Source organism: Bartonella sp. TT67HLJMS, from assembly GCF_042193375.1.
Classification (GTDB): domain Bacteria; phylum Pseudomonadota; class Alphaproteobacteria; order Rhizobiales; family Rhizobiaceae; genus Bartonella; species Bartonella grahamii.
Genome location: NZ_JBHILP010000014.1, coordinates 1 through 48252, shown reverse-complemented (window position 1 = coordinate 48252; position 48252 = coordinate 1). Strand labels below are relative to the sequence as shown.

47 protein-coding genes and 2 pseudogenes are annotated in these 48252 nt (G+C 39.5%); 24 read left to right on the top strand and 25 right to left on the bottom strand.

All coding sequences use genetic code 11. From position 1 onward, the window contains the following. The first annotated feature begins 626 nt into the window (after positions 1-626). Positions 627-2432 carry a hypothetical protein gene (locus ACFIJQ_RS08155; RefSeq protein WP_375629740.1) on the top strand — a complete coding sequence of 602 codons (1806 nt, stop codon included), beginning with the start codon at positions 627-629 and terminating at the stop codon, positions 2430-2432. Between the two features lie 378 nt (positions 2433-2810). On the opposite strand, the gene ACFIJQ_RS08150 is transcribed toward ACFIJQ_RS08155, so the two are convergent. The 11 genes and pseudogenes from ACFIJQ_RS08150 to ACFIJQ_RS08100 form a co-directional block, all read right to left on the bottom strand. Then, a complete protein-coding gene (locus tag ACFIJQ_RS08150) occupies positions 2811-3185 on the bottom strand; it encodes an inositol monophosphatase family protein (protein ID WP_375629737.1) in 375 nt (124 codons plus the stop codon). 23 nt (positions 3186-3208) lie between these two features. Then, positions 3209-3346, bottom strand: a complete 138-nt coding sequence (locus ACFIJQ_RS08145; protein ID WP_375629749.1) for a hypothetical protein — start codon at positions 3344-3346, stop codon at positions 3209-3211. Positions 3347-3562: 216 nt separating this feature from the next. Then, positions 3563-4354, bottom strand: a complete 792-nt coding sequence (locus ACFIJQ_RS08140; protein WP_273787682.1) for an inositol monophosphatase family protein — start codon at positions 4352-4354, stop codon at positions 3563-3565. 11 nt (positions 4355-4365) lie between these two features. Further along, a complete protein-coding gene (gene efp, locus ACFIJQ_RS08135; RefSeq protein WP_273787683.1) occupies positions 4366-4941 on the bottom strand; it encodes an elongation factor P in 576 nt (191 codons plus the stop codon). Between the two features lie 597 nt (positions 4942-5538). Next, positions 5539-5892 (bottom strand): helix-turn-helix domain-containing protein, encoded by a 354-nt coding sequence (locus ACFIJQ_RS08130; RefSeq protein ID WP_375629746.1) that lies wholly within the window; start codon positions 5890-5892, stop codon positions 5539-5541. Positions 5893-6230: 338 nt separating this feature from the next. Next, positions 6231-6629 carry a hypothetical protein gene (locus tag ACFIJQ_RS08125; RefSeq protein ID WP_273787684.1) on the bottom strand — a complete coding sequence of 133 codons (399 nt, stop codon included), beginning with the start codon at positions 6627-6629 and terminating at the stop codon, positions 6231-6233. A 631-nt stretch (positions 6630-7260) separates the two neighbouring features. Beyond that, positions 7261-7629, bottom strand: a pseudogene (locus tag ACFIJQ_RS08120) (helix-turn-helix domain-containing protein). A gap of 597 nt (positions 7630-8226) precedes the next feature. Beyond that, on the bottom strand, positions 8227-9270 hold the full coding sequence (locus tag ACFIJQ_RS08115) for a tetratricopeptide repeat protein (RefSeq protein ID WP_273787685.1): 1044 nt from the start codon (positions 9268-9270) through the stop codon (positions 8227-8229). A gap of 342 nt (positions 9271-9612) precedes the next feature. Continuing rightward, positions 9613-9978 carry a helix-turn-helix domain-containing protein gene (locus tag ACFIJQ_RS08110; RefSeq protein ID WP_375629732.1) on the bottom strand — a complete coding sequence of 122 codons (366 nt, stop codon included), beginning with the start codon at positions 9976-9978 and terminating at the stop codon, positions 9613-9615. Between the two features lie 553 nt (positions 9979-10531). Next, the gene (locus ACFIJQ_RS08105) at positions 10532-11278 is read right to left on the bottom strand and encodes a TIR domain-containing protein (RefSeq protein ID WP_375629729.1); all 747 of its coding nucleotides are present in this window, start codon (positions 11276-11278) and stop codon (positions 10532-10534) included. Positions 11279-11589: 311 nt separating this feature from the next. Further along, a complete protein-coding gene (locus ACFIJQ_RS08100) occupies positions 11590-12252 on the bottom strand; it encodes a thiamine phosphate synthase (protein WP_375629726.1) in 663 nt (220 codons plus the stop codon). Between the two features lie 366 nt (positions 12253-12618). On the opposite strand from ACFIJQ_RS08100, the gene ACFIJQ_RS08095 reads away from it, so the two are divergent. The 10 genes from ACFIJQ_RS08095 (at position 12619) to tolB (ending at position 24894) form a co-directional block, all read left to right on the top strand. After that, positions 12619-13761: an OpgC family protein gene (locus tag ACFIJQ_RS08095; RefSeq protein ID WP_375629723.1), complete on the top strand. Its 1143-nt coding sequence runs from the start codon at positions 12619-12621 to the stop codon at positions 13759-13761. Between the two features lie 182 nt (positions 13762-13943). Further along, on the top strand, positions 13944-14462 hold the full coding sequence (locus ACFIJQ_RS08090; protein WP_015856950.1) for a DUF1465 family protein: 519 nt from the start codon (positions 13944-13946) through the stop codon (positions 14460-14462). Positions 14463-16043: 1581 nt separating this feature from the next. Next, positions 16044-16559, top strand: coding sequence for a crossover junction endodeoxyribonuclease RuvC (ruvC, locus tag ACFIJQ_RS08085; RefSeq protein WP_375629721.1), 516 nt, complete (start codon positions 16044-16046; stop codon positions 16557-16559). 13 nt (positions 16560-16572) lie between these two features. Beyond that, positions 16573-17187 (top strand): Holliday junction branch migration protein RuvA, encoded by a 615-nt coding sequence (gene ruvA / locus ACFIJQ_RS08080; protein WP_375629718.1) that lies wholly within the window; start codon positions 16573-16575, stop codon positions 17185-17187. A 13-nt stretch (positions 17188-17200) separates the two neighbouring features. Then, positions 17201-18295: a Holliday junction branch migration DNA helicase RuvB gene (ruvB, locus tag ACFIJQ_RS08075; protein ID WP_273787695.1), complete on the top strand. Its 1095-nt coding sequence runs from the start codon at positions 17201-17203 to the stop codon at positions 18293-18295. 212 nt (positions 18296-18507) lie between these two features. Then, positions 18508-18948, top strand: coding sequence for a tol-pal system-associated acyl-CoA thioesterase (ybgC, locus tag ACFIJQ_RS08070; RefSeq protein WP_015856946.1), 441 nt, complete (start codon positions 18508-18510; stop codon positions 18946-18948). Between the two features lie 1737 nt (positions 18949-20685). Further along, a complete protein-coding gene (tolQ, locus tag ACFIJQ_RS08065) occupies positions 20686-21399 on the top strand; it encodes a protein TolQ (protein ID WP_015856945.1) in 714 nt (237 codons plus the stop codon). A gap of 15 nt (positions 21400-21414) precedes the next feature. After that, positions 21415-21867 (top strand): protein TolR, encoded by a 453-nt coding sequence (gene tolR / locus ACFIJQ_RS08060; RefSeq protein ID WP_273787696.1) that lies wholly within the window; start codon positions 21415-21417, stop codon positions 21865-21867. Positions 21868-21974: 107 nt separating this feature from the next. After that, positions 21975-23525 carry a cell envelope biogenesis protein TolA gene (locus ACFIJQ_RS08055; RefSeq protein WP_375629714.1) on the top strand — a complete coding sequence of 517 codons (1551 nt, stop codon included), beginning with the start codon at positions 21975-21977 and terminating at the stop codon, positions 23523-23525. A gap of 43 nt (positions 23526-23568) precedes the next feature. Then, entirely contained in the window at positions 23569-24894 is a 1326-nt protein-coding gene (gene tolB / locus ACFIJQ_RS08050; RefSeq protein WP_015856942.1) for a Tol-Pal system beta propeller repeat protein TolB, read from the top strand. 1062 nt (positions 24895-25956) lie between these two features. Here the strand turns inward: tolB and ACFIJQ_RS08045 are convergent. Further along, positions 25957-26703: a YebC/PmpR family DNA-binding transcriptional regulator gene (locus ACFIJQ_RS08045; protein ID WP_005774608.1), complete on the bottom strand. Its 747-nt coding sequence runs from the start codon at positions 26701-26703 to the stop codon at positions 25957-25959. A 367-nt stretch (positions 26704-27070) separates the two neighbouring features. Between ACFIJQ_RS08045 and ACFIJQ_RS08040 the strand changes: the two genes are divergently transcribed. The 13 genes and pseudogenes from ACFIJQ_RS08040 to ACFIJQ_RS07980 all read left to right on the top strand — a co-directional run bounded on the left by ACFIJQ_RS08040 (position 27071) and on the right by ACFIJQ_RS07980 (position 39780). Further along, positions 27071-27766, top strand: coding sequence for a DUF1013 domain-containing protein (locus ACFIJQ_RS08040; protein ID WP_273787698.1), 696 nt, complete (start codon positions 27071-27073; stop codon positions 27764-27766). 202 nt (positions 27767-27968) lie between these two features. Further along, complete coding sequence (gene pal / locus ACFIJQ_RS08035) at positions 27969-28490, top strand: peptidoglycan-associated lipoprotein Pal (RefSeq protein WP_375629710.1); 522 nt, start codon at positions 27969-27971, stop codon at positions 28488-28490. 52 nt (positions 28491-28542) lie between these two features. Next, entirely contained in the window at positions 28543-30750 is a 2208-nt protein-coding gene (locus ACFIJQ_RS08030) for a tol-pal system protein (protein ID WP_375629707.1), read from the top strand. Positions 30751-30768: 18 nt separating this feature from the next. Continuing rightward, positions 30769-32256 (top strand): tRNA lysidine(34) synthetase TilS, encoded by a 1488-nt coding sequence (tilS, locus tag ACFIJQ_RS08025; protein WP_375629704.1) that lies wholly within the window; start codon positions 30769-30771, stop codon positions 32254-32256. Between the two features lie 114 nt (positions 32257-32370). Next, the gene (ftsH, locus tag ACFIJQ_RS08020; RefSeq protein WP_375629701.1) at positions 32371-34533 is read left to right on the top strand and encodes an ATP-dependent zinc metalloprotease FtsH; all 2163 of its coding nucleotides are present in this window, start codon (positions 32371-32373) and stop codon (positions 34531-34533) included. A 545-nt stretch (positions 34534-35078) separates the two neighbouring features. After that, positions 35079-36452 (top strand): phosphoglucosamine mutase, encoded by a 1374-nt coding sequence (gene glmM, locus ACFIJQ_RS08015; RefSeq protein WP_375629698.1) that lies wholly within the window; start codon positions 35079-35081, stop codon positions 36450-36452. Positions 36453-36751: 299 nt separating this feature from the next. Continuing rightward, positions 36752-36874 carry a hypothetical protein gene (locus ACFIJQ_RS08010; protein WP_375629695.1) on the top strand — a complete coding sequence of 41 codons (123 nt, stop codon included), beginning with the start codon at positions 36752-36754 and terminating at the stop codon, positions 36872-36874. A 388-nt stretch (positions 36875-37262) separates the two neighbouring features. After that, positions 37263-37346, top strand: coding sequence for a hypothetical protein (locus tag ACFIJQ_RS08005; RefSeq protein WP_273787746.1), 84 nt, complete (start codon positions 37263-37265; stop codon positions 37344-37346). 16 nt (positions 37347-37362) lie between these two features. Further along, positions 37363-37636: pseudogene (locus ACFIJQ_RS08000) on the top strand (HigA family addiction module antitoxin). A 167-nt stretch (positions 37637-37803) separates the two neighbouring features. Continuing rightward, positions 37804-37992: an antitoxin VbhA family protein gene (locus ACFIJQ_RS07995; RefSeq protein ID WP_375629692.1), complete on the top strand. Its 189-nt coding sequence runs from the start codon at positions 37804-37806 to the stop codon at positions 37990-37992. Positions 37993-38192: 200 nt separating this feature from the next. After that, a complete protein-coding gene (locus tag ACFIJQ_RS07990) occupies positions 38193-38435 on the top strand; it encodes a Fic family protein (protein WP_375629743.1) in 243 nt (80 codons plus the stop codon). Positions 38436-38489: 54 nt separating this feature from the next. Then, positions 38490-39497 carry a hypothetical protein gene (locus ACFIJQ_RS07985; protein WP_375629690.1) on the top strand — a complete coding sequence of 336 codons (1008 nt, stop codon included), beginning with the start codon at positions 38490-38492 and terminating at the stop codon, positions 39495-39497. Positions 39498-39660: 163 nt separating this feature from the next. Continuing rightward, the gene (locus tag ACFIJQ_RS07980) at positions 39661-39780 is read left to right on the top strand and encodes a type II toxin-antitoxin system RelB/DinJ family antitoxin (protein WP_375629687.1); all 120 of its coding nucleotides are present in this window, start codon (positions 39661-39663) and stop codon (positions 39778-39780) included. Positions 39781-40615: 835 nt separating this feature from the next. On the opposite strand, the gene virB11 is transcribed toward ACFIJQ_RS07980, so the two are convergent. From virB11 to ACFIJQ_RS07915, 13 genes are all read right to left on the bottom strand, one after another. After that, positions 40616-41668: a P-type DNA transfer ATPase VirB11 gene (gene virB11 / locus ACFIJQ_RS07975; RefSeq protein ID WP_273787708.1), complete on the bottom strand. Its 1053-nt coding sequence runs from the start codon at positions 41666-41668 to the stop codon at positions 40616-40618. Positions 41669-41677: 9 nt separating this feature from the next. Next, entirely contained in the window at positions 41678-42868 is a 1191-nt protein-coding gene (gene virB10, locus ACFIJQ_RS07970) for a type IV secretion system protein VirB10 (RefSeq protein ID WP_375629684.1), read from the bottom strand. Positions 42869-42895: 27 nt separating this feature from the next. Further along, complete coding sequence (virB9, locus tag ACFIJQ_RS07965; protein ID WP_375629681.1) at positions 42896-43750, bottom strand: P-type conjugative transfer protein VirB9; 855 nt, start codon at positions 43748-43750, stop codon at positions 42896-42898. A gap of 2 nt (positions 43751-43752) precedes the next feature. Next, entirely contained in the window at positions 43753-44424 is a 672-nt protein-coding gene (locus ACFIJQ_RS07960; RefSeq protein WP_375629678.1) for a virB8 family protein, read from the bottom strand. Continuing rightward, the gene (locus tag ACFIJQ_RS07955) at positions 44421-44705 is read right to left on the bottom strand and encodes a type IV secretion protein VblB7 (RefSeq protein ID WP_375629675.1); all 285 of its coding nucleotides are present in this window, start codon (positions 44703-44705) and stop codon (positions 44421-44423) included. Before ACFIJQ_RS07955 ends, ACFIJQ_RS07960 begins: the two co-directional genes overlap by 4 nt. 6 nt (positions 44706-44711) lie before the next feature. Beyond that, a complete protein-coding gene (locus ACFIJQ_RS07950; RefSeq protein ID WP_375629672.1) occupies positions 44712-45647 on the bottom strand; it encodes a type IV secretion system protein in 936 nt (311 codons plus the stop codon). Positions 45648-45683: 36 nt separating this feature from the next. After that, on the bottom strand, positions 45684-46085 hold the full coding sequence (locus ACFIJQ_RS07945) for an EexN family lipoprotein (protein ID WP_375629669.1): 402 nt from the start codon (positions 46083-46085) through the stop codon (positions 45684-45686). Positions 46086-46112: 27 nt separating this feature from the next. Beyond that, entirely contained in the window at positions 46113-46343 is a 231-nt protein-coding gene (locus ACFIJQ_RS07940; RefSeq protein WP_375629666.1) for a hypothetical protein, read from the bottom strand. 44 nt (positions 46344-46387) lie between these two features. Continuing rightward, on the bottom strand, positions 46388-46759 hold the full coding sequence (locus ACFIJQ_RS07935; RefSeq protein WP_375629663.1) for an EexN family lipoprotein: 372 nt from the start codon (positions 46757-46759) through the stop codon (positions 46388-46390). Between the two features lie 2 nt (positions 46760-46761). Next, entirely contained in the window at positions 46762-47118 is a 357-nt protein-coding gene (locus ACFIJQ_RS07930; RefSeq protein WP_375629660.1) for an EexN family lipoprotein, read from the bottom strand. A 2-nt stretch (positions 47119-47120) separates the two neighbouring features. Next, positions 47121-47537 carry an EexN family lipoprotein gene (locus ACFIJQ_RS07925; protein WP_375629657.1) on the bottom strand — a complete coding sequence of 139 codons (417 nt, stop codon included), beginning with the start codon at positions 47535-47537 and terminating at the stop codon, positions 47121-47123. A gap of 2 nt (positions 47538-47539) precedes the next feature. Then, entirely contained in the window at positions 47540-47914 is a 375-nt protein-coding gene (locus ACFIJQ_RS07920; RefSeq protein WP_375629654.1) for an EexN family lipoprotein, read from the bottom strand. Between the two features lie 2 nt (positions 47915-47916). Further along, positions 47917-48252, bottom strand: a 336-nt coding sequence (locus tag ACFIJQ_RS07915) for an EexN family lipoprotein (RefSeq protein ID WP_375629651.1), incomplete at its 5' end; no start/stop codon positions are given.

Genomic DNA, 48252 nt, shown 5'->3' with positions numbered 1-48252 from the left:
AACAGCACTGTCACGTTGATTTATAAGAGTAATTCATTGTTTTTCATGAGAGATCATGAATACCATAGGACTTTCTCGTTTCAAATTTAGTTATGTTGTATTAGTTAAAACCATGTCTCTTGTATGTGGCAAGCAGAGAGAGCCCGCATGAATAAAACACTTTAGAAAGAATAAGTCCTCTTCATGAATCGTCTCAAGTTTCAAGGGCTATCACAACGGGGGCGCTGGCATAAGAGTATGATGGTGCTGGGCTACTTAAAGAAGAACTGATAAATAGGCAGAGAGGCGCTTTTTATTGATGTTATAAAACAGTGCGAACAAAGCACGCAGTTTGTTTTGCTGTTTGGTTGAGTTAAGGTTTTTATTACTTTGAAAATCAATATTTCATGGATCATGCATTTTGAGGGCTTATAAGGCTTTTCTTTAAAGTACATAAATCACTAAAACAGCATTATTAAATACAAATTGTTCTATTTTACCAACAAAAATATCTATATTTTGTGTATTATTTTTATTAAAATATAATATGTAGTGATTTTCAAATCACATATACACATAATGATACAATATCGAGAAATCGAGAAAAGAGCTGCGTTAAATGTTGGTGAGAATAAAAGAGAGCAAGAATGGAAGAAGACATAAAATGGGCAATAGCTTTCATAATAGCTATAATTAAGGTCATTTGGAAATGGGGGAAAGAATGTGGGAGTGTGAGATTCGGCGTTATGATTTTCTGCATCATATTGATGGGGAAGTCGTGGTATTTGGGATACTCAGTGGATTTTTTGTTTGGTTTTGCAATGATAGTGTGTTGTGGGGGAAGCTTAATGCTTGCATTGGCAATTTATCAAAACAAGTATTTAACTAAACAACTTGAGCAAAAAGAGCAAGATTGCGCTGGACATCAAGATATTATTGCACAATGGGAACAGAAGTGTCTTCAATTGACTGACCAACTTGAGCGAAAAGAGCAAGATTGCGCTGGACATCAAGATATTATTGCACAAGGGGAACAGAAGTGTCTTCAATTAACTAAACAACTTGAGCGAAAAGAGCAAGAGTGCGCTGGATATCAAGATATTATTGCACAATGGGAACAGAAGTGTCTTCAATTAACTAAACAACTTGAGCGAAAAGAGCAAGAGTGCGCTGGATATCAAGATATTATTGCACAATGGGAACAGAAGTGTCTTCAATTAACTAAACAACTTGAGCGAAAAGAGCAAGATTGCGCTGGACATCAAGATATTATTGCACAAGGGGAACAGAAGTGTCTTCAATTGACTGAACGACTTGAGCAAAAAGAGCAAGATTGCGTTGGATATCAAGATATTATTGCACAAGGGGAACAAAGACTTTTGGCAAAAACTCAAAAAGTATCGCAAGAATGGTTGAAACAATGGGATGAGGGAGTAAGGCTATGGGAAAGAGACGTACTGGGGATAAAAAATCCTAGGGAAGATATGAAATTCAGTGGAGATCGGCTTCCATTGGTAAAGGATATTTGTGTTCGAGGGGAGCACAAAGTGCGTTTATTGTACAAGCAAGCACTTGGAAAAAAACTTACTTATGAACATTACAAAAAAATATGTAGTCTCTTGGATACCTCGTATTTTAGGAAATTTTGTTTAAAAGCAGTGCGATTAATGAGAAGGAATGGAATAACTCTGCAAAAGTTTGTAGATCCTCTTACGAACAAAAAACGGAGTCAACCTACGATGTTATTACTTCATTGGTGGTTATATGTTCTTGATGATATGATTACAGCTGAATGCAAACAGCACCAAAAGGAAAACTTTACAGGGGAGGATGAAAAGAAAAAATTTACAGATACTTTGTGGGACAACATATCTATAAGTATAGAACACAAAGAGATAGAGGAAATGCTAAAACTTTCGGAATCTTGGTCTGGTGAGTGTACTTTATTATTATATTGTAAAAAGAATGTGTTGTTGTTGTTGTGTGATATTTCCAGTGATTATAAGGCGGCAAGAGAAATTTTCATTTACTATAAGAAGCTTATTAAAACAGTGCAAAGGGGCTATGTTGCCTTTGATAATGGTTGCCATTCTGTCACAGTTAGAGATGTAATCAATACTTGTAAAGAGAATGACACAAATAGAGCAAAAAATCTTTCCATTGTTGAAGGGAATCCAACATTTGAAGAAGCTTACAAATTAGGCGTTAAAGAGTGGATGAAATCATCAAATGAGAAATGCGATAACCGGTTGATCTTTTGGGAGAAGCTTGTTGAGGAAAAAAAGTTAAAAGAAAAATTAAAAGTTATCTTTGGGGATAAGAAGGTAAAGGCGCTGAAAGAGGCTATTGAAAAAGATAAAGAACAGCTTGCAAGTGAAGTGCAGAAAGCAATTTTGGAAAACAAAGATTTTCATTATTATAAATGTCGTCGGCATTTGATAAACTATTTGTAAAACGGTTGAATAAAGGGGTAGGGAACAGCCCACTGAATCAGTGGTTTTTCTGAAATTTCTGCTATTATGCAGTGGTGGAAAAGACGTGAAAACTCTTGGGCATATGCGGCAGTTTTTATGAGAGAGGAGAGTTTTTCGATCAATGGATAGCGCACTATAAAGAGCATATATTGAGGAGGAAATGGATTGTGTTTTTGTTTTGGGTGCGATAATTGCCTTTTTTAGCTTGTTTGGAGGGGGATTTGAATAACAGAAACGTCAATAAGGTAAGCTAGAGGATTGCTTTTGTGGGGTTTATAGCGAGTATATTTTTTATTTGTGATGATGTTTTTGTCACTATCTGATCAGTTGTTTCCTATCGTTTTATGTAAAGAAAATTTAAAATTCTCTCTTCATGTGGTTTTTTAAGGTTCTAAGGGTTTTGTAAAAAACTGTAAGAGTTAAATACCTTTTTTGAGATTTTTTATAGTTTGATGCGAATGTGTTCATTTCCGGCAATGATGTGTTTTTGCGAAATATATTGTTGCCTTCTTTATCGGTGAAAAAACCACCGGTTTTGCGAACCATCAGTATGCTGGTAGTTCTATCAAAAATTTGTAGGTTATCTTCCCAAAAGCCATCGGTTTTTCCTGCGGCGACATAAGCTAAATCAAGAGCAGCAGCGCTAAGACGGCGAAATCCAGCAACTTCCATCATCACATTACGCAATTCAATAAGATAGGTTCCATGATTTGGACGACCAAAATGAGGCATGCTTGTAGCAATGACACAATCCTCTAGTCTGCGTCGAGAAGAAACGCGAAGCGTCGGTCATTGAAAAAAGCACCATACCCGCGTTCTGCGGTAAAGAGTTCATCACTTACGGGATTGTAAATGACACCATCAGCGATTTTTCCTTGGCTTTCTAAGGCAATGGAAACAGCAAAAAAAGGAATGCCATGGAGAAAATTTGTGGTGCCATCTCAAAGGGTCAACGATAAAACGGTGTTGTGAATCTTCTCCAATGATTTTTTCTGACTCTTCCATCAGAAAACAAAACTTGGGGCGCGCTTTGCTTAATTCATTGAAAATAATTTTTTCCGCTTTGCGATCTGCTTGGCTGACATAATCTGCTAGATCTTTTCTGAGGTCTAAATGCCTTTTTTGAGGGTTTTTTCTAGTTTGATGCGAATGTGTTCATTGCCAGCAATGATATTTTTTTTGCGAAATATATCGCTTCCGCCTTCTTTATCGGTGACAAAACCACCGGCTTCGCGAACCATCAATATTCCAGCAGCCATATCCCAAATTTGCAAGTTATCTTCCCAAAAGCCATCGGTTCGGCCAGAAGCAACATAAGCTAAATCAAGAGCAGCAGCGCCAAAACGGCGAAGTCCGGCAACTTCCGCCATCACATTGCGTAATTCAATAAGATAGGTTCCATGATTTGGGCGACCAAAATGAGGCATACCTGTGGCAATGACACAATCTTCTAGTCTGCGCCGTGCAGAAACACGACAGCGTCGGTCATTGAAAAAAGCACCACAACCGCGTTCTGCGGTAAATAGTTCATCACTTACGGGATTGTAAATGACACCAGCAACGATTTTCCCTTGACTTTCTAAGGCAATGGAAACAGCAAAAAAAGGAATGCCATGGAGAAAATTTGTGGTGCCATCTAGAGGGTCAACAATGAAACGATGTTGGGAATCTTCGCCAATGATTTCTTCAGACTCTTCCATTAGAAAACCAAATTTGGGGCGCGCTTTGCTTAATTCATTAAAAATGATTTTTTCCGCTTTGCGATCTGCTTGGCTGACATAATCTGCTGGTCCTTTCAAAGACACTTGCAAATTTTGCACTTCACCGTAATCACGCACCAACGAGCGTCCTGCTTTCATTGCAGCTTGCACCATGACATTCATGACTGCAGAATGGGCCATTTTTTATTCCTTTATTTATCTTTTTCATTTGCGCGACGCAAATAAATCAACTCATTGGTGTCTACAATGATACGTTCACCAGCATTCATAAAGGGGGGAACAAGAATACGAATCCCGTTTTCAAGAATGGCGGGTTTATAAGAGGAGGTAACCGTTTGTCCTTTGATGGCAGGATCGGCTTCCACAATCGTGACAGCAACTTGGTCAGGAAGTGAGATGCCAATAGGTTTTTCTTGATAAAGTTCAACTGTGACAGTCATCCCATCTTGGAGAAAAGCAGCACGTTCACCAACAAAATCCTTTTGAAGTTCAAGTTGTTCATAAGATTCTGAATCCATAAAGACCAAAGCATCCCCTTGCTGATAAAGAAATGTGAAATCTTTTTGTTCAAGGCGCACGCGTTCAACCGTCTCAGCAGCACGAAACCGTTCATTAAGTTTTGTACCATCAATTAAATTTTTCATTTCAACTTGGTTAAATGCACCACCTTTTCCTGGTTTTACAGCGTTGCATTTAACAGCAACCCATAAGCTTCCTTGATGTTCGATCACATTACCAGGGCGAATTTCATTGCCATTAATTTTCATCGTTTCTATCCAATTCTATTCTTGCAAAAAGAACTCTTTTGTTGTCGTTATGGCGCTTTTCTTTGCTGCCTTTAACGGTGAGCTCTTTTGTTATTTTCGGGCTCAAATTCCTTTGATTAGCCTTGCGGCTCTCTCATGGTCCTGTGTGCTCCATAGGCTTTCTCATGTTTTTTGCAAAGAGAAAAGCTTAAGTAAAAAAGGACCTTGATGTATTTTTGCTTTTCAGTTCTTTGCAAGACCATAAAAAGCGCTCAGACGCAAGCTTTTTAAAAATTTGCACAAAAATTTTTTAGAATTTTTGGCGGAATTTATCCCGTTGTGTCGTAAAATATCATCATTGATGGCAATGATATAATTGATGGCAATGATATAAGTTCCGTAAAACCATGAGGTGTTTTTAATTGAGAATGTGTGGTGAATATTTGAGGGGGGCTTGTCCGGATAATCTTGTGAAATGAACCACATGAAATGGGAAGCTAAAAGAGTTCTGTTTTGAGAAGACGGATTGTTTACCAACTGGATAGGGAAGGGACTTCTGTCCTTTGAGGTGTGGGAGGCAAGTTAAGAACAGAGAGTGTAGCGCCCTATATCATAATGTTAAAAGCTTTCATTTTGATCAGAGAATAATTGTAAAATGGCTCTTTGTTTTATCGAGGTTAGAACTCTAAATTTTTTGAGCAGCAGGTATTCCTCTGTACTTGATGCGATTTCATCATGGTGGTATGGGGGCTGTTGTTTTGTTAAGATATCCGCGTAAAAAAAGGAATCCGGAACATTTAAGATATCGGCAATTTCTTTTAAACGCCCTGCGCTGACACGATTTAAGCCGTTTTCATATTTCTGGATTTGTTGGAAAGTAACACCCAAATGTTGACCTAATGTTTTTTGAGACATTTTTAGCATTTTTCGTCTCAAACGAATTTTTTTGCCAATGAATTTGCCATTGAAAATGTCGTTATAAGGATTTTACCGATACCCTAGAAAATGCTACACAGGATATAGAAAGCTATTCAGCCGCTTCAATCACAGATAAGCCAAGTTTTGCATTTACATCTTCGCGTAATAATTTGCTAGGGTATGGGGCATTTTCATTATTTTTAGTATTCTTATTTCCTTAAATCTTAAAGCTATAACTTACACTATTTTGTATTGTTACAATCTATAATAAAATTTATCCACTCTGGCTAAAAATGAGGTTTTTTATTGAGGTGCAAATCTCTTTGGCTTTCGCAAGAGCTTTTAAGTCTTTACGTGTAAAATATAGAGAATGTTTACATTAAATAGCGGGTTCATCTGGGATGAGTATTTATATAAGAACGCGGCTCTCCATTCACGTTATACTGAAAAAGAGACACTATAGTGCTACTATTTAATCTTATTCTATAACTCAAATTCACACCCATGTTTTGTTGTTTTTGGGGTTGATCTGTATAAATCACATTATATCCATTCTGTCGCAACAGATTGATAAATACAGGAGTAAAGTTGTCTGCTGTATTATTTTTCTTTATAAGAAGTGTGGTTGTAGCGGGTGGTAAAAACCCTTTGTTACCGCTAATAAATTTGTTAGCGACTAATTGTGCCTGACGCTTTGTAAGACTTTGATCAACATAGTTTGATGAATAATTGCCTACAGATGCGCAACCTGCCACCAACACAACCGGTGACAGCAATAAATATTTTAACATCGTTAATTCCCCTTACTTATTGTTGCTCTTTTTTGCGAAGCTCCTATTCCAGAAATTAAGAGCAACTTTACCTATAGCTACTTAACAACATATCGGTATCTAATCAATCGGTTAATTAATCAATGAATAATGGTTTCAGCTGTAAAGGTTGCTTGAAGTGCTTCTTGCGGCGTATATTTTAATAGACAGCTGTTTTTGGTGATTGTGATAAAAAAGCAATTTTTTACGTTTGCATGTTAAGATCATGTTCTCTATCACCATTATAAAATGATGCATTAGGTGCTGTTCCAGATCGACCAAAAAAATTTTCAAGCATTGCTTTTTGAGGGCTATCTTTTTTAAAATACGCATGAATGCTTATTCTGTTTGCTGTAAAATACTATCGTTTGAGGTGTGGTGCTGTAAGGTATCAAACTTTGCACATGTGATATTTTTATGAGAATGTGTGGTGAATATATGAGGGGGGCTTGTCTGGATAATCTTGTGAAATGAGCCACATGAAATGGGAAGCTAAAAGAGTTCTGTTCTGAGAAGACGGATTGTTTACCAACTGGATAGGGAAGGGACTTCTGTCCTTTGAGGGGTGGGAGGCAAGTTAAGAACAGAGAGTGTAGCGCCCTATATCATAATGTTAAAAGTTCTCATTCTGATCAGAGAGTAATTGTAAAATGGCTCTTTGTTTTATCGAGGTTAGAACTCTAAATCTTTTTAAAAGCAGGTATTCCTCTGTGCTTGATGCGATTTCATCATGGTGGTATGGGGGCTTGTTGTTTTGTTAAGATATCCGCGTAAAAAAAGGAAACCGAAACATTTAAGATATCGGCAATTTCTTTTAAGCGCCTTGCGCTGACACGATTTAAGCCGTTTTCATATTTCTGGATTTGTTGGAAAGTAACACCCAAATGTTGACCTAATGTTTTTGAGACATTTTTAGCATTTTTCGTCTCAAACGAATTTTTTTGCCAATGAAAATGTCGTTATAAAGATCTTTGGTTTGCATTTCTCCCCGCCAGTTGCGAGCGTTCTCGCATTAGTATTCCGGGAGCTTGAAAATACTGAGTCCGAATCAGCATTTTGCTTTTAGTGCTTAAAACACCTGGACAGTGCAAAATCTCTCGGAATCCCAGGATACCCACAAAGCGGGGTAAATTTATGTACGAGTTTTCGGGTTTTTAGATCCTTATTGGTCGTTGCGTATACGATCAAAATACCTTTAAATATGTAAAGTAATTTCAGGAAATTTACAATAAAAAATAGTTTTTTACTGAGAGTTGGCGTGTTTTTCATCCAAGCAAAAAGAATGAAAAAATAGAGCTTTTGGAATTTGCGCGATAGCCTAGTTCTTTTGCTTATTGGATATTGTTTGCTTAAGCAAATGATACCAGTGCGTTTTCTTTACCAATGGAAATGTCGTTATAAAGATCTTTGGTTTGCATTTCTCCCCGCCGGTTGCGAGCGTTCTCGCATTAGTATTCCGGGAGCTTTAAAATACTGAATCCGAATCAGCATTTTGCTTTTAGTGCTTATCGCCCCTGGACAGTGCAAAATCTCCCGGAATTTCTATAAATTTTATCTTTTTGAAGCAGAGAGGAGTATTTTAAAAAACAGGAAGGAGCTTTATTGCTTCTTTGTGCGCTTTTTCTAGTTGTGTTTTATCCATGCCTTGGAGCATCATTTCAAGATCAGGGGCTTGCATTTTTGCTTCCTTTGCGAGCATATACCATGCCGCTGCCATTATTATATCGCCTTTTGTTCCTGTGCCATCTCGATAAAGCCTAGCAAGGGAAATCTGTGCTGGTGCTATCATGTTGATAGCATTTCTTTGAAGTAAATGAAAAGCACGGGGAAAATCTGTTTCTCCTCCACGCCCCTGTATAAGCCATTGTGCTAAATGAAGTTGAGCTTTTAAGTGGTTGTTTTGAGCCGCTACCTCCATGAGTTTGCGGGCATTGCGATCATCCTTGGGGCGTTTTAACGTGCCTAAGGCAAGAATTTTTGCAGCAGAAAAAGCAGCTTCAGCATCTCCAAGAGCAGCACCTTTTAAGTACCATTTTAAGGCTTTCTCTATTGCTTCATTTTCACGACTTTGGGAAGAAACACCGGGGAGAGCTTGTTTTTCCTGTGAGGCTTTATAAAGAAGCAGTTGTCCATAATAAAAATAGGCTTCCTTGACGCCTGCATTGACAGCTTTTTGAATGAACTGTTCGCCAAGTTTTTGATTTTGTTTTATAAAGTGACCATCAAACAACATAAGTCCATAGCGTAGTTGTGCTTGGGGTTCCCCCTGTTTTGCGGCGCGTTCAAACCATAAAGCAGCACGCGCACCGTCAATAGGGACAGCACATCCCTCCATATAAATTCTGGCAAGAAGAGTTTGTGCAAAAGGATCATTTTTTTCAGCACGTCGGAGTGCTTCACGAAAAGCTTTTAAATAATAACCTTGGATGTAATAGTCATAGGCTTGATCATAGTCTCCAGCTTTTAAGGGCTGAAAAGGTTCTTGAGTGTTTGAAGCTTCTTGAATCGTATTGAAAGAGCCTTCAGAACTTGAGAATTCTTCAGTGTTTCCAGCTGAATTGACAGCAGAACTTGCAAGTCCAATCACGCCTAAGATAAGCAGCTTCACGCTTCTCTTGATCATGGTGTTTTCTCCTCATTACCGATCAGAATTTTCACATTTTTCTTTCATCATTACAAGCCGTATAAGAATCTCATTTCTATATTACTTTTTATTTCTCAGTTTTTCATCTTAGTTAAGGTAGGGTTGGGTAAGTTTAAAAAAATAGCATAAATGTCGACGAGAGCCAGACTGTTTAAAACAATCCTGTTAAAAATAATAATGATGAAGGGGTATCGTGTGTAAAAATGCTTATCTTCTATTATATTAAGGGCATCTCCTCCTAAAATGAAAAAATGCTTACAATGGGGGCTGCTTTTTAAAATACGTATGAATGCTTATGAATAGTGCGCTATCCGTGTGATGTTAGCTTGCATTCTCATCAGCGATGAGCTGTAAAAAGGCTTTCTTTTTTACCGTTGTGAGAGTTCTAAATCTTTTGAGCAGCAGATATTCCTCTGTGCTCGATGCGATTTCATCATGGTGATATGGGGGCTGTTGTTTTGTTAAGATATCCGCGTAAAAAAAGGAAAGTGGAACATTCAAAATATCAGAAATTTCCATTAAACGCCCTGCGCTGACACGATTTAAGCCTTTTTCATATTTCTGGATTTGTTGGAAAGTGACACCTAAATGTTGACCTAATGTTTTTTGAGACATCTTCAACATTTTTCGTTTTAAGCGAATTTTTTTGCCAACAAAAAGATCAATATTAAGATTTTGAGATTGCATTTTTCCCCGCCGGTTGCGAGCGCCCTCGCATTAGTATTCCGGGAGCTTGAAAACACTGAATCCGAGTCAGCCTTTTTGCTTTTAGTGCTTAAAGCACCTGGACATAGCAAAAACTCCCGGAATTCCGGGATACCCACAAAGTGGGTTCATTTTTACGCTCGGATCTAGGGTTTTCAAGGCCCCTTTTGGTCGTTGCGTATGCGACCAAAACATCTTTTAATTCATAAAGTAATTTCAGGAAATTTACAATAAAAATAGTTTTTTACTTACAAAATTTGTTTTTTTATGAGAGGCTATCTGCCTCTTAAATCTCTCTGGAATGATTGTCAAAATCATGACATCAGCCCCGCGTTTATCAAAGAGACTAAAATGATTTCTTCCACGGTAATGAATTCACACGCGGTCTCTTCATTTAAATTTGCACAATCGCTTGCTGTTTGAATAAGAGTGGGGTGATCGTTTCTCTGTGCTATAGGATGTGTGTGTCTGTGGCATGTGGTGAGGTGCCTTGTGGTTTTGGGCGTGCGCTTTAAAAAATAAACATAAGCATTATTCAAATTGAATTTAATGCACGAGTAATTGTATTTGTATTAAAAGAGAAATCAGCTTCTCCTAAGCGCGTAATAAGTTTGGGAAATGTTTCGTTTACCTGTTCTTTAAAAGAAAGGTAGTAAACTCCACCAACATCTGAAAGCATTTCAATGCCTTCTTTTTGTAGAATAGCAATCCTCTCAAGAGGAAGTGCGGCAGCTAACATGCCCATTTCGAAAATAACGTTTTGTCGTGCACGGGGTTGAATTTTTTCTGCACCTTGAGATATAGCATAACCCATGTCATCATGCGTGAGGAGTACAATACCAAAACTTATAGAACTGTCACAAATTTCTTTTTTCAAAGTTTGAATGATGGGTAAACCATTACCACTCGTGTTTTGTAAGATGTATGGTTCGAGACCAAGCTTGAGAAGAACATTTTCAAGCTCCGTTAAGGCATAACAATCATGGCCATGAACGATAAAGATTTTTTTATTTGAGGGATTGGGGGCAGTTTTTGAGGAAGGAATCGTTGATGTTTCTTCTATATGCTTTGCTAAATCTTCTATTAACTTTTGTTTTATGTTTTCTTTGCCTTGAACGTTGATTGTTCCTGTGCTTTCATACCAATTAATAACGCCTCCTTCGGAGGTTTTGATCTGATATCCTTTAGAAGAATTAAGTGATAGAGACTTAATTTCTATGATTTTATATCCAGCTGTTTTAACTATATCTTTAAGGTCTTCGAAGGTTCCGCTATATTTCACTGTTTATATTCTTTCAATATTGCTGGCTATTAATATAAAATGTTGGTTTATTTTTATAACTATTTGAATTTAAATAGCTTTATGATTTCATGTTCTTATACGATGCACAAAAAGAAACGGTCACCTTCCATTCAATTGATTGAAACGTGGGAAAACTTGACTAAATGATGGGAAATTTTACTGCGTGATGAAGCGATCTGATTGAATTATGAATGAACGAAACGAATTTTTCTCCTATTTGTATATGCCGTTATGTGCTCTATATAAGAAGCACGAAAGTTAACACTTTATTTATAAATTCTCCTCCTATATTACAAGGGGGTGTTTTCACATTTTTCTTGCATTGTTTTAAGCAGTATTAAGGGGTTGTCGTTTCCCAAAATCACTTCTTCTACAGCAATGAATTCACATCCAGTTTTTAAGGCTTCATCAAAGGTTGAAAAATCGCTTCCTGCTTGGATAATGGCGGGGGTTTGCATAATTTCTGCCCACCATGTTGCTAACTGGAGATTGCGGGGGTGCGCATGGGGTTTTTTATCAGCCCCTAATTTGCCAAAAAATAGATAATCAACACCTGTTTCCGCTGCAAGCATAGCACTATGGCGATTGCGCAGATTGCCAAAGCCTATGATTTTTTGCTCCTTTTGCTGATTTTTGAAGCTTTCAAGAGCGTTAAGATCATCTTCTATGTGCAATCCATCAGCCTTTATGCGCCCAGCAATACGGCTGTCATCAGCGATGAGAAGGGCTGCGTCATGATGTTGAATATCTTCTGCGTAAGTTTGCGCTTGTTGTTGTAAAAAAGAGCTATCATCTTTCAACTTTTCAGAATCATAGAGGATGACGCATGCAAAAGACTTTGTTTGCAAAATTTGCTGCAAAAATGGGTGTGGGGTGTTGCGCCGAACATCGAGTGTTAAAATCAACTGAGGGAAAAGAGGCGGATCAATTGGTTTATTTTTTTGTTCTGTCATGTCAAATCCCTGTTTCTTAGAGAAAAATAATGCTTAAAATTAAAGTTTCATTCTATTATGCTTATTTGCGATGAAAGTGACCACCATTTTCACGTGATTTAAAGGATTTGTGGGTGTGTGGGAGCCTGCTTATGAGAAATGAGAGTGTTTTTAAGCATAATTATGTCGCCTTTTTGCTGTGATACATGTATGGATTCTTTTCGTTCTTTTACCTTTAAAAAAATTTTGCCTTTTAAAAAATAAACGCTTAAAATGAAACTTGACTCTTAAAAATTAAAATTTCATCCTGTTTATGCTTGTTGGCAATAAGGGTAACCACCATTTTTATGGGACTTCAAGGGGTTTGTGGCGTGTGGGAGTCCACTGATGAAATACCAAGGTGTTCTTGAGCATAAAACTGAGCCTTTTCGCCGTGATACGCGTATTGACGTTTTTCGTTCTTTAGCTTTATTGACGATTTTCATCAACCATATTCCCGGAACGATCTATGAGTCTTTTACCCATAGAAATTTCGGTTTTTCTGATTGTGCAGAAGTGTTTGTTTTGCTTTCAGGGATTGCTCTTGGATTAAGCTTTCATGGACGGTTACAGCAAAAATCCTTTGCTTTTATCATCCGAAAACTGTGGTACAGAGCTTTGCAGCTCTATGGCGCATATCTTTTTACTACCTTTGTCACGTTAAGTCTTTTTTTTGCTGCCTTTTTATTATGGAAAACAGAAAAACTTTTATCAATGAACAATATGAGACTCTTTTTTACAGAGCCTGTTATCGCATTTTTGAGTACTTTAAGTTTTGGGCATCAATTGGGATATAATAATATTCTTCCACTTTATATCGTTTTGATGTTTTTTGCGCCTTTTATCCTTTATTTGAGTTGTAAACAGACAAAGTGGCTGCTTTTTGGTTCGTTTACGCTGTATCTTATCTGCGGATTTTATAAAATTGCTCCTCCTTCTTATCCTTTAGAAGGAAAATGGTTTTTAAACCCTTTGTCTTGGCAATTCTTATTCGTCATAGGATTGACCAGTACTTTAGCGCTTAAACAAGGAAAAACAATCGCTTTTCAGTCTTTTTGGATTGTTTGTGCGGCAGCTTATCTCTTGTTGGCACTGTTATGGGTTCGCTTAAACTGGTGGGGTATTTTGGGGTGGCTTGGCTGGTCTTCCCCATTGTTGAACTTTAATAAAACCTTTTTAAGCTTGCCACGTTTACTCCATGTTCTTGCATTAGCCTTTTTTATTCTTTCTTTACCGAGCATCAATAAATGGTTTTATGTCTCTCAGAAACATCCTTTAGCAATCTTAGGAAAACATAGTTTACCGGTCTTTGTAACGGGAACCATTTTTGCGATGTTTGGACAAATTATAAAAACAGTGATGACAGGAACGTTTTTTTCCGATACCCTCTTAATAATAACGGGTATTGCTCTGCAATTTGGAGTCGCCTATTATTGTGAAAGACGGCGATCTTGGCAGTGGTCCTTTTCAAGGAAACTGATCCGTTTATAAGAAAAACGCTCCTGTAGTGTTTGTTGGGTGCGTTAACCTTAGTATAAAAAGCGCGTTGCGCAAAAAAATTAAAAGAGGTAGCAGTTTAAAAAAAAAGCGTTCTACACAGCAACAAAAGAAACTTTTTAATACTCTATTCGTTGAGTGGTGTAATTTTGTGCTGATACTTGGAGTATAAAAGCGTGAGTGTACATAAACGTCCATATGATGAACCTATTATCATGATTGAGCATAATGCTTTTGAAAATGCTTTTAATCGTCTCTATGAAGAAACAATGGCGCTGATTGAAAAAACCGCAGCGTATATTGACTCAGAAGGGAAATTAGTGGCACGTTCCCTTTCGGCAGAAGTTTCTGCAATCTATGCGAAAGAAGCTATGTATTTAAGTACACGACTGATGCAAATTGCTTCTCAACTCCTTCTTCTTCGGGCAGAGCGTGAAGGGGAAATGTCATCAGAACAAATAAAAAAAGAAATTGTAAAAGTATCACTTCATACACCGACATTGGAACTTGAAACCCCGCATTGGCATGAATTGCCAGAAATTTTCCGCCAATTTGTTTCTCATTCATTGCGTTTAGAAGCGCGCATACAGTATATGCGTGCTGGGTGGGAAACTGCAGCCTCTTGTGCCTTAGAAGATGATAATCCAGTAGGAAAACAAATCGAATTGCTCAAAACTGCCTTTGGGCGTTCTTAGAGGTATTCCCTAGCTTTGCGCGAAGGGGAAATGTCATCAGAACAAATAAAAAAGAAATTATAAAAGTGTCATTCCATACACCAATATTGGAACTTGAAACCCCGCATTGGCATGAATTGCCAGAAATTTCCCGCCAATTTGTTTCTCATTCATTGCGTTTAGAAGCGCGCATTTTTTCGTTTAGATATGCAGCTATAGTTTAAGCGCGCTGGTAAATAAGGGGAGGCTGTAGTTTAAGCGATCCAGTGGGAAAACAAATCGAATTACTGAAAACAGCTTTTGGGGGTGTTTTGAGAAGAATAGCGCCTTGCTTCTTTCTTGCGATATTTAGAGCAATCTACCCATTTTTTACAACCAAAATGTCACAACTAAAACCAATCTAGAGTGCTTTTTTCTGCCTAATTTCTATTTGAGCGTAGGAAATATCTTGAGCTTATAGCTGAGAGGTATTGATTTCGAATTATGGCATGGGATGGGGTATGGTTGGTCTTGTGGAAATCGGCTTTGGTTGATTGCAGCTGGAACACTTTCTGTTGATATATCGTGTGATTTTGTTTTGGCTATGATAATGATCAGGCGCTAGATAGAGCTGGGGCTTGTACATCAATTTATTTATGCTCTATAATTTATGTCTATAAAGTTGCTGTAAAGCGTGTGTTAATGAGGATGATACACATTGTGTCAGTTTTTGGGCTTCTCTTGTTTTGAATGGAAGTTATTTTCTTCGCGTAAAATAAAACATCCAAAATTAAAGTGCTATATAAAGCGCTATATGCTATATAAAGTGCTATATAATAAATGCCTCTGGGGTTCTCTGTGTCCCATGCATAACGTCCCTCTCCATGCATATGTCTCCTTTCCATGCAATGTCATTGTGGTGTAATGGGCATATTCAAAAACACCTCTCAGTTCTTGCTTACATCCCATTGAGCTCCCTCATCTTTACGCTTGCAAAATATTTGCCAGTCCTCAATGTTGCGACAGTCCTTGGCTCTTGAGACGGTTCATTAGAGGCATTTTTAGTCCTTTCTTGCACAGGTTCACTTCACACGGAAATCCCACGTGTGATGTGCAGATAAAAGATTTTGATTGATTCAATATAAAGAGGTTTGTAATGAGAAAATCTTACGATATTCGGGATTCTTATTCAACATACAAAATAATGAATTATCTCTATAAATCAATGTATTGATTTATTATGGTAGTGTCATGCTATAACGTAAAAAGTTTCCGCAAAGTGTATAGCATCCATTGCATAGTCTCTTTACACTTAATGAATGTACAATCCAGCACTGATCTATTTGCTCGCTTGCGATGTTTAACTGTTATGGCATTGGAAATGATACAGAAAGGGAATTTTTATGCTTTATAGGGTGTTTGCTTGTGATGTGTGAATGGTTTTGATTGACTTCAGTGATGCTTCATAAAGTATGTTCCATAAAGATGCTGTTCGTTGCGTGTTATAATTGGGGGGCATGATCATCTTTTTACTGGTTTTGTCTTGGGTTGTTGTTTTCTTTGTGGTCTTGTCTTTATTCACATCTTTATTCACAGGGGGGAAAAGTGTATAGACTGTAGTTTATGGCAGAGACGATTCGTATTATAGGCATTGATCCCGGATTACGGCGTACAGGGTGGGGCGTTATCGATGTTGCTGGTAATCGTCTTCAGTTTATTGCAGCAGGGACGGTTTCTTCTGATGTAAAGTGTGAGCTGGCTTCTAGACTATGTCAGATCCACAAAGGTCTTTCAGAGGTTGTGCATCAATTTATGCCCCATGAAGCCGCTGTAGAACATGTGTTTGTCAACAAAGATGCTACAGCAACTTTAAAACTTGGGCAAGCGCGTGCAATTGCACTGCTGGTTCCTGCGCAAGCAACTCTTCCTGTTTTTGAATATGCGCCCAACAAAGTGAAAAAATCGGTTATTGGTGTTGGACATGGGTCTAAAGAACAAATCCATATGATGGTAAAAGTTCTCCTCCCACGGGCTGAATTTGATAGCAGTGATGCGGCTGATGCTCTTGCTCTTGCTCTTTGTCATAGTATGCATCGTAAGAGTATTGACCGATCTTATCAGGCAAGGATGGCGATATGATTGGGGTGGCAACATGATTGGTAAATTAAAGGGCACCCTTGAACATATCTTTGATGATCATATCCTTCTTGATGTTCACGGTGTGGGTTATGTTGTTTTTGTGTCAAATCGGCTCCGTCCTTCTTTACCCTCTGTTGGGGAGGCATTAAGCCTTTTTATTGAAACGCATGTTCGGGAAGATGCAATCCGCCTTTTTGGTTTTGCTACAAGAGCTGAACAGGAGTGGTTTTGTCTTCTACAAAATGTTCCTGGAGTAGGGGCGAAGGTTGCTTTGGCAATCTTGGGTACTTTATTGCCAGATGAACTCGCTCAAGCTATTGCCTTAAACGATATTGCGATGATTAGTCGAGCGCCGGGCGTTGGTAAAAAAGTCAGTGAAAGAATTGTGGGTGAGTTGAAAAGTAAAACACTCCCCTTTGAACAAGCGGCCAAGACTGTTTCGGTTTCTCAGCGTGAGATGACTAATCAACCTGCGCATGATGCGCTTTCTGCGTTGATGAAGCTAGGGTTTGAGCGGGAGCAAGCATCCCGTGCTCTTGCTCTTGCGATGAACGCTCTTGAGGAGGAAACTGTTTCTTCTGCCCTGCTGATCCGCCATAGTCTCAAATTGCTTTCTTCTCCTACTTAAGATCAAGGTAACAATGCATAAAGATGAAGATAAACGCCTTCTGGGTTCCGCTCCCCTTCCTAACGATCCAGATCGTTCCTTAAGACCACAAGTTCTCGATGATTTTATTGGTCAAGAAGCGGCACGGGCTAATTTAAAAATATTTATTGAAGCAGCAAAAACGCGGCAAGAAGCGCTGGATCATGTTTTGTTTGTAGGACCTCCGGGGTTAGGAAAAACAACGCTGTCACAGATTATGGCAAAAGAATTAGGCGTTAATTTTCGCTCTACTTCAGGACCGGTCATCGCTAAAGCAGGAGATTTAGCCGCTCTCTTGACCAATCTCGAAGAACGTGATGTCTTGTTTATTGATGAAATTCATCGCTTAAATCCGGCGATTGAGGAAATTCTTTATCCAGCTATGGAAGATTATCAACTTGATTTGATCATTGGGGAGGGGCCGGCGGCACGCTCGGTGAAAATTGATCTGGCTAAATTTACTTTGGTAGCGGCAACCACACGTTTGGGGCTTTTGACCACACCGCTGAGAGACCGTTTTGGCATCCCAATTCGTCTAAATTTTTATACTATAGAAGAATTGGAATATATTGTGCAGCGTAATGCACGGCTTTTTGCCGTCAAGATCAGTGATGATGGTGCTCATGAAATTGCACGCCGAGCACGGGGGACTCCTCGTATTGCTGGGCGGCTTTTGCGGCGCGTTTGTGATTTTGCTTTGGTTAAACAGGCAAAACAAATTGACCAAAAAATCGCCGATGAAGCGCTTTCGCGCCTTGAGGTCGATCATCTTGGGCTTGATCCGCTTGACCGCCGCTACTTGCTCCTGATTGCGGAAACTTTTTTAGGGGGACCGGTGGGGATTGAAACAATTGCTGCTGCTTTATCAGAACCACGCGATGCCATTGAAGATATTGTTGAACCGTATTTGCTCCAACAAGGTTTTATTCAAAGAACCGCTCGTGGACGCATTCTAACTGAAAAGGCTTGGAGCCATTTAGGGCTTTCTGCTCCTGTCTCTACAACGTCTATACAAAGGCGTTCTCAACTTTCTGATGCTCAAGACAATTCATCACTTCAGGCGTCTTTATGGGATGGGGAAGATGACTAAGACATTCTCTTTAATTAAAAGAAACTATGTGAATATTTTATAGTAAGGTCATAAAATACAAGAGATGTGCTTCTTTTAGCATATTCTGACCAAAAAGGTCTTGCACGATTAAGGGGGCTTTTGCTTTTCACAACTTCAACACAAAAATGTGTTCAATCTTTTGATTGATAAACAATTTGCTATATTAAATGATTTTATGGGACATGAAGTCAATGACAGAAATAACTCCTTTTAAGAGCAATCATACAAATGCTTTTCATAATTTTCAGGTCCGCGTTTATGTTGCGGATACAGATTTTTCCGGTGTGGTTTATCATGCGCGTTATCTTGAGTTTTTTGAACGAGGACGTTCAGAGTTTTTACGGGATACCGGTTTTAATAATAAGATGTTAGCAGCAGGGGTTGAGGGGGAAAAACTGTTTTTTGTTGTGCGTCATATGGAAATTAATTTTTCAAGACCAGCTAAAATTGATCATCTTTTAGTCGTAAAAACACGTGTTACTCATATCCAAGGGGCACGCTTTTTTATGGAGCAATCTATTTTGCATGAGGCGACCACGTTGGTAACAGCCAAAGTTGAAATTGCTCTGATTAATGAGGAGGCAAAACCGCGACGTTTACCCAAAGAACTTTTTGCAAAAATGCTTGGTTAAAAGTGTTATTCATTGAATGAGCAGCTTCAGGAGAGATCAGGGGATATAAAGTAATCTACAATCTAAGATCATACATTTATCATAGCCTAAATATTTTCCAACAAGGTCACACGATACATCAAAAGAAAGCGCTTCTACTACAGTAGCTACAATAAATTGAAGATGATATTCCACAAAATTAAACACGCCTCATCTATGTTATGATTCAAAATCAATGTCTCATCATCTATTTTCTGCTATAAAATCAAGATATTTTCTTTCTTTTGAAGAAAGGTTCGTTGGCATAAGAAAACAGCAGAAAAGGACAAAACAAAAAAAGAAATAAAAATGGATTAAGATTTATTTTTATAAAAATGCACATACCCAGCAAAATATTGCAATGTTGCAATAAAGTGATAATAAGCCATTAAGTCGAAAATTTTCTCAAAACACCCAAAGAGTATTTTAAGCAATTTGATTTTTTTGCTGGATTGTCATTTGGCATCACAAGAGCGCATGTCCTATCCATTTTCATCCATAATACATGGCTTTATCTGCGCTTCTAAACGCAGTGAATGAGTGAGAGATCAATGTATACAAAGCAGAAATGCATTCTTGATTTAAAGTTTCAAAAGCACATTATTTTATATGATAGATCGACTTGGAAAGGTAAATTATCACTTCTCATGGGCACAAACCCCAATAGAGTAATAGAGTAAAATACTTTCATTTCAAATTTATTCATGTTGAAACAATTAAAATCATAGGCTTATACATCATAAGATGAGCAATATAAATCATTGAAAAAATTGTAAAAATATTTCTTATGGATCATTCTCAATGTAATAACGATCAAATATCGCAAGTGAGAAAAGAGAACGAAGAAGCCAGTTTTCATGAAGTAAAGATGTGAAAAGGCTTTTTTCACGTCACAGAAGCTTTTACGTTATACCATGGTGTCAGAGAGAGATGATAGGCATTGAAATGGGCAAATTCACAACACAATGAGATTACATGAGACTTACACTAGATTATATGGGACTTACAATAGGGGTGCATGGGTGAGGCACATTGTTGTGAGGTATTTTATGGTGGTTTATTGTCGTTTTTTTGTGCCCGAGGGTGTCCCCGTATTAAATTTGATGCAAAATGAGAGAAAATAGTCTGAGGTAAAGCGCAGTCTTTCATGATTATAACATATTTATTTATAATGATAATTCATTGCGTTGTCACTTTTAGATAATTCTGAAACTTGTAAGATGTTTTCTTTTCAAGCTTTATTGCTGCCAATTCATCAAAAACATTTTCTTACATGTCACAAGCGGGCTTGGTGAGTGGGGACAAAAACACTTAAGATAAGGAATAAAAATGCCTCTTATGAATGTTTTCAAGTACTAAGACTTATCGCTGCATTTTAAGCTTAAAACGTGTATGAGGGTTTAGCTTTCTTTTCATGAGCGTAAAGATGGTGGTGTATAATAGATTTGATATCACGCATTTTTATATCTTTTATTTTTATAGCATTTATGGGGAAGGCTTTATCGTTATATTATTCATAAATGCTGTTGTGAAATGAGGGGGGCGTGTGTTGAGGGATGTCTCTCGTCATCACTTTTTAAAGAAATTTAAGAAACAAGTCTTGTTTTAGCACATGAATTTATGTGAGACTAAGGTTTTTTACTTAAATTTAGAAACTATAAAATAATCTGTTTTATAGAATTTTAAAAAATACACCTTTTATTTAGAGGGACAAAAATTATGCCGCATGGTGAACTAACGAATCCGGAAACAATTGGAATGTTGCATTTGTTTATGCAAGCGAGTTGGATCGTGAAAGGTGTTATGATCGGGTTGCTGCTCGCTTCCATTTGGAGTTGGGCAATTATTTTTGATAAAATTTTTACGTATCGGAGAATACGGCGTGAAATAAAGCAGTTCGAACGTACATTTTGGTCAGGCAAAGCGCTAGAAGATCTTTATGCGTCATGTAAAAGTCAACACACCAATAGTATATCTGCTGTTTTTATGGCGGCAATGATTGAATGGAAAAAATCTCTTGAAAAAGGGACCCATACATCGAAAAGTTTGCAGAGCAGAATTGATAAGGCTATGGATTTGACGCTGGGGCGTGAAAGTGAAAAAATAGAATCAAAATTAAGTTTTCTTGCGACATTGGGATCTGCGGGACCCTTTATCGGACTTTTTGGAACAGTTATTGGTATTATGGAGTCTTTTCTTTCTATTTCAGCTTCTCAAAATACATCACTTGCCATTGTCGCGCCAGGGATTGCAGAAGCGCTTTTGGCGACCGCTATTGGTTTGTTTGCAGCAATTCCAGCCGTTATTGCTTATAACAAGTTGACTCATGAAAGTGCGCGCATCATTGCACAAATAGAAAATTTTGCTGATGAATTTTCAACAATTGTATCGCGGCGTATTGATGAAACACGCACAGCGCCTTCCTCATTATAAAAAGGAGCTTATCCCATGGGAATTTCTGTTGCTTCTTCTTCTCGCAAAAATACACGTAGGCGCTATCATTCACGAAGCCAACTGATGAGTGAGATCAATGTTACTCCTTTTGTGGATGTCATGCTGGTCTTGTTGATTATCTTTATGGTCTCTGCCCCCCTTTTAGTGAACGGTGTTCCTCTAGATTTGCCTCATAGTCAAGCGGGTCCCGTACGAGCTCAAAAAACGCCCCTTACGGTTTCACTTGACGCGCAAGGGCGCTTTGCCATTAATCAAGATTATTATGAAACGTCACAAGCACTGATTGCACACCTTAAAACTCTTCTGGAAGAAGATGCTACACAAAAAGATCAACGGGTTTTTGTGCGGGTTGCTAAAACTGTTGAATATCAGCAAGTATTAAAACTGCTGGCGGATATTCAAAAAGCGGGGTTTTCTCAAGTTGCGTTAGCAAGTCTAGCACAATAAATAATAAGTAATAAAATTTGCGCATAACCTATTGTTTTTAAGTGTTTTTAAAAGAGCACAGAGTGATTAAAAATGAAAAAATATAAGTCATAAATAAGGCATAAAGAATGAACAAAGACTCCTATCATAGCATGAAACGAGGCTTGGCTTTATCCCTTGTGGTCCATGTCATTTTTCTCAGTTGGGGAGCCGTTCAGTTTACAAGCTCTGTCTCTTTACCACAACCATTGGAAGCAATTCCTATCACTCTTGCTCCTTTAGTGGACGAGTTGTCCTCTCAACAAGGATCCGTGAAGGCTCCTATCCGTGCAATTCCTGCCGTTAAACCAACTATGCAACCACAAGAGAAAGAAGATGCACGCCATATTGGAGAGGGACAAATAGATAGTCTAGCACCTTTTCAACCAAAGGAAAAACTGCGTTCTGTTGAAACAGCATCGCTACCACCAAGCAAGAACACGTCAGAAACATTTGCACCCGAACTTACAAAACCAGAATTATTAGAAGCAAAAACAGAGGATACCCCCAAGGTTGCACCTGAGATGCCTTTGAGCACGCCGGAAGATGCCCCTAAGGTTGCACCTGAGATGCCTTTGAGCACACCACCGGAGGATACTTCCAAGGTTGCACCTGAGATGCCTTTGAGCACACCACCGGAGGATACTCCCAAGGTTGCACCTGAGGTGCCTTTGAGCACGCCGGAGGATGCCCCTAAGGTTGCGCCTGAGATGCCTTTGAGCACGCCGGAGGATGCCCCTAAGGTTGCGCCTGAGATGCCTTTGAGCACACCGGAGGATACTCCCAAGGTTGCACCTGAGATGCCTTTGAGCACGCCGGAAGATACTCCTAAGGTTGCACCTGAGATGCCTTTGAGCACACCGGAGGATACCCCTAAGGTTGCACCTGAGGTGCCTTTGAGCACGCCACCGGAGGATACTCCTAAGGTTGCACCTGAGATGCCTTTGAAGGCTCCGGAAGATGCACTCAAGCCTGCGCACAAAAATGAAGAGATGATATCGCCAAAAGAATTGGCTCCAACGGTACAGAAAGTACCAGCAGAGCAGATTGTTCATCAAGCACCCAAAATTACACTTCCAGAAAAAATTTTTCTTCCACAGTTTAAACCAAAATTTGACGAAGAATTCCCAAGGAAGAAAGGGGCTGCATTGAATCAAAAGACGCCAAAGCTTAACAAGAAAAACCAAGAGAAACAGACCATTGAAGATATTTTAGCACTGGAGGAAAATAATTTACTCAATCGTGCGCGGTCACAAGGAGGGGGAGCAAAACGTTCCCATACACCAGAAGCTTTGGGTGCAAGAAAAAACATTGATGATACCACAAAAATGGCACAAACATTGGTCAATATTGCGGGGGGATGTATTCAACAGAAGCTTAAACTTGTGGCGCTTGGTGGCGATTTAAAAAACCGTCCGGTTGTGCGGTTGCGATTTTATTTAGATCGTGAAGGGATGGTTGTGGGCGATCCTATCATTGATCCCGTAAGCGGTCTTGAGAGTCAACAAGCTATTATGATGAGGCAGGTGTATGCCGCTGTCTTTTCATGCCAACCTTATGCAGATCTCCCACGTGATCAATATGATCTATGGGGGCAAGGTTTTGACTTTAATGTTGATCCCCTCCAAGAAATAAGATGATAAATGAGAAAAAATAAATTGGCTTAACGAAAGGACACATTCCATGATGACTATAACGAGACATAAAGTTTTTGCTTGGTTTATTGTCACTTGCGGGTTGTGGCTTTCAAGTATTTCATCGGGTTATGCGCAATTGAAAGGGACTATTTCGAGCGCTGATTTTAATCCCATTCCCATTGCAATTACAGACTTTATTTCCAATGATTCGATTGGGTTGAAAATATCTGCTGTGGTGACAGCCGATCTTGAGCGGTCGGGGCTTTTTTTACCGCTTAATAAAGAAAATTTTCTTGAAAACATTTCTAATCCTAATAAACAACCGCATTTTGCGTCTTGGCAGAAAATAAAAGCGCAAGGTTTAGTTACGGGGCAAGTCATGAGGGAAATCGATGGACGTTTGAGGGTCGATTTTCGTTTATGGGATGTTTTTGGACAAAGACAATTGAAAGGACGGCGTTTTTATACTGCGACAGAACGTTGGCGGCGTGTGGCACATATGATCGCAGATGAGATCTATAGTGAGATGACAGGAGAAAGTGGTTATTTTGATACACGAATTGTTTTTATCGATGAAACGGGCCCCCAAAATGCACGCATTAAACGCTTAGCAATGATGGATCAAGATGGCGCAAATTTGATTTATATGTCTGATGGAAGTGAATTGGTTCTTACACCGCGGTTTTCCCCAAAAAGACAAGAAATGACCTATATGGCTTATGAGGACAATCAAGTACCTCATGTTTATCTTCAACAAATTGAAATGGGACAAAGAGAGTTGATCGGGACGTTTAATAACATGACAATTGCTCCGCGTTTTTCTTCTGATGGACAAAAGGTCATCATGAGTTTGTTACAAAATGATGGCAGTGCAAATCTTTACACCATGGATTTACGAACTCGTACAATGACGCGACTTACAACAACGTCTGCTATCGATACTTCTGCTTCTTATTCACCGGATGGAAAACAAATCGTCTTTTCCTCAGATCGTAGTGGAAAGCCGCAAATCTATAAAATGAATGCGGATGGGAGTGATATTCAGCGTATTTCTTCAAATGAGGGGAGTTATTCGACACCTATTTGGTCACCACGGGGTGACTATATCGCCTTTACAAAACAATTAAGTGGGCAATTTTCTATCGGTGTTATGCGCCCTGATGGACAAGGAGAACGAATTTTAACCACGGGTTTTCATAATGAAGGACCAACTTGGGCACCCAATGGTCGTGTGCTGATGTTCTTTCGCAAAAATCCCGGTATGGGACCAAAAATTTATACGATTGACATTACAGGACGCAATGAACGACAACTCCCTACACCCAATGATGCTTCGGATCCAGCATGGTCGCCATTGCTCAATATACAGTAAAACAAAATGCTTAAAAACAGAATATAGAAGGAATATAGTCTATACAGTTTCAAGTTTACACAATCTCAATTGTCTTTGATTATTTAAAAGAAGGAATTGATTATAGTGGGCATGGGGAGTTATGTAGATTTCATCTATCATCTACGGTTGTTTATCGACAATGGAATTTCCTTGGGGAAAATGCTTAAAAAAATTCAAAAACGATATCTTGAAAAAATATAGTCGAAAATTCTGAGGTCTCTAGATTTCAACTTTTTATTCAAAGTGTCGCTATATATTTTTGACTTCCTATTCGTTTTGGCTTGCGAAGAGTCTGGACTCTTGTCAAGGGTGTTTTTCTGTTGCTTTCTGATGTGTTTTATTCAAGTACGCTGTTGTTTTAGGTCTGAATATTGACTGATCGGTAATAGCAAAAGGACAGATTTTTAAGATAAATGACATTATTTTATGAAACATACGATGCTATAAAGTTAAAAATTTATCCGCAACGGATTGGAGAGATATACCGGCTTTTTATACAATACTTTGCTAAACAATCAGCTCTAGCTTTTCATTTGCTTATTTTTATTCTGTGATGTTGTAAAACACTGTCATTTGAGGTGTGGCGATATAGGGCATATAAACCTCCTTGAGATATTTAAGTATTTTTTTAAGTGCGTGGCGAATATTTAGGGGAGTGTGTATTTTATGAGCCGTAAGTTTCAAGTGAATTCCATGGGTGATTCGTCATAGGAATACGTCAAGAAAATCCGTATTGTTTACAGACCGGATCATCTTCATTACTTGAGGGTGGGGAGGTTAATCTTAAAGAACAAAAAGATCAGATAGAGAGGGGCTATAGGGATAATCTTTGGGGTATGTAAGAAAGGCGTGAGACTACAGAGTTTTTTATGCTTTATTTTTTGGTGATGTTTTCTGGAATTAATGGCGGTTTTCTTGTTGCACCAACGGTTAGTCCCCGCTATTGACGCGGGGCTTTTATATGTGCGGATAAAGAGGAAAGGTGACAGATGCTTTTGAAGCCCTCATGAATGAAGAGAGGGCTTATGCAAATGGTGGGAATTATACAGATAATTTTGCCAAAATCTCATCGCTGACATCAAAATTGGCATAAACATTTTGTACATCATCATCTTCTTCTAATGTTGAAATCAGCCGTAAAACGGACAAAGCTTTTTCTTCATCTATTGGTGCAAGGGTGGTGGCTTTCCAAATCGTTTTAATCGATTCTGCTTCACCAAGTTTTGCCTCAAGAGTTTTGGAAACTTCACCAATATCTTCAAATGCGCAGGTAATATGATGTCCGGTTTCTTCTGATTGCACATCTTCGGCACCGGCTTCAATTGCTGCATCCATGATGTTATCGGCTGTTCCTGCTTCTGGCTTATAGATTATTTCACCAATCCGATTAAACATGAAACTGACCGATCCTGTTTCTCCTAGGGCTCCTCCTGATTTTGTGAAGGCGGCGCGCACATTTGAAGCGGTGCGGTTGCGGTTATCGGTTAAAGCTTCAACAATGACGGCAACACCGCCTGGTCCATAGCCCTCATAGCGTACTTCATCATAATTTTCGACATCGGTGCCTGAAGCTTTTTTAATCGCGCGTTCAATATTATCTTTCGGCATCGATTGTGCTTTGGCATTTTGAACAGCCAGCCTTAAACGGGGATTCATGGCTGGATCAGGAGCACCTTGTTTTGCTGCTACGGTAATTTCGCGCGCAAGCTTAGAAAATATTTTCGAGCGCATTGCATCTTGACGCCCTTTACGGTGCATAATATTTTTAAATTGTGAATGGCCTGCCATAGTTTTCCTTCCTATTTTAGGGCTTTCTTTCCAGTTGGATACTCTTTAAGAATTTAAGGCGATAAAACACGCATCCCACCAGAATAAATGTGCCACGGCATGAGGTGAAATAATCGAATAAACCCTTTATAAGAAAATTCATCTTAAAGGTAAAGACACCTTAGTTGAGGATCATTACAAGAGAGATCTCTTGTCGTTGAGCAAAAATAACGCTATAACAGAATGTAATCTCATGGCAAAATGGTTTATTCCATGCCTCGCTTTGTTTTAGGAGTGGTTGGAGAGACCTAACATATAAAAAGTTCTAGTGCTCTTGAGTGGGCGGTAACCGGCCTCATAGAAGAGGCGCAGAAGAGGATTTATAAAAATGGCAACGCAACTTTTGATGCCCAAAGCAACAGCTGTTTGGTTGGTTGATAATACAGCTCTTTCTTTTGATCAGATTGCAGAATTTTGTAAATTGCATGTCTTGGAAGTAAAAGCTATTGCCGATGGTGATGCGGCTTATGGTATTAAAGGTTTAGATCCGATTAGTTCTGGGCAATTGACGCGCAGTGAAATTGCACGGGTGGAGGCTGATCAAAACGCACGCTTGAAAATTTCTCAATCTAGGGTGCATATTCCTGAAAAAAAACGCAAAGGGGCGCGCTATATCCCTCTTTCTCGACGCCAAGATCGTCCCAATGGTATCCTATGGTTGGTTACGAACCATCCCGAGTTGAAAGATGCACAAATTGCACGGTTGATTGGGACAACAAAAGCGACAATTGAACAAATCCGCCTTAGAACCCATTGGAATAGTGCAAATTTGGTTCCTCTTGATCCTGTAGGACTTGGTTTGTGTTCGCAAATTGATTTAGATTTTGAGCTCCAGCGTGCGGCGAAAAATCGCCCTGTTGCTGCAGAAGAAGATAGGTCGTTGCTTCCCGCTTCTGTGACGGAAAACGCTGACCTAGAGGAAAATGAGCGTGAAGAAAATCTGCATAAGACTTTTGATGCTGATAAAGTTTTTGCAAAGTTGAACGCGCTGCAAAAAAATCGTCAAGATCAAGATGATGCATAAAAAGCCATAACGTATAAGGGAAACATTTCTTATGGAAATGTTAGAGGAATGGCTGGAGAGAAGAAAATTTGGCAGAGACTCAAAAATAAAAATGATGACCAAAAAAACAGAAAAATTTCGTCTTCATTAGGAATTAACGGTTATTCTTGAAAATATTTTTAAGAATTTACCCTTCTTTACGACACTCAAGGAGAAACGGACTATGCGCTCTACCAAAAAAACCTTCTCTCATTCTTTAGCTATCCTCTTTTTTTTCTCACTATGCTTGGGTGGGTGTGGCAAAAAAAATGTCGGTACACTTAACGGTATGAATGGCGCTTATATGAATGATGCTGGTTTGAATCAGGTGTCACCAGGCTCAGGACAAGAATTTACGGTTAATGTGGGTGATCGCGTATTTTTTAGTCTCGATTCTTCTTCACTTGATGCTGATGCTGAACGTATTTTAATGCGCCAAGCGGAATGGTTGCTTCATTATCCTTATTATTCTATTATGATCGAAGGTCATGCTGATGAGAGGGGAACACGTGAATATAACTTGGCACTTGGACAGCGCCGTGCTGTTGCTGTGCGAAACTATTTGGTATCTCTAGGTGTGTCTGAACAACGGATTCAAACAATTTCTTACGGAAAAGAAAGACCTGTAGCAGTATGTGATGATATTTCCTGTTGGAATCAAAATCGACGTGCTGTGACAACGTTGAGTGACATGAATAGTCATTAAAAAGAAGATTGTTTGTTTCAACTATTCAATGAGCTCTTAAGGGGAAAAAAGAATGTATCGTAAAATCAATTGGAAAACTATCTTTTATATGGCGGTTTTCATGGCTTGTTCTACTTCACTTGTTCAAAGTGCGGCACGAAGGGCTTCCGAATATCCTGCACATGATACGGATAAAGTTGATGAAGTTGATAAGGCATCTAGCGCGGAGGAAAAAGCCACTGACACTGCTGATAAGGCTATTGATGCAGTGAAGAAAGCACCTGAAGCAGCTGATAAAGCAGCATCTAGCGCGGAGGAAAAAGCCACTGACACTGCTGATAAGGCTGTCGATGCAGTGAAGAAAGCAGCTGAAGCAGCTGATAAGGCAGCATCTAGCGTGGAGGAAAAAGCCACTGACACTGTTAATAAGGCTGTCGATGCAGTGAAGAAAGCACCTGATGCAGCTGATAAGGCAGCATCTAGCGCGGAGGAAAAAGCTACTGATACTGCTGATAAGGCTATTGATGCAGTGAAGAAAGCACCTGAAGCAGCTGATAAAGCAGCGTCTAGCGCGGAGGAAAAAGCCACTGACACTGTTAATAAGGCTATTGATGCAGTGAAGAAAGCACCTGAAGCAGCTGATAAAGCAGCATCTAGCGTGGAGGAAAAAGCCACTGACACTGTTAATAAGGCTATTGATGCAGTGAAGAAAGCACCTGAAGCAGCTGATAAGGCAGCATCTAGCGTGGAGGAAAAAGCCACTGATACTGTTAATAAGGCTGTCGATGCAGTGAAGAAAGCACCTGAAGCAGTTGATAAAGCAGCGTCTAGCGTGGAGGAAAAAGCCACTGACACTGTTAATAAGGCTATCGATGCAGTGAAGAAAGCACCTGAAGCAGCTGATAAGGCAGCATCTAGCGTGGAGGAAACAGCCACTGACACTGTTAATAAGGCTATCGATGCAGTGAAGAAAGCACCTGAAGCAGCTGATAAGGCAGCATCTAGCGTGGAGGAAACAGCCACTGACACTGTTAATAAGGCTATCGATGCAGTGAAGAAAGCACCTGAAGCAGCTGATAAGGCAGCATCTAGCGTGGAGGAAACAGCCACTGACACTGTTAATAAGGCTATCGATGCAGTGAAGAAAGCACCTGAAGCAGCTGATAAGGCAGCATCTAGCGCGGTGGAAAAAGCCACTGATACTGTTAATAAGGCTATTGATGCAGTGAAGAAAGCACCTGAAGCAGCTGATAAGGCAGCATCTAGCGTGGAGGAAAAAGCCACTGACACTGTTAATAAGGCTATCGATGCAGTGAAGAAAGCACCTGAAGCAGCTGATAAGGCAGCATCTAGCGCGGTGGAAAAAGCCACTGATACTGTTAATAAGGCTATTGATGCAGTGAAGAAAGCACCTGAAGCAGCTGATAAGGCAGCATCTAGCGCGGAGGAAAAAGCAACTGACACTGTCAATAAGGCTATTGATGCAGTGAAGAAAGCACCTGAAGCAGCTGATAAAGCAGCGTCTAGCGCGGTGGAAAAAGCCGCTAGTGTTGTGGAGCACCAAGGGATTATTTTAGAGAATCAACAGGCTTTATTTAAAGATTATGATTTAGATAAGCTTTTGCATAAGATACGAATGGTGCTTGAGCATAACAATCTAAAAAATGTTAACAAGCAGTTTCATGGGCTTTTTGATAAAAAATCCCCGTCCGTTTATTCTTGTTCTTTTGAAAAGTCCGCTGTGGATGAAAAATCTCAGACTGTAAAAGAAGAGATGGAGCAGGAGCATAGTACAGGTGATCAGACAAAGGTTGCTGCTGTGGAAGCTAAGGTAGAGAGTCATGATCATGAAAACAGTCAGCATTTTGACAAAGCGCATGAAGTAAGTGCTCAAATTGAAGCACATCAGAGTGACAATCTTTCTTCTTCTAAAGCTTTGTATAAGGAAGGGTATGATTTTATTCGTTCTGCCAACTATGTTGATGCTGAAAAAAGCTTTTGCGCTTTTCAAAATCGTTACAAAAAAGATTCTTTGAGTGATGATGCTTTATTTTGGTTGGCTGAATCTTTGTTGGGACAAAAACGCTATCATGAAGCAGCGCAAGTTTATCTTACCGCATGGTATGCAGATAAAAAGAAGCTCTATACCTCCGAGATTTTGCTGAAATTAGCAAGAAGTATGATCGCTCTTGAGCCAAATAAAGACGATTGTGCTCATTTTGTGAAAAAATCAAAACATCAAAAAACATTAGAGTCTATTTTTTGTAAACCTGCAAAATAAATAGCGAGGTCGTTTTCGGTGTGCGTTAGACTGGCAAGAAATCTCTTTAAAACATCGGATTTTATTCAGTGTCAAAAGTTGATTCTTGCCGTCTCAGGGGGAAGTGATTCTTTGGCTTTGATGTTTTTGGTCAAAGAGCATTTGGAAACTCTCTCAGTTCCTCCAGAAATGATTGTTGTCACGGTTGATCATCAATTGCGTAAAGAATCAACGCGTGAAGTAGAAACTGTTGCGAAAATTTGTCGAGTCCATCACATTAAACATATTGCTGTGCGGTGGGAAGGTGAAAAACCAAAGACGCATATTGCTTCCAGTGCTCGTGTTGCACGCTATGATCTCTTGGTTAAAGAAGCACAAAAACAAGGCGCATCAGTTATTATGACGGGCCATACACTCAATGATCAGGTTGAAACCTATCAAATGCGGTATCAACGTCTCCAAAAAAATAGAGGTGCGTTGCACGGTGAATTTGGTGCCGTGCGTGATGAGGTTTATTCCAATGGTTTTGCCGGTGTTTTGCGCGGTGAAGCCGAGGGTATATATGATGAGGATCATGCCAGAGAAACGGGAAAAAATATTGCCGAAAAAAACTATGGTCCCCTATATGAGCGTGGTTTATCCTGTATTCCGCGTGAGGCGTTGTTGCATAGAAAAGTGCGTTTGATTCGGCCGCTCCTTGGTGTAAAACGCCAAACATTACGGAATTATTTACGCTTACAAGGACAAACATGGATTGATGATCCAACCAATGAAGATCGCAATTTTGAACGTGTGCGCGTGCGTCAATCTCTTCATCCTGAAAAATTGGCTTATATTGCTCAAAAAATAAATGAAGCCGCATTGCAGCGTCGTCAACAAGCGAAAAATATTGCTGATTTGATCTTAGCGCTGGATATTACTGTTAAACATGGGCGTTGTTTCATAGCAAAGCCTGCGCTATTTTTACAGAAACATTCCAGTTTTCCTTTTGTGGTGGGGCTCTTTGCGGTGCTGATGGGAGGGGGATTTTATTTGCTTCCCAATCAAAAATTAAGCATGCTTGTTCAAAAACTTTGTCTCGATTCTCCAGAAAAGAAGCGTTTTACTTATGCGGGCTCTGTTATTGAATATAACAAGCACGGAATTTCTTTTTGGCGTGAAGGGAGAAATATGAAAGAGGCTATTGTTGAGCCAGATAAAACTTTTATATGGGATGGGCGCTATCAGATCACAAATCATGGATCTGAGGCTATAAAGATTGGAGCTGCAAATTTAGAACAGCTGAAATTTTTATTGAAAAATAGCGATTTTGAGCTTGAAAAGCCTCATTTTCCCTCTTTACAATCGCTGCTGATGATCTCAAATCACAAAGGGTATGATATTCCAGAGTTGATTTCTCAAGCAGTTGTTCATAAACATGTTATAATCAAGCGGATTATGGCACCTTTCGATTGGCTTTCTTCACGAGAAGATGCTGCTGTGGTAAATGTTGTGGAACCTTTTTTTAATATTGAGGTGAAAAGATAAAGGAAAATTACGCTAAAAGAAAATAAACAGCTTCTCATCTCTTGGCAAGGGGCTGACAAGGTTATATGTTAAGGGGAACTGTTTGAAATCTATATTTGATTAAGTGGGCTGAATATGAATTCCAATTACCGCTCTCTCCTCATTTGGGGAGTTATTGCCTTCATTTTGATTGTGTCGTTTTCTCTCTTTAATGGAGATAGTCAGCGTTCTGGTGGTGGAGAAGTCTCCTATTCTGAATTTTTGCAAAAAGTTGAGAATAATGAGTTGAAATCTGTGACCATTCAAGGTCAAAAATTAACAGGACAAACCATTGAACATAGAGCTATTTCAACCTATGCTCCTCGCGATCCAGGTTTGATACAAAAATTGGAAAGCAAAAACGTTAATGTTAAAGCTATTCCTGAAAGCTCTGGAAATAGCATTTTCCTCAATCTCCTCTTTTCCTTATTGCCTGTTATTATTATCGTGGGGGCGTGGATCTTTTTTATGCGGCAAATGCAAAATGGATCACGCGGTGCAATGGGATTTGGGAAATCAAAAGCGAGATTGCTTAATGAAGCGCAAGGACGTGTTACCTTTAAAGATGTTGCTGGCGTTGAAGAAGCAAAGCAAGATCTTCAAGAAATTGTTGAATTTTTACGTGAACCACAAAAATTTCAACGCTTAGGGGGGCGTATTCCACGCGGTGTTTTGCTTGTTGGTCCTCCAGGAACCGGTAAAACTTTGCTAGCACGTTCTGTGGCAGGTGAAGCCAATGTGCCATTCTTTACCATTTCAGGGTCTGATTTTGTTGAAATGTTTGTTGGTGTTGGGGCGAGCCGTGTGCGCGATATGTTCGAACAGGCTAAAAAAAATGCACCTTGTATTATCTTTATCGATGAAATCGATGCTGTTGGACGTCATCGGGGGGCTGGACTTGGTGGTGGAAACGATGAACGTGAACAGACCTTAAATCAGTTGCTTGTCGAAATGGATGGGTTTGAGCCTAATGAAAGTATTATTCTTATTGCCGCAACAAACCGTCCCGATGTGCTTGATCCCGCTTTGTTAAGACCAGGGCGTTTCGACCGACAAGTTGTTGTGCCAAACCCTGATGTTTCTGGGCGTGAACAAATCTTGAAAGTGCATGTGCGCAACGTGCCTTTAGCGCCTAACGTTGACTTAAAAATTTTGGCAAGGGGAACACCAGGATTTTCCGGTGCGGACCTGATGAATTTGGTAAATGAAGCTGCTCTTATGGCTGCGAGCCGTAATAAAAGAGTTGTCACGATGCAAGAATTCGAAGATGCCAAAGATAAGGTGATGATGGGGGCTGAACGTCGTTCAACCGCTATGACACAAGAGGAAAAAGAACTCACTGCTTATCACGAAGCAGGACATGCTATTGTGGCTCTTAATGTGCCGGTTGCTGATCCTGTCCACAAAGCAACAATCGTTCCAAGGGGTAGAGCATTGGGAATGGTGATGCAATTGCCTGAAGGCGATCGCTATTCCATGAGTTATCGGTGGATGATTTCTCGTTTAGCCATTATGATGGGTGGACGTGTGGCTGAAGAATTAAAGTTTGGAAAGGAAAATATCACATCCGGTGCTTCTTCTGATATTGAGCAAGCAACTAAATTGGCACGCGCAATGATCACACGGTGGGGATTTTCTGATCTGCTTGGAAATGTAGCTTATGGCGATAACCAAGATGAAGTCTTTTTGGGTCATTCTGTTGCGCGAACACAAAATGTCTCTGAAGAAACAGCGCGCATGATTGATATGGAAGTGCGTAAGCTTATTGATGATGCCTATAAAAATGCGACAAACATTTTGAAAACAAAAAGAAAAGAATGGTTTGCTTTGGCACAAGGTTTGTTGGAATATGAGACTTTAACGGGAGCTGAAATTAACGAAGTTATTGCAGGAAAGCCTCCTTCACGCACACAGAAAGATGAGAATGCTGCGCCACGCGCGTCTTCTGTTCCAAAAACTGGAAAAATGAAGACAGAGACAACAGTGGAAGATGAAAAAAACGCTGAAGCAGTCTCTAAAACAGTGCCTCATAAAGCAGAGACCGATAAACTAGAGGCAGACAAAGCAGAGGAAGCTGTTAGGAAAAAAACAGCAAAATCCGGTAATGTTGAGCCTAAGGAGGCTCCGTCTAAAGAACGGCAGTCGGGTGAGACTGAGAAAAAAGCACAAAGCACAAAAGGTACCGCAAAATCAGTCAACCGCTCTAAAAGTAATGCTGAAAAGAAGCCCAGTACTGCGGGAGATGATAAAGAAAAATAAGAACTGTTTAATAACGCTTGAGTAACGATGTTTTAGGAAAACTTCTAAATTCTTTGAGAAAGGCGCAAGCAAAGCTTGCGCCTTTAATGTAGTATTTGCAAAAATATGGAAGCAAAAAATTAAGCAAAGCTGTTGTATGATGATAGTTTTAGCAGGCTACAAGGCGAGGTGGTATTTTCTTTACGGATTTAGCAAGGTTTGAGGCTGGGCGATAGATTTCCTTGCGGATTTGGTAAGGTTTGAGGTTAGGTGCTGGGGTTCTTTACGGATTTAGCAAATGTGTGAGATTATCCTTTGGTTGTGTTCAGGAGATGTGTAAAGCATTTTGAGGAGATAATATTGCTTTTATGTATGAGGGTGTGAACATAATTGGTTGAGAGGGGTTTAGATGTGTAGATGATGAATAGGGTTCTTGATTGTCTAAATGCATGAAGGTTTAGATCAATGATCTGATTTTATATGGGGAGGGGACTATTGTACCAAGGGGGCTTGTTAGGGTTTTAAAGAAAAGCCAAGGGAAGAATTATATATTAAAGGAAAGAGGCATGGTGCAAAAATATTTTGGTACAGATGGAATTCGGGGGAAAGCCAATTCATTTCCTATGACACCCGATTTTGCCATGAAGGTGGGGATGGCTGTAGGGGTTTTATTCCGCTCACAACATCAATCACGTCGTGTGGTGATTGGCAAGGATACACGATTATCTGGCTATATGTTGGAGAATGCTTTGGTTTCAGGGTTGACTGCTGCGGGGATGGAAGCTTTTTTATTGGGGCCAGTGCCAACACCTGCTGTTGCAATGCTTTGCCGCTCTTTGCGAGCGGATCTTGGGGTGATGATTTCTGCTTCTCATAATCCGTTCTATGATAATGGAATTAAACTTTTTGGTCCTGATGGTTTTAAACTTTCAGATGATATGGAAGCGAAAATTGAACAATTGATCGATACAGATCTTTCAAAGTCTTTAGCAAGTTCTGCCGAAATTGGTTATGCAAAACGGGTTGAGGGGGATATTTATCGTTATATTGAATATGCCAAACGAACCTTGCCGCGTGATGTTCGCTTAGATGCTTTGCGTATTGTTGTGGATTGTGCCAATGGGGCTGCTTATAAAGCTGCTCCCCGTGCTTTATGGGAATTGGGGGCTGAGGTTTTTGCTATTCATGATGAGCCCAATGGTACCAATATTAATCAAAAATGTGGATCAACCGATTTAAGCTCTTTAAAACGAAAAGTGCATGAAGTGCGTGCTGATGTGGGGATTGCTCTTGATGGAGATGGAGATCGTGTTCTCATTGTTGATGAAAAAGCACAAACGGTTGATGGAGATCAGTTGATTGCTGTAATTGCTGAAAATTGGCATAAAATGGGACGATTACGGTGCAATGGTGTTGTCACAACGATTATGTCAAATCTTGGACTGGAGCGTTTCTTGAACAGTAAAGGGTTGCACCTTGTAAGGACAAATGTTGGAGATCGTTATGTTGTCGATGCCATGCGCCAAAAGGGATATAATGTTGGTGGTGAGGCTTCTGGGCATATTGTGCTTAGTGATTTTGGTACAACGGGTGATGGCTTGGTAGCTGCATTGCAGATTTTAGCCTGTATGAAGGAAAGTCAAAGCCCTATGAGCCAATTGTGTAAACGGTTTGAACCTGTACCGCAAATTTTAAAAAATGTAACGATTAAAAATAAAAATGTACTGAAAAAAAATCCAGTCAAAGCGGCCATTGATCAAGCAGAGAAGCGGTTGGGAAAAGAGGCTCGGCTGGTGATCCGCGCTTCTGGAACTGAGCCGGTTATCCGCCTTATGGCTGAAGGCGATGCACGAGAAGTATTGGACACGGTCGTGACAGAGTTGGTGGATGTTATTATTCATCATGATGTACGCATGGGTACTGCACTTGAGGAATCTTGAATTTTTTGAGAAAATTATCAGATCATCTTTTGATAAAGGTCTTATTGTAATGCGGGATGTTGGCAATTACAAAAGGTATGGTAGCTATGTTAGTGATGTAATAACGGTAATTGATACTCTATTTACTAATCAATTAAATAAAAAAGAGAAAAATAGAGTTCTCATAAATATAACGCGTAGAGTGTTCTATAGTTCGTAAGATATTTAAAATATACCTTTTTTTGATTTTCCTTTTTCTTTTGCTTATTCGTAAACTAGTTATTATTTTAACAGAGTTTATAGCAGGGGGGAGTTTATTAGTGTTATTCATTCTTTTTGCTGGATATACAGCGGGGGCAGATCCTTATGAACATCAAACAGCAATGGGCCATTGGTTATATCGTCGTTATGTTTCTAAGTTCAGCTGCCAATTGGGGATATGATGCGCTCCTATTACGTTTAGCTCCCCTAATTATAAACTTATACTTTTCCGATAATGAGTAGAATAATTAGAAAGAAATGAGAATGATCAATTTTTTTCACGACAGTTCTAATATTTATAAAGTAAAAAAAGCCCTGTGATGTAAAAATTATGAACATTTTTTGTATCTTGTAGTGTTACACGCTATATCCAGTTATGATCTTAGGATTTAAACATAAAAGGATTGATCCTGCTATAATACTGCCACGACTAAAGGGGTTAGAACTGCCCATGCTCAAAAATTGAAGCGTATTCTGGGTGTCTTTGAAGTTGCTATATCGCTAAATGATTTAAATTTTTCGTCTTTTTGACTACCTTTACTAAAGGGCGGTCTCGAAGGTTATTGGTCAATTACTGTAAATGGAAACTGTCGTGTAATATTTCGCTTCGATAGCATAGATGTCGAAATGGTCGATTATCTAGATTATCATTAAAAAGGAGATCCAAACAATGATGAAGAATCTTTCATATCTCGATGAATTATTGTGTGAAGATGTGATCAAAGAGCTTGGTTTATCCGTTAATGAAGCAGCAGAGCGGCTTGGTATTCTCGAGTGGCACTTTCTCTAGAGTTTTAAATGGAAAAGCCGCTATGAGTGCTAATCTTGCTATTAGGCTTGAAATGTCTGGTGTAAGCACAGCACGTGCTTGGCTTGCTATGCAAACAAATTATGATCTATCAAAAAAAATCCTTAACAACAGTCTCATGATCAAGATTGCATAAAAGAGTTTCAAATGGCAGTTAAGTTTTTGCAACAGAGACGTATACAAGAGCTAAATCATGCGTATGAGCGTACAAAGTCAAAAGATGTGAACACGGTAAGATAAGGATAAAATCTTGTTTCTGTAGTCTGTTTGGCTATAATAAATATAAGCAAAGGAGGGTTTTATATGTTGAGTGAAGAGGAAATTAAGCGACGTCGCTTTGCTGCTAAAAATGCATTGGCAAGCCAACGTTTAGAGGGATTAGAGCCAGATCCGCTGGTTGTTGCGCAAATGGAGCGTGTTATTATTGGAGAGCTCGAAACAAGTGATGTCATCAAAGATTTGTTGGAACGGGTAAAACGTGGGGAAGTATAAGGGAAGCGGTGATCCCTATACTGATCTTGAAACTGGTGTGATGTATAATCGGCTTGGTATTAAAGACAAAGCCACACTGCAGCGTGTAGGATCTACGATTTCTTATGTAAAATCTTTCGAATTTGTACATACTCCTATTCGTGGTGAGTTTGATCTGGGTTACATGAAACAGATCCATAGAAGACTGTTTGGTGACATATATGAATGGCGCGGGACAAGTTCGTTTAGTGGATATTGCCAAAGGCAATAGTATGTTTGCTAGTTATAATCAGATTGAAAGTTATGCACCGAAGATTACACAAAAGCTTGCAAAAGAACAGTATTTGTGTGGTCTTGGCGCTTATGACTTTAGCCAAAGGGCTGGGTATTACATGGGCGAGTTGAATGCGTTGCATCCGTTTCGAGAGGGGAATGGGCGTACTCAGCGTGAATTTATGGTGTAACTGGCTCGTGAAGCTGGTTATCATATCAACTGGAAGGGTATTGAGCGACAAGAAATGACACGTGCGTCAATTGAAGCACATTTTGGTAATTCAGAATATCTGTCTGCACTCATCTATAAGAACCTTACCAAGTTTACAGAAAATAAAAGGGATGATGTTTCTCAAGGTATTGGCAAAAATATTGCTTTTGGCGTTGATCTTAATAAAGAGTGCTTGGAACAACAAAAAGAGAAGATTGAAACTCCTTGGGATAGAGAAAAGACAAGTTTTGCTAAACGTCAAAAAGAAGAACTTGAACAATTACAAAATGATTTGAATGTTGTTGCAAAAGCAACAGAACGAGAGCCATACCTTGCGGCTTATACGGATAACTCTAATCTAGAACAGAAGGTGCTAAGCGCTCTTAGAAATAAAAAATCTTACATTGATATGTTTAAAAAATTAAACAATCATTTAGCATTTATTTATAGAGATCCACAAGAGGCTGCGCTTAGGATTGAGCAAACAATTTTAGCAGGTAAAGGCGATAAATTGCCTGATATTTTGGAAAGGGAACCTGATAGAGCGGGTGAGCTGCGTGGATCAGATCGTTTAATCGATAAACTCAAATCTACAGGAAAAGAGCGTAAAGAAGCGCTTTATCATGTTCCTCTTGCTATTTCTACTATGAGAGAGCTTCAATCCTTTTATAAGAATTCTTATGAGACACATATGGATAGGGTTACACGGGAGCGTGAACAGTTAAAAGTTGAAGTCCCCTCACTTTCACAAGAAGCAGTGACTTTTATGAAAAATGTTGAAGCTGGTTGTGATAGTTATTTAAAGATACCAGAGCAGGTTAATAAAGAGTTTTTAAAGCTACAAAGTGCTTTAGATAAACGTTTTGGACATGATGCTATTCATAAATATGGTTTTGATTTATCAAAAGCAATCCCCAAAGAACAGTCTTATAATAAAGATTGCATAAAAGAGTTTCAAATGGCGGTTAAATTTTTGCAACAGAGACAACAGGAGAAAATCAACGCAATAGTGCGTGCAAGATCAAGAGATGTGATACGGTGAGGGCAAGGATAAGCCTTATGCTGTATAAGCCCTATTAAGCCATACGGTAAAAGAGAGGTAATCAAAGGAGGTTTAATGTGGGGGTGACAAAAGATGTTATACGATCCCGCATAGATAGGCGTTAAAAAAATCCGGTGAAATATTAGCAAGCTTAGGACTTACGGTGTCTGATTTTATCCGTATTGTTTTGATAAAAGTTGTCAATGAAAAGGGATTGCCGTTTGATATGTATATTCCTAATGCGGAAACGCTTAAAACTTTTGAGAAAAGTGATAAGGGTTAAGAGATATGTATTGCTAAAGATAAGTAAGATTTGTTTCGTCATTTGGATATTTGATATTTTTGATCATTCACTTCAAATTAGCTTTTAATTTACATCATTATCGTTATGGGGTTCATATATTGAATGATGTACGCAAACAGTGATTGAAATGGCAGCTTATTGAATTTCTGCAAAAGAAGAAAGCCTATCGCCTGAAAAATTATTTGATATTGTTTCTTTTATTGCTACTCATTCAGATGCTGGTGATCTTGTGGAAGGTACGAGAGGAAGCTAGGGAATGTCAGGTTTAAAAGCATAAGGGTAAAAGAGGGGGGATATAGGGTTATATCCTTTTGGGGTGGTCAAAATATTCCGGTGTTGATCGAAGATGTGTACAGTCAATCATCTTGAGGCAATTTGGCAAAATCAGAGAGGAATGCATTGAAGAAAAATTTAACTGCGCTTCTCGATGAATATCGAAAAAAATAATAATGGATAAGGCAAATAAAGCAGGACCTCGTATATTAAAAGGTGTTTGTGAAGCTTTTGTCTGAAGCTAAAGGTGAAACTGATACTAAATTTTGTATCGATATTCCTGCAAATATTGATGTCAAAAAAAATCAGAAAAGATATTGGGTTATAGATATCATTTTCGGCACGTTGTGGTTTTTCTGTGGGGCGCATTCGTGATTGGGAATGGAGGTGATATTTTTACTTCTTTTTGCTTTTTGCTTTCGATTATTGAAAATGAATCTGAAGCTATGGTGGTAATTTAGCACGCGATGATATCCGCGGCTTATAATCGTGTTTTTAAGAAAGCTCTATTGGTATAAAAGGGGTGTGAGGGTTGCGTTTTTTAAAAAGCATCACGGCGTTTGAAAGGATCGTAATAGATTTCTGTTACACGAAATTTTCCTTCGAGGCGTTTGCATTGGATGATGACATCAATCATCGAGATTAATAAGCCGCGGATATCATCGCGTGCTAAATTACCACCACCGTCACTTTCTTTGACTAAAAGGGTCATTTGTTCGAAGGCTGCAAGTGCTGTTGAGGCGTGGACGGTGGTAATGGAGCCGGGGTGACCAGAATTGACATTACGGATGTAGTAAAAGGCTGTACCATCACGCAGCTCTTGTAGAAGGATTCTGTCGGGGCGCATGCGTAAGCCAGATTCAAGCAGTTCTTTTGCGCCTGCTTTTGCTAAGCCTTGGTTATCTTTTGAATAAAAGAGCTGCACTTTGTTGGCGTGCGGAACGACAAGTTCTGGGGTGTCTTCAATGGTGAGAATTCGTTCATAGTCAGGGATTTTTGCAATCAAAGCTTTGGAGAGGGTTGTTTTCCCGGAACCGGTTTTGCCCGATATTAAGATATTTTGTTGTGTAATAACGGCTTTTTCTAAAAAGGTGCAAAAGTCTTTGGCGATAAAGAGATCTGTTAGCTCTTTGTCTGTATCAGAGAGTTCGGATAACCGTTCTGTCATTTGTTGCGTGGGTGTGAAACTGGTGTTTTGAGCGACAGAAAACAGATTGTTTTCATGTAAACTTTCAAGAGAAAAAGTGCGTGATGAAGGTTTACGAATGGTCATGCTAATGGTATTGGCTGCAACAGCTGGAGGCATAACAATTTGTATGCGTTCGTTGTTTGGCAGTGTTGCGGAGAGAACGGGGTTTTCTACACTGATTTTTTGTGTTGTGTAGGCAGCAACAACTTTCGCAATCCCTTCTAGTTCGCTGTAGGTTAGTTCTTTTAAGATGTGGGTTTGCCAACCATTGGGACCCTCAACGATTACTTCGCCGGGGCGATTGACAACAATTTCAAATAAATTTTCATCATTGAGGAAATCATCTAAGATCTTTAATTTTGTTAAGACGATGGAGGCGCGTTCTGCATTTTTTGCTGATGGCATAATGTGACTTTATTGAACTTGAGAATGAAAAAAGGAATAGCCGGGAGTAGAGCGGTTTCTTTTGCTCTTTACGACTAGTTTATAGACAGAGGAAAAATCGAGATCTTTTGCTACGAAAATGTTGACCAGTTCGCCTTGAAATTTTTCTAAGGTAGGAGGGATATTGATTTGATTTTCAAGGGCAATACTGGCGGCCTCTTTTCCAGTGTTGTTTGCGCCTTCAAAACCGCCGCCTCCAGAGTTGTTTGAACCTTCTTTATTGGAATTGCCTACTATTTTATTTGTTAAAACTGTTGTGGCACCATCAATAACGGTCAACAAAAGGGAAGAGCCAAAGCGTTCCCACCAATGGGTGTTGATGTTGCCATCAAACCCGGCTCTGCCTAAACTGTCGGTTGCGGGTGAGGCAAGGTCGATGATGACACCGGTTGGGGTTTTTGCTCTTGTCCAGAGTACAAAGAGGCGAGATTGACCTTGTTTTATCCCTCCGCGGTATTCGCCAATCACTTGGGTTCCTTTATCAAGCAAAACAACGCGCCCATTGTCAGAGAGGATATCACGGTTGATGATGCAGCTTGCAAAGCCTGGTTGCTCACTGTTTAATGCGGTTTCTAAGATACAGGGGATAGAGGTTCCCATGGCGATGATAAAGTTTCTATTGCCGATGAGTTTTGCTTTTGCTTTTGCTTCTTCTGTTTTGGTAGGCTTTAATAGGGTCGCAAAATTTTGTGTGTCTTGAAGGGCAGGAGAATTTTGCGCATTCGCGAGATTTTCGAGGGCATGGAGTTTGTCAAAGGGGTTGAGAGTCGTGTTGACAATGTCTTTTAATTGAGATTGAGAACCTTTGGCAAAAGCTAAAACAGGGGCGCGTCTTGCGGCATCAAGTAATGGGTCATCTTTTTTGGGTTCTTGTGCGAGTGGTTGTGGTGGTGGTAAGGTTATTGGTGCTATGTTTGCACGCGGGTCAGAGGGCGCGAGCTCTAAAGGGGCGAGGGAATTGTGAAAGTTTTGTGCTTGTTTTTTATGAGCTTTTGCGGTGTCTTTTTGTTCTGTGGGGGTGGATAAGATGTTCCAGAGCACATAGCCGCAGATTCCTATACAGGCGATTGCGACAACTATTTTTTTGCCGGCGGTTTTGGCGCTATTGTTTTTGCCATCCCCAATAGATCCTCGATCTTCGATGATTGGTTTATCACTCATGTGTTGTCCCCTTCAATTCCCGCTTATTTAAAGATCTGATGCAATTTTATGTTCAACAGATGGTGAGGTTGTTCCGGTATTTGGATTTGTGCCTTTTGGTTGATAGGCTTCGTTAAAGACGCATAGGACGTTTTTTCCCTGTCTTAGGGTGAAGCGTGCGCTAATGGCATGGACAATCACCATGTTGCCTCTTGTGGTTTTGGGAACCAGCGATTCTGTACCGTCATTGCTGACAATGTAAATGGCAGGGATTTCTTGGTTGTCGGGAAATGTAAATGTTGTTGTTTTGCCATTGTCATAAACGGAGGCGGGTTCGAGCGTGCTTGATCCTTGAGCGGTGTAAGCCCAATTGCGTGGTCCATAGGTTTCAGAAGCGTTGAAGACATTATCAATACGCTGGGCTTGTTGTTTTTCTTGTCGCATAAGGGCTGCGAGTCTTCTTTGTTCTGCTTCTTCTTGTGGGTAGCGAAATTTCACAAGGAAATATGTTTCTTGTCCAGATGAAATTTCTCCATCTTTGACCATGAGTTCAAATTGATAGGAGCGCTTTGAGCCATCAAGCTTTGTGGTGACGACTTGGAGATTGGTAATGGGTTGGACTTCTCGGGCTTTAAGGAAAAGAATATTGCCAGCGGGGGCGACTTCCCATGCAACGCTGTTGCCAATTGCCACATGGGCAATTTCTTCATTGGGAGAAAATTCTATTTGTACCGATGAGCGTATAGAGCCAATAATTTTTGTGACATTATAGGCATCATAGTTGATAAAGCGAATGCGGCTATCGCTTGGCGCACGGGTGGGAAAAATACTGGCATGGCTCAAGGCTATAGGAGAAAGGGTAATAGCGATGTTAAGAATGAGAAAAAGAATTTTTTTTGTCATGATCAGTTGACCACTTCCGGATCGGTTCTATATTCACTAACAATAAACCCTAGAGGATTTATCAAACGGTTTTGGACAGAGATAGGGGCATTGATATATTCGAAGGTAAGTGTTGCAACCCAGTGGGTGATGAATTCTTTGTTGTTGTCGTTGTCATGAATGGTTCTGTAGTAACGCACTTGGGCAACATCGTCATTGATAAAGGAGATTGATTTTATTGTTATTGTAACGGCGGCGTGTTTATAGAGAATTTGAGGACTTTGGGGATTTCTTGCTCCATACCAGCTGGCAAATCTTTCCTGTTCTTCAGAAGAAGAGAGGAGAGAGACGGTTTGGAAGTTGTGTTGTGTTTCTTCTGTGGTGAAGCCTTCACGGGAGCGGACATATTTTGCAGCAAAGTAGCGTGTGATTGCTTCGTCGACATTGGTGGGACCTTCTTTTAAGGCTTCCACAACTTCAACAATGCCGGTTGAATTGTCCACACGGATGACAAAAGGTTCCACGGTTTTAAGGGGCGTGAGGGTGATGACCGCGAGAGAAGACATTATTGCAACAGCAACCGCGATGCCGGCAATGGCAAGCGAGACGCGGGTGGTGCGGCGTGAGGCGAGTATGCGATCTTGATCAAACGAGCGCGCTTCAGCAATGTATTGTTCTATGTCTTTTTCTTTCATGCTTTTTGCCCGCAATTTTTGTAAGATTTGATTTCTTCATCCGTTAATTTTTGTGCCAGAAGCGTTTCCAGCTTCCCTTCTACGGATGAAGGGGTGTTGTTACTGATGATAATGGGCGTGGGCGTGGGTTTTTTCCCTTCCCAATTCCACATTGATCTGTTGAGTGGACGTTTAGAATATCCATCACACTTTGGGAGTGACTTCAGTGTGTTTGGTGAAGATACACAGCCACTGAGAAAGAGAAATGGTAAGATGACCCCAATTTTTTTAAATTCCCGCATTTGAACTTAGCCTTCCTTTTTTTTCGAGAAGAGTTTTTTTAGACCATGAATTATAGCCTTAGCACCTTCTTTAGCAGCTTTCCCAGCCGTTTTTGCTGAGTCTGCTCCTAATTTTGTTGCTCCTGTAAGGGAGGCTCCCCCAGAGGCTAAAGCGGAAGCAATGCCAGGTAAATGGAAGAAAAGGTAAATACCACAGATGCCAACAACCAAGAATTGAATTAAAGAAATCATGATATCGTCGAGACCACGTGAAAAAATGTTCATCGAAATATCGACATACAAACCACCAAGCAACACGACTAATACCTGAAGTATGATGAAGTTTACTGTTTGATTTAACCATGCTTCTGTAAAACGCCTTGTTGATGAAAACATATAGAGGCTTATGAAAAGAGGCCCTATTGATATGACAAGAAATAAACCCAGTTTAGCCACTAATGAGACGATAAAACCAATGATACAAAAAAAGGCAGCAATAAATAGGCAGATAAGACCAGCAATCCATGCAGCAAGAAACTTACCCATTGACAATATTCCTGCTTTGTCTGCTGCATCAAAAACGTGTGCAGCAGCTTGGTTCATCATACTGTCCCATACATTTTTACCCGTGTGTGCTGCACCTTGTGTGACATTTGAAATGGCATTCGGCAGATCATTGAAAAATATATCCCTGACCCACGCATTATAAATACCGGCGTTTGTGGTGAGTGAAACAATGATGCCAAGTTTGAAAGCTGTCGCTATAAATTCCCATAAGGGCGTGGAAGAACGCCCATAGATGATATTGTATCCCATAAATATAATGTAGATTGTACAAGACAGTTTAAGCGGAGCACCTAAATTTGATGAAAGGTTGGCAATGACTTTATCCATTGTCTTTGTAAGGGAATCCATTACAGTATCATCTATCCAAGTAAATACACCTCTGGTTTCTATTGCCATTTAGATGCTCCGCTATTCGTTGTGTATTTTTATAATTTAATTGTTATTTTGTTGTTGTTCAGCGCGCTCTTTTGCTTCTTGTTCTTCTTCAGCGCGTTCTTTCGCTCTTTGTTCTTCTAGTATTTTTTTAGTCTCAGCCTCCATTTTTTCAAGATCGGCCTTCCTTTTAGCTCTAAATTCTTCCATACGTTTCTTATTCTCCTCTGCAACTTTACGCCTTCTTTCTGCTTCTTTTACTTCAGCTTCTTTCTGAAGTTCTAAAAATGCTAATCTTAGATTTTCACAATTTTTTGAAGTTCCTGCTAATCCACATTTAGCATCCCACTCTTCCAACAAATTTTTATCTTTTTTAAATTCAGCGACGCTATAGGTTTTTTCACAACCAGCAGCCATAAGCCCTGTGCAAAGTAGCAATGTTGTTATGAGAACTTTATTCATCAATATTTCCCCTTTTTTCTTTCAGTTTTACAAGTTTTGAGCACAATCTTTAAATTCTGCTTGTGTTATCGGTTTTTTATAACCAGTGATGATAAATCTAGGGCAGCGACATAATCTTGCCATAAATATATTATAAAGTGCACAAAGCTCTTTAAGTTGAGCAGCTAAAGCGCAATAGATGCTATCCATTGTTTTTGTAATGGGATCCATCAACATATTGTCGATATAAGAAAATATGCCTTTGCTTTCTACTGCCATTGAGATGCTCCGCTATTCATTGTGTATTTTTAATAATTTAATCGTTATTTTGTTTTTTGTTCTTCTTCAGTGCGTTCTTTTGCTTCTTGTTCAGCTCGGAATTTTTCATTCTCAGCTCTCATTTTTTCAAGATCGGCCTTCATTTTAGCTCTAGCTTTTTCCATTACTTTATCAAATTTTTCTTGATCTTTACGAGCTCTTTCTTCAGCTTTTGCTTCATATTCCTTTTCAAGTTCAAGTTGTGCTAATCTTAGGGTTTCACAATTTTTTGAAGTTCCTGCTAATCCACATTTAGCAATCCACTCTTCCATCAACGTTGGATTTTTTTTAAATTCTGCGACGCTGTAAGTTTTTTCACATCCAGCTGTGATGAGCCCTGTGCAAAGTAGCAATGTTGTTATGAGAACTTTATTCATGATTAATGACTGTCCTGTTGTTGTTTAGCTTTAGCGCGCTCTTTCGCTTCTAGTTCAGCTCTTCTTCTTGCAAGTTTAGCCTTCATTTCAGCTCTAGTTTTTTCAAATGCTTCATGAAGGCTTTCTTGAGCTTTACGAGCTCTTTCTTCAGCTTTTGCTTCATATTCCTTTTCAAGTTCAAGTTGTGCTAATCTTAGGGTTTCACAATTTTTTGAAGTTCCTGCTAATCCACATTTAGCAATCCACTCTTCCATCAACGTTGGATTTTTTTTAAATTCTGCGACGCTGTAAGTTTTTTCACATCCAGCTGTGATGAGCCCTGTGCAAAGTAGCAATGTTGTTATGAGAACTTTATTCATGATTAATGACTGTCCTGTTGTTGTTTAGCGCGCTCTTCTGCTTCTCGTTCGGCTTGTTCTTTTGCTTTTTCTTCAGCTCTTCTTTTTTCCATTTCAGCTTCGGTTTTTTCTAGTTCAGCTTGCATTCTTTTATGTCTAGCTTCCATTTTGGCTCGAAATCTTTCCATCGCTTTACGATCTTCTTCTTCGCGTTCACGCGCTCTTTCTTCAGCTTTTGCTTCATATTCCTTTTCAAGTTCAAGTTGTGCTAATCTTAGGTTTTCACAATTTTTTGAAGTTCCTGCGAATCCACATTTAGTATTCCACTCTCCCATCAAATTTTTATCTTTTTTAAATTCTGCGACGCTATAGGTTTTTTCACATCCAGCTGTGATGAGCCCTGTGCAAAGTAGCAATGTTGTTATGAGAACTTTATTCATGATTAATGACTGTCCTGTTGTTGTTTAGCGCGCTCTTCTGCTTCTCTTTCGGCTTGTTCTTTTGCTTTTTGTTCAGCTTTCCATTTTTCATGTTCAGCTTTTTGTTTAGCCATAAGTTCATCCATCGCTTTGTTGAAGCGCTCTGCCGCTTTCCGGCTTCTTTCTTCATCTTGTGCCTGACGTTCTTTCTCAAGTTCTAAAAATGCTAACCGCATGTTTTCACAGTTTTTTGAAGTCCCTGCAAATCCACATTTAGCATCCCACTCTAAGCGTAAATTTTTATCTTTTTTAAATTCAGCGACGCTATGGGTTTTTTCACATCCAGCTGTGATGAGCCCTGTGCAAAGCAGCAATGTTGTTATGAGAACTTTATTCATGATTAATGACTGTCCTGTTGTTGTTTAGCTTTAGCGCGCTCTTCTGCTTCTCTTTCGGCTCGTTCTTTCGCTTCTTGTTCGGCTTGTAATTTTTTAGTTTCAGCTTTTTCTTTGGCCACAAGTTCCTCCATCTTTTTGTTGAAGCGCTCTATTGCTTTACGATCGCTTTCTTCATCTTGTGCCTGACGTTCTTTCTGAAGTTCTAAAAATGCTAACCGCATGTTTTCACAATTCTTTGAAGTTCCTGCAAATCCACATTTCGCATCCCACTCTAAGCGTAAATTTTTATCTTTTTTAAATTCAGCGACGCTATGGGTTTTTTCACATCCAGCTGTGAT

What these genes read in the sequence shown, in the direction of transcription:
- ACFIJQ_RS08155 (WP_375629740.1), top strand. Translation starts at nt 627, where the DNA reads ATGGAAGAAGACATAAAATGGGCAATAGCTTTCATAATAGCTATAATT.
- ACFIJQ_RS08150 (WP_375629737.1), bottom strand. Translation starts at nt 3,185, where the DNA reads ATGCCTCATTTTGGTCGTCCAAATCATGGAACCTATCTTATTGAATTG.
- ACFIJQ_RS08140 (WP_273787682.1), bottom strand. Translation starts at nt 4,354, where the DNA reads ATGGCCCATTCTGCAGTCATGAATGTCATGGTGCAAGCTGCAATGAAA.
- efp (WP_273787683.1), bottom strand. Translation starts at nt 4,941, where the DNA reads ATGAAAATTAATGGCAATGAAATTCGCCCTGGTAATGTGATCGAACAT.
- ACFIJQ_RS08125 (WP_273787684.1), bottom strand. Translation starts at nt 6,629, where the DNA reads ATGTTAAAATATTTATTGCTGTCACCGGTTGTGTTGGTGGCAGGTTGC.
- ACFIJQ_RS08115 (WP_273787685.1), bottom strand. Translation starts at nt 9,270, where the DNA reads ATGATCAAGAGAAGCGTGAAGCTGCTTATCTTAGGCGTGATTGGACTT.
- ACFIJQ_RS08110 (WP_375629732.1), bottom strand. Translation starts at nt 9,978, where the DNA reads ATGCAATCTCAAAATCTTAATATTGATCTTTTTGTTGGCAAAAAAATT.
- ACFIJQ_RS08100 (WP_375629726.1), bottom strand. Translation starts at nt 12,252, where the DNA reads ATGACAGAACAAAAAAATAAACCAATTGATCCGCCTCTTTTCCCTCAG.
- ACFIJQ_RS08095 (WP_375629723.1), top strand. Translation starts at nt 12,619, where the DNA reads ATGAAATACCAAGGTGTTCTTGAGCATAAAACTGAGCCTTTTCGCCGT.
- ruvC (WP_375629721.1), top strand. Translation starts at nt 16,044, where the DNA reads ATGGCAGAGACGATTCGTATTATAGGCATTGATCCCGGATTACGGCGT.
- ruvA (WP_375629718.1), top strand. Translation starts at nt 16,573, where the DNA reads ATGATTGGTAAATTAAAGGGCACCCTTGAACATATCTTTGATGATCAT.
- ruvB (WP_273787695.1), top strand. Translation starts at nt 17,201, where the DNA reads ATGCATAAAGATGAAGATAAACGCCTTCTGGGTTCCGCTCCCCTTCCT.
- ybgC (WP_015856946.1), top strand. Translation starts at nt 18,508, where the DNA reads ATGACAGAAATAACTCCTTTTAAGAGCAATCATACAAATGCTTTTCAT.
- tolQ (WP_015856945.1), top strand. Translation starts at nt 20,686, where the DNA reads ATGCCGCATGGTGAACTAACGAATCCGGAAACAATTGGAATGTTGCAT.
- tolR (WP_273787696.1), top strand. Translation starts at nt 21,415, where the DNA reads ATGGGAATTTCTGTTGCTTCTTCTTCTCGCAAAAATACACGTAGGCGC.
- ACFIJQ_RS08055 (WP_375629714.1), top strand. Translation starts at nt 21,975, where the DNA reads ATGAACAAAGACTCCTATCATAGCATGAAACGAGGCTTGGCTTTATCC.
- tolB (WP_015856942.1), top strand. Translation starts at nt 23,569, where the DNA reads ATGATGACTATAACGAGACATAAAGTTTTTGCTTGGTTTATTGTCACT.
- ACFIJQ_RS08045 (WP_005774608.1), bottom strand. Translation starts at nt 26,703, where the DNA reads ATGGCAGGCCATTCACAATTTAAAAATATTATGCACCGTAAAGGGCGT.
- ACFIJQ_RS08040 (WP_273787698.1), top strand. Translation starts at nt 27,071, where the DNA reads ATGGCAACGCAACTTTTGATGCCCAAAGCAACAGCTGTTTGGTTGGTT.
- pal (WP_375629710.1), top strand. Translation starts at nt 27,969, where the DNA reads ATGCGCTCTACCAAAAAAACCTTCTCTCATTCTTTAGCTATCCTCTTT.
- ACFIJQ_RS08030 (WP_375629707.1), top strand. Translation starts at nt 28,543, where the DNA reads ATGTATCGTAAAATCAATTGGAAAACTATCTTTTATATGGCGGTTTTC.
- ftsH (WP_375629701.1), top strand. Translation starts at nt 32,371, where the DNA reads ATGAATTCCAATTACCGCTCTCTCCTCATTTGGGGAGTTATTGCCTTC.
- glmM (WP_375629698.1), top strand. Translation starts at nt 35,079, where the DNA reads ATGGTGCAAAAATATTTTGGTACAGATGGAATTCGGGGGAAAGCCAAT.
- ACFIJQ_RS07995 (WP_375629692.1), top strand. Translation starts at nt 37,804, where the DNA reads ATGTTGAGTGAAGAGGAAATTAAGCGACGTCGCTTTGCTGCTAAAAAT.
- ACFIJQ_RS07990 (WP_375629743.1), top strand. Translation starts at nt 38,193, where the DNA reads ATGAATGGCGCGGGACAAGTTCGTTTAGTGGATATTGCCAAAGGCAAT.
- ACFIJQ_RS07985 (WP_375629690.1), top strand. Translation starts at nt 38,490, where the DNA reads ATGACACGTGCGTCAATTGAAGCACATTTTGGTAATTCAGAATATCTG.
- virB11 (WP_273787708.1), bottom strand. Translation starts at nt 41,668, where the DNA reads ATGCCATCAGCAAAAAATGCAGAACGCGCCTCCATCGTCTTAACAAAA.
- virB10 (WP_375629684.1), bottom strand. Translation starts at nt 42,868, where the DNA reads ATGAGTGATAAACCAATCATCGAAGATCGAGGATCTATTGGGGATGGC.
- virB9 (WP_375629681.1), bottom strand. Translation starts at nt 43,750, where the DNA reads ATGACAAAAAAAATTCTTTTTCTCATTCTTAACATCGCTATTACCCTT.
- ACFIJQ_RS07960 (WP_375629678.1), bottom strand. Translation starts at nt 44,424, where the DNA reads ATGAAAGAAAAAGACATAGAACAATACATTGCTGAAGCGCGCTCGTTT.
- ACFIJQ_RS07955 (WP_375629675.1), bottom strand. Translation starts at nt 44,705, where the DNA reads ATGCGGGAATTTAAAAAAATTGGGGTCATCTTACCATTTCTCTTTCTC.
- ACFIJQ_RS07950 (WP_375629672.1), bottom strand. Translation starts at nt 45,647, where the DNA reads ATGGCAATAGAAACCAGAGGTGTATTTACTTGGATAGATGATACTGTA.
- ACFIJQ_RS07945 (WP_375629669.1), bottom strand. Translation starts at nt 46,085, where the DNA reads ATGAATAAAGTTCTCATAACAACATTGCTACTTTGCACAGGGCTTATG.
- ACFIJQ_RS07940 (WP_375629666.1), bottom strand. Translation starts at nt 46,343, where the DNA reads ATGGCAGTAGAAAGCAAAGGCATATTTTCTTATATCGACAATATGTTG.
- ACFIJQ_RS07935 (WP_375629663.1), bottom strand. Translation starts at nt 46,759, where the DNA reads ATGAATAAAGTTCTCATAACAACATTGCTACTTTGCACAGGGCTCATC.
- ACFIJQ_RS07930 (WP_375629660.1), bottom strand. Translation starts at nt 47,118, where the DNA reads ATGAATAAAGTTCTCATAACAACATTGCTACTTTGCACAGGGCTCATC.
- ACFIJQ_RS07925 (WP_375629657.1), bottom strand. Translation starts at nt 47,537, where the DNA reads ATGAATAAAGTTCTCATAACAACATTGCTACTTTGCACAGGGCTCATC.
- ACFIJQ_RS07920 (WP_375629654.1), bottom strand. Translation starts at nt 47,914, where the DNA reads ATGAATAAAGTTCTCATAACAACATTGCTGCTTTGCACAGGGCTCATC.